Here is a 42,644-nt window from a genome sequence, read left to right as displayed (position 1 = left end):
CCCCCCCCCCCCCCCCCCCCCCCCCCCCCCCCCCCCCCCCCCCCCCCCCCCCCCCCCCACGGTTCGTCGCGTTACTGCTGATCCGGGACTACTCGGGTGGTGCGGTCAGGTGTTCGAGGCCGTCGGCCAGGCGCCCCAGCTCCTCTCGGGTGTCGGGGTCGGCCACGGTCTCGGCGGTCGTCCGGAACCGGTCGAGCGAGCGTCCGGCCTGCGCGGGCCGGCCCGCGTCCACGTGGTGCTCGGCCAGCTCCAGCTGACGGGTGAGACGGGTGGCCTCCGAGAACGTCAGTCCGCCCGCCTCGGCCAGTTCCCCGACCCGTTCGTGGACCTCGGCGAAGGTGAACGCCTCCGTCTCGTCCTCCAGGTCGGTGACCTGGACGTCGCGGAACCACACGAGGTCGTTCGCGCCGTGGTTCTGGAGCCCGACGCGTCCGGCCGAGAGGTCACGGGCCGGGTCGGTGCTCTCGAACTCGTTGACCAGCTCGCCGTTGATCCACACGCGGATCATCGGGTCGTCGACCTCGATCTCCATCGTGTTCCACTCACCCACGACCTCCGGGTGGGAGGAGGCGGCCTGGAACGTGTAGACGGCCCCGGTCTGGGTGAGGGGGTCACCGTCGGGGGCGCCGTACGGATCGATCTGGATCTCGTAGCCCTCGTTGACCGCGACCCACGGGTCGTCGCCCGGGTCGGGGAAGCCGACGAAGACACCGGAGTTGTCGGACTCCTCGTGGGTGAGGTAGTCCAGCTTCATCCGGTACGAGCCGAGCTCGTCCTCGTGCCAGAGCAGGCCCATGCCGCCCTCGGTCTGGAGGACGCACCCGTCACCGTCGTCGACGATCTCGAAGCTCCCCGGTCCGGCCATGTTCCAGCCGTCCAGGGACTCGCCGTCCCACAGGGCGCGGTAGCCGTCGTCGAGGTTGGGCGGCGCGCACTCCACGGGGGCGGGTTCGTCCCCGACCGTGATGGTGTGCGTGGCGGAGGTGCCGGTACGCCCCTCACCGTCGGTGGCCACGGCGCTGACCGCGTACTCGCCGTCCGGGACGTCGGTCCAGGAGGCCTCGTAGGGGCCCTCGGCCACCGTGGCGACCGGCTGCCCGTCCACGAGGAACTCCACCTCCTCGATCCCGGCGTCACCGTGGTCGGTGACGTCCGCCGCGAGGGGGACGTCCTCGCCCGACCCGAAGGTCGCGCCGTCGGCCGGGCTGGTCAGCTCGGTCTCGGGCCCGTCCTCGTGTCCGCCTTCGTGGTCCGCGTTCACGTCGAAGTAGTTGACGTTGAACAGCGCCTCGTCCCCGGCCCCGTCGTTGACGAAGACGAGGTGGAGGTCGATGGTGCCGCCGGGGTCGGTGACGTCGTCCATCGTGACGTCGGTCCACTCCTGCCAGCCGCCGGTGGGGGCGACGTCGACCGAGCCGACCAGTTCACCGTCGGGTGAGTCGGCGCGGGCCTCGATGGTGCCGCCCGCCCCGTCCGAGGCCACACGGAAGCCGATCTGCTCGACGCCGTGCAGGTTGACCGGGTCGTAGGAGACCCAGCTGCCGTGGTGGATGCCGCCGAGGTTGCGCAGGCCCCCGTTGGGGTCCTCCGTGGTGTCGGTGACCACGCCCTCGGAGCCGGTGAAGTACTGCGCCTGCATCCGCGACGGGTTGAGCTTGACCCCGTCGCTGCCGGTGAGCGCCGGGACGCCGTCCCCGCCGTGGTCGGTGTACTCGGCCTGGAGGACCCAGAAGATGTTCATGTCGTGGCCGTGACCGCCGTCGGTCCCGGTGACGCTCACACCCTCACAGCCCTCGTACTGGGTCCAGGGGTGTGCGTGGGTGTCGTGGCCCAGCGACGAGGTGACCTCCACCTCGGCGCAGTCGATGCCGTCCCCGATGGACCCGTCCTCGGCGTCCTCCACGGTCACGTCGAACGGGATCTCGTCGCCCCAGTCGAAGAACTGACCGTCCCGGGGGGTGTCGAAGGCGACCTCGGGCGCGGTGTTGCCCGCGGTGATGGTCACCGTGGCCGTGCCCGTGCGCTCCTCGGAGTCGGTCACCGTGAGGCTGACGTTGTACCGGCCCGCCTCCTCGAAGGTGTGCGTGGGCGCGGGGTCGGTCGAGGTCGTGCCGTCCCCGAAGTTCCACGCGTAGTCGAAGGCCAGGCCCCCGGGGTGGAAGGAGTCCTCACCGGAGAACTCGACGGTCAGCGGTGCCGGGCCGGAGGTGGCACTGGTGCCGATCCGGGCCACCGGGCTGTCTCCGGAACCGGAGTAGTCGATGCGGGAGATCGCCGAGTCCGCGGACCCGCCGAACCAGCCGGAGCCGTACTCCAGCACGTACAGGGCGCCGTCCGGGCCGAACTCCATGTCCATGGGGTTGGCCAGGTCGATGTCCGGGACGGTCTCGGTGATGTCGAGGACGCCGCCCTCGTCGTCCAGGTGCACCTGCTTGATCCACTGGCGGCTCCACTCGTACAGCAGCGGGACGCCGTCGTAGTACTCGGGCCACTTGTTCTCGGAGTCGAGCTCCGGGTCGAAGTCGTAGGCCGGGCCGCCCATCGGGGCGCCGCCGCCGGTGCCCAGGTGCGGGAACTCCTCGGACTCGTCGTAGCCGTACCAGATCGCCGCCGGGGTGACCGGGGGCAGCTCCGTCAGGCCGGTGTTGCGCGGCGACTCGTTGACCGGGGCGTCGCAGTCGAACGCCTCCCCGGAGGTGCCGGACCCGAAGTCGTACTTGTTGTAGGCGGAGTTGTTCCCGATGCAGTACGGCCAACCGATGTTGACCGGCTCGGTGATGTGGTGCCAGGTGACCGTGTTCTCCGGGCCGCGTTCGGGGTCGGCCACGGGGGAGTCCGGGCCGTAGTCGGCCAGGTAGACGCTGCCGTCGTTCTGGTCGACGGAGAACCGGAACGGGTTGCGCAGACCCATCGCCAGGATCTCGGGACGGGTCAGGTCCGCGTCGGAGGTCTCGGGCGGGAACAGGTTGCCCTCGGGGATGTCGTATCCGCCGTCCTCGTCGACCGCGATGCGGATCAGCTTGCCGCGCAGGTCGTTCGTGTTGCCGGAGCTGCGCTGGGCGTCGAAGGCCGGGTTGCGGCTCTCGCGCTCGTCGTGCGGGCTGAACCCGTCCGAACCGAAGGCGCTGGTGTCGTCGCCGGTGGAGAGCAGGAGGTTGCCGTCGGGGTCGAAGTCGATGTCGCCGCCGACGTGGCAGCACATGCCCCGGGTGGCCTCGACCTCCAGGATCACCTGCTCGCTCTCCAGGTCCAGCGAGGGTTCGTCACCGTCCACGAACTGGAAGCGCGAGAGGTTGTTGTGCGCCTCGAAGGGCTCGAAGTCCTCCGCGGAGCCGTTCTCCGGTGCGGCGCCCGAGGGGACGCCGTCGATCACGGGCGCGTAGTAGAGGTACACCCACCCGTTCTCCTCGAAGTCCGGGTCGAGCGCGATGCCCTGGAGCCCGTCCTCGTCGTGGTCGTAGACCGGGACGTCCGCGAGCGCGTTGGTGCTGTAGGTCTCGGGGGACCACATGGACACCTGGCCGTTGCGGGAGGTGTGCATGATCCGGCCGTCGGGGAGCACGGCCATGCCCATCGGCTCGCCGACGTTCTCCTCGCCCTGGGCGAGCGTGACCTTCTCGAAGTTGTCCCACTGGGTGGCGCCGCAGTCGCCCTCGACCTGTCCGGCGGCCCACTGGAGTCCTCCGAGCAGGTGGGCGGTGAACTCCGGCTCCGAGTACGACTCGACGGTGTGGCCGCCGCCGGTGTACCAGGACCTGCCGCCGTCGTACACCTGGCACCAGGCGATCGGGTGGTCGAAGCCCATCTGCCCGGCCGGGTCGACGACGTCCTCGTAGGAGGCCTCGTTCAGGCCCGCCAGGACGTGGACGTCGCCGCGCGGGCTGACGTCGTAGTCGTACCACTCGTCGTGCCGGTCCCAGCTCGCCGGAAGCATGGACGTGGAGGGGTGGGCGCGGTCGTTGACCATCACCTCGGCGTCCTGGGTGCCGGGCGGGTGGCTGGCGAAGTAGGCGCCGACCAGGTCGCCGTACCACTCCCAGTCGTAGTGGGTGTCGGAGGCGGAGTGGACGCCGACGTAGCCGCCGCCGGCCTGGACGTACTCCTCGAACGCGGCCTGCTGGCCCTCGTCCAGGACGTCACCTGTGGTGGAGAGCCAGATGACCGCGTCGAAGCGGGCCAGGTCCTCCGGGTTGAAGATGTCGGCGTCCTCGGAGTGCTCGGTCTCGAAGCCGTGCTCCTCGGCCAGCGCCTCGTAGAGGGCGACGCCGTACGGGATGGAGTCGTGTCGGAAGCCGGTGGTCTTGGAGAAGATGAGCGCGGTGAACGGCTCCTCCTCCACGGCGTCGGCCTGGGCCGGGACCGACGTCAGCCCGAGGGCCAACGCGATGCTCGCCGTCAGCGCGCCCAGCGTTCGTAGGGGTCTCTTGATCACGGGAAACCTCACCTGGGGGTGGGGGGTCGATGAGTCCGTGCGGCGTGCCGGCGCCGACGGCAGGGACGGTGGGCCGCGTACGGCGAACCGTCGGGGAGTACCTGCTATCGCGTTCGGAAGCGGGGGGTGGCCGCCTCATCGGTGTGATCAGTCCACGGCGGCTCCTTTCGTCGGGGGCAGGGAGGAACCTGGGCGAGACGACTCGCTGGCATTGTGCTTGGTGGCGGTCGCGTTGACCAGGGGCCCTGGGTGACCTGTTGAGGCCCCTGGGTTCACGTTCCGTAACCGGTCCAGGTCGTCGCGGTCGAGGGTGTCTCGGCCATTCGTACAAACCTGGGCGGATCGGATCTCTGGCGCGCGCACCCTAGGGGTCCGTTCGGGGCAGGTCGACCCAGCGGCGCTCGCGGGCCGATTCCAGCACGGCCTCCGCGAGCACGGCGGCCCGCAGGCCGTCCGCGAAGACGGGGAGGCCCTCGGGTTCCCCGCCCGCCACGGCGGCTCCGGTGTCCGCTACCAGGGCGTTGAAGCAGTCCTGGTAGCCCTGCGGATGGCCGACCGGGAGGGTGACCATGCGGGCGGCGTCCGGACCGAGGCCGGGGTCGTCGCGGGAGATGATCGTCGTGTGGTCGCGCCCGCCCGCCCAGAGGGTCTCGGGGCGTTCCTGGTCGAAGCGGAGCGAGCCCTCGGTGCCGGAGACCTCCAGCACCAGCTGGTTCTTGCGGCCGGGGGAGACCTGGCTGATCACGGCGGTCCCCACGGCCCCGCCCTCGGTGGAGAACTGGAGGGCGACGAGGTCCTCCGTGGTGACCGCGCGGCCCGCCTCGCCCCGGTGCTCGTTGAACCGTGAGGTCTGGGCGCTCACCGCGTTGATCCGGTCGCCGGTGACGAACTCCAGCATGTCGCACCAGTGCGAGCCGATGTCTCCGAAGGCCCGGGTGGGGCCGCCGATCTTCGGATCGACGCGCCAGTTGTCCTCCTCGGGGTGGAGGAGCCAGTCCTGGAGGTAGCCGCCGTGGGCGAGGCCGATCCGGCCGACGGCGCCCGAGGCGACCCGGGCGCGGGCCTCGCGGGCCATGGGGTGGAAGCGGTAGACGAAGGGGACCACGGCGACACGGTCGGCCTCGTGCGCGGCGCGGGTGAGACCACGGGCCGTCTCGGCGTCGGTGGCCAGGGGCTTCTCGCAGACCACGTGCTTGCCCGCCGCGAGGGCGGCCAGGCTCAGGGGTGCGTGCAGATGGTTGGGGGTGCACACGTGCACCACGTCGACGTCGGGTCGGTGGATCAGTTCGAGGGGGTCGGCGTGGGCTGAGGCGAGGCCGTGGGCGGCGCGGAACTCCTCGGCCCTGGCGGGGGAGGACCCGGCCACGCCGACGACCTCGCCGCCGGAGGCGCGGACGGCGTGGGTGTGGACCCGGCCCATGAAGCCGGTGCCGATCACCGCGGCGCGGTAGGCCGAGGGGGCGGAGTGTCCCGGCGAACCACCCAGACCTGTGACCTGTTTCACTGACATGACCGAGACGTTACGTCCGACTTATGTCGAAGGTCAAGCATAAGTTGCCGGATGTGGACAAAATAGATGGATGACGGCCACTCAATAGATCCTGTGCTTCACTGGTCCCATGACGGAAGACGCGCTGACAGCCTCACTGCGATCCCCGGCCGCCGCGGCCGTGCCGGGTGCCGGGACCCTTCTCCGGCTGCTGCGCGACGGGCGCCCACGCACCCGCTCCGAACTGGCCTCCGTCACCGGTCTGGCCCGCTCCACCGTCACCCAGCGCGTGGACGCGCTCCTGGCCAGCGGGCTCATCGGCCCGGCCGGTGAGGCCGTCTCCACCGGCGGGCGCCCGCCCACGACCTTCTCGTTCCGCCCGGACGCGCGCGTGGTGCTCGCCGCCGACCTGGGCGCCACCCACGCCCGGCTCGCCCTCACCGACATGTCGGGGACGGTGCTCGCGGAGGACCGGGCCGACATCGACATCGCGTTGGGCCCCGAACACGTCCTGGACTGGGTGGTGGACCACGGCCTCGCCCTGCTCGCCTCGGCCGGACGCGGGACCGGGGACCTGCTCGGCGTCGGCGTGGGCCTGCCCGGACCCGTCCAGCACTCCACCGGACGCGCGGTCAACCCGCCGATCATGCCCGGCTGGGACGGCTTCGACGTGTCCGGCCACGTGCGCGGCCGCATCGACCGGCCCGTGCTGGTGGACAACGACGTCAACATCATGGCTGTCGGCGAACACCACGTCGCCTGGCCCACCGCGAGCCACCTGCTCTTCGTGAAGGTCGCCACGGGCATCGGCTGCGGGATCGTCAGCGAGGGCAGCGTCTACCGGGGCGCCCAGGGGGCCGCGGGGGACATGGGGCACATCCACGTGCCCAGCGGAGCCGACCGGCCCTGCCGCTGCGGCAACACCGGCTGCCTGGAGGCGGTGGCCAGCGGACACGCGCTCGCGGAGGCCCTCACCGCCGAGGGGGTCCCCGCCTCGGGCGCCCGCGACGTGGTGGAGCTGTCCCGCAACGGGTCGGTCCCGGCGCTGCGCGCCCTGCGTCAGGCGGGACGCGACGTCGGTGAGGTCCTGGCCGCCTCGGTGAACATGTTCAACCCGTCGGTGATCGTCGTCGGGGGTGCGCTGGCCATGGCCGGGGACCACCTGCTCGCCGGGGTCCGGGAGGTCATCTACCAGCGCTCGCTGCCGCTGGCCACGGAGAACCTGAGCATCGCCTCGTCCAAGGCGGGCGAGAGCGCGGGCGTGATCGGCGCGGCCGTCATGGTCATCGAGCACTGCCTGAGCCCCGAGCACGCCGAGTCCCTCGTCATGGGCGCCTGACCGGAGCGGGGCCCGTGGTCGGGCCCACGCCTCGGCGGTGGATCAGGAACGGGCGAACGGGGCCCGCCACCACCAGTGCCCCTCGGGCACACCGGCCGGGACCGCCGAGGGGACGGCGTCCTCGGCCTGGGGCAGCCCCTCCCTCAGCTCCTCGTCGACGTCGTCGATGTCCTCCGGCTTGACCACGGCGAAGGCCACCGCGCCCAGGAAGCCCTCGAACAGGTTCTCCAGCATCGACCGGTACAGGCAGGCCGCGTACCACTCGGGGCCGGAGGCCAGCTGCCCGGCTCGGGACAGCGTCCTACGGATCTCCCCGCCGCGTACCCCGGCACGCTCCGCGACCGAGAGGCGCTGCTCCTGCGTGCCGACCAGGTCGGCCGAACCGATGCGGGCTCCCCACAGCAACAGCAACGACTGCTCCAGGGGCACCTCCGGGTCGGCGAGGTCGACCCGGGCCCGCTCCAGTAGTTCCCCGGGGCTGCCGGTGAAGGCGTGGACGGGGCGCTGCGGGGGAGAGGGCCAGCCGTGCTCGGCCAGGTAGGCCGTGCCGTCGCCCACGATCTCCACCTGGGTCGCGAGTGTGACCGTGGCCAGAGGAGTCAGGGGGGCGACCCGCTCGAAGAGCAGGCTCAACACACCCTCGTCGACGCCTCCGGACCTGGCCCGCCCTGTGCGCACGGACTCCGAGGCGGAGGCGTGGTACGAGGGGATCGGGTTCCCGCGCTCCGCCGGGGGGAGTTCGTCGAGGCGGCGCATGACGTGCACCGCCGCGTTGATCGGGGAGTCGAATCCGATCCGGTCGGCGGACTCGCGCAGGGCCTTCACCACGGCCTTGGACCCGGCGCTCAGGTCGACGCGGACGCCGCCCCGCCCCAGGGCGTTCACCTCAGCGATGTCCCGCTGGAGGCGGCTCTCCACCGGGGAGCGACGGTCGTCGGAGTTGGTCATGGGGTTTCCCAGTCCTCGGGGTGGTAGTCGTTGAGCTTTTCGTCGATTTCCTGCTGGCTCATGTCAAGGCGTGTGGGAGCCCGCCACCACCAGTGGGACTCGGGCACCCAGGAGGGGATGTCCTCCGGGGGGATGGGCGGGATCTGATTGGCGTCATCGACGTAGATTTCGTCAATGTCAGCCAGCGCACCCACGTCTGCTGGATGTACGAGATCGGCAAAGGGAACGAAATCGTCGATAAGAATCTGTATGTGGCTTCGGTAGTAGCAGGAGCGTTGGAAGCCATCCTGCATGCTGCGTGACGCGAACATCTCACACTTGCCGACATAGGACATGAAGCCTTGCCGATTCCGCTCTGATCGAACGAGATCAGCCACTTTCCGCACGAATCCCGAAGGCCACTGGCGATTGTCGATCTGATTATATGCCCACTGGGTGACGAGTCGGTCCAAAGCCTCGTCGAAAATTTGCGCGATGACGGTTCCGTTCGTCTCGCCAGTGGTACTTTCGAAGAGGTGCAAAATGACGCCCTCCTCGCGACTATCCTCGCTCATAGTCGTCTCCCTTGCCTGCTTTCTGTTTTGAGAGAGTGGGTGCGATGGCCCCTGTTTCATTGCGGACAAAGACTCTCGCACGAAGTACACGTGTGCCCTTTTTTACGCCTTCGTTCTCTCTGTGTTTGGCTTTGGGTTTCTCTGGTGGTCCACCTTGTCGCGCTGACAGGGTTCGGTCGATAGTCAATCCGACTGACCTGTCCTCGTTTGATCTTTCAAAGCTGCTGACCTCGCCTTCTCGAATCGTTTTCGCCAGGCTTTTGAGGTAGGCTGCGATCGGGTGACCCTTCTGTTCCTCTCTCGGTAGTTCGAGGAAGTGCTTTCTGGCATGATAGGCAGTCGAGGTGTCGTGACCCATTCCGATTTCATCGGCCTGCCTGCGAATGGAGGCAGTGACCTCTTCGTCGCTACCCTCAAGGTCGATCTCGACTTTTTTGGCTTTCCGTTCGCTGTGAATGATCTCAGTGTCTGCGTCGAGAACGCCCTGGACGTCGGTGGTGGCCAGTCTCCTGTGGATCAGGGAGTACTTCTCTGAATTTGTCAGGTCATTTCTATTCGCAAAGACATCTTGCTTCTGTTCGTCGTAGAGAGCTTTGAAATATTCATATCGGTATGCGAACTCCTGGAGGCTGGAGCTTTCCTGATAAGCGAAGCGCAGTCCCTCGATCACCGCCGGGCGGACCGCGTCTGCGTCCTTGGAATCCCTTCCCATGGCTGGGTACTTGTTCTCCACCGCCTTCGCCAGGCGCTGCCAGCCGAGTCCGGTGCGGTCCTGACCGTTCCGGAGCTTCTCGATCCCCCGGTCGCTCAAGCCAGCCCAACGGAGCATTCCCTCCAGTTGGGTGGCCCTGTCTTCCTTCTCGCGCTGTTGTGCCTCGGAGTCGGGGCTGGGTGGGGGTTGGGACATGGGGTGGGCTCTCCCGTCGGGGGCGGAGGGCTGAGTTCTGGGGCCATACGGTGAGACCGTTCGGTGCGACGGCGGGTTCTGCCGTGCAGTGGAAATCCTGGCACGCGAAGGGGGCGGGGACCTCTCGGGTCCCCGCCCCCGGCGGTGTCACGTCCGCGGTCAGTCGTCGCGGGTGCCGTGACGGGCACGGTCCTCCTCCGCGCGCTGGGCCTCGGCGCGGCCCCGGGCCGCGTCGTACTCGGCGTCCTCCTCCATCGCGCGGTAGCGCGTGGGGTCGTACTCCCGCTGGTCGACGTCGGGCAGGACGCCCTCGTGGCGCAGCGCCGGGCCCGCCTCGCGTCTGGCCTGCCGGGGGACCCGGCTGACGACCGCGGTCCGGCCGACGCCGCGCAGCAGCGAGGCGATGGCGATACCGCAGACCAGGTTGATCAGGCCCGTCGCGACCTGGCTGGAGATCTCGGCGCCCTGTGTGAAGGGCGTTACGGCCGCGATGGCCGTGGCCAGACCGACGATCCAGCCGAAGAACGAGAGCGCCCGGGGCGCGGACAGCAGCAGCAGGTGGAGCAGTGCGGTCGCGAGCAGCGCGACCAGCCCCGCCAGGAGCGCGTAACCGACCGTCCCGGCGTCACCCAGGTTCCCGGCCTCCTCCGGTGCCAGCACCGGGACGCCGAAGACCCCGCGAACCACCAGGGTTCCGGCGAAGATGACCAGAGCGGCGACCACCGCGGTGGCCAGACCGCCGGACCACAGCCGGGTCACGTTGACGGCTCGTTCACTTCCGATTTCGTTCATACCGATATCCCCAAAATAGGGCTCGAACTCGGTCGTAGGCCACATACCCGCAGCTCCGCAGCGGTAACCCACGCGTGGAACACTGTGGGTATGGCTCCTTTCGCGCACGCTCGCGTCGATCTCGACGCGATCACCTCCAACGCCCGGCTGCTCCGTGAACTGGCCGGGGGGACGCCCCTCATGGGGGTGGTCAAGGCCGACGGTTACGGCCACGGGATGCTTCCCGCCGCGCGCGCCCTGATCGCTGGCGGCGCCGCGTGGCTGGGGACCGCGCTCATCAAGGAGGGGCTGGAGCTGCGCCGGGCCGGGATCACCGTGCCCGTCCTGTCCTGGATCATCCCGCCGGGCGAGCCCGTGGGGGAGGCGATCGAGGCCGACATCGACCTCGGTGTCAGCGACCGTGCCGTGCTGGACACGGTGATCTCCGAGGCGCGTCGCCTGGGCCGGGTCGCGCGGGTCCAGCTGAAGGCGGACACCGGGCTGAACCGGGGCGGCGTGAACCGGGGCGACTGGGCCTCCGTGGTCGAGGCCGCGGCGCTCGCGGAGCGGGAGGGCAGCGTCCGGGTCACCGGAGTGTGGTCGCACTTCGCCTGCGCGGACGAGCCCGGCCACCCGTCGATCCAGGCGCAGCTGGACGTCTTCCACGAGGCGCTCCTGGTGGCCGACAAGGCGGGGCTGACCCCGGAGGTCCGGCACATCGCGAACTCGGCCGCGCTGTTGACCCTGCCGGAGGCTCGGTTCGATCTGGTGCGGGCCGGAATCGCGAGTTATGGACTCTGCCCGATCCCCGATTTGGACGTGCCCGAATTGCGGCCCGCGATGACCCTCGAATCGAAGGTCGCGCTCACCAAACGCGTCCCCGCAGGCAGCGGCGTCTCCTATGGCCACCGGTACGTCACCCAGGAGGAGACCACCCTGGCCCTCGTCCCGCTCGGCTACGCGGACGGGGTGCCCCGCGCCGCCACCAACCGGGGCCCGGTCCAGCTGGGCGGCGCCCGCCGCACCATCGCGGGAACAGTCTGCATGGACCAGTTCGTTGTGGATGTGGGAGACGACCCGGTGAGCGCGGGCGACCTCGCGGTCCTGTTCGGGGACCCCAGCCGGGGCGTGCCCACCGCGCAGGACTGGGCCGACGTCCTGGACACCATCCCGTACGAGATCATCACGCGGATCGGTTCCCGGGTGCCCCGCGAGTACGTCGGCTGACGGAGTCCCCGATATCGGTCACGAACCTTCCCCACCCGGCCTAACCTGGGTGAAGAGGGACCTTCGGCGCGCTCCGACGCTGACCACCACACGGACCAACCTGTGAGAGCGATGACAGACACCACAGCCACCACCGCGTCCCACGTCCACGCGGTCACCGCCGCGACGGACGAGGACATGCGCGTTCTGGGCCGTGACCTGGCCGCACTCTCCCGCCCCGGGGACCTGCTGATCCTCTCCGGGCCGCTGGGAGCGGGCAAGACCACCCTCACCCAGGGGCTCGGACAGGGCCTCGGCGTGCGGGGCTCGGTCACCTCGCCCACCTTCGTCATCTCCAGAATCCACCCGTCCCTGGTCGGCGGGCCCGCCCTGGTGCACGTGGACGCCTACCGGCTCGGCGGCCCCGACGAGGTCGACGACATCGACCTGGACATGACCCTGGGCGAGTCCGTCACCGTCGTCGAGTGGGGTGAGGGCGTGGCCGAGGGCCTGGCCGACGACCGCCTGGAGATCCGGATCGAACGCCACCCCGACGACACCCGCACCGTCCACCTGCGCCCCGTCGGCGCGCGGTGGACCGACATCGACCTGCCCGGCACCGCCGCCGGGAACGGATAGGCGGAACTCCCGTGCTGCTCCTGGCCTTCGACACCGCCACCCCGGCGGTCACCGCCGCCATCGGGGAGACCACCCCCGACGGCTCCTTCCTGCTGCGCGCCAGCGCCAGCTCGGTGGACGCCCGCCGCCACGGCGAGCTCCTCGCGCCCACCATCCAGAACCTGCTCACCGAGTCCGGGCTCGTGCTGGGCGACCTCGACCACATCGCGGTCGGCATGGGCCCCGGCCCCTACACCGGCCTGCGCGTGGGCCTCGCCACCGCCCACGCCCTCGCCGACGCGCTGGACGTCCCCTGCCACGGGGTCACCACCCTGGACGCCCTGGCCTTCGCCACCCGGAGGACCGAGCCGTTCCTGGGCATGACCGACGCCCGCCGCAAGGAGGTGTTCTGGGCGCGCTACGACGACCACCTCACCCGGGTGGGCGAGGTGCGGGTGGACCGGCCCGCCGAGATCGACACCGGCGGCCTGCCGCTGGTCGGGGACGGCGCCCGCATGTACGCCGACGTGCTGGGCGCGGAGGACACCGCCGCCCTGGAACCCCTCCACCCGGACGCCGCCGCCATGGCCGAGCTCGCCCTGCTGCGCCTGCACCGTGGCGAGAAACTGGCCGAACCCGCCCCGCTCTACCTGCGCCGTCCCGACGCGGTCGAGCCCGGAGCCCCGAAGAAGGTGCGCCAGTGGGTGAGGTGACCGCGCCGGTGGCGCTGCGCCAGATGACCGCCGCCGACGTTCCGGCCGTCATGGACCTGGAACGCGCCCTGTTCCCGCTCGACGCCTGGACCGAGGGCGTGCTCCGCGACGAACTGGCCGAGGCCGCCACCCGCCACTACGTGGTGGCCGAGTCCGAGACCGGGCTCCTGGGCTACGCCGGACTGCGGTTCGTCCCGCCCGAGGGCGACGTCCAGACCATGGCCGTCGCGGAGACCGCGTGGGGGAGGGGGATCGGCCGGGCGCTGCTCACCGAACTCCTCGACCAGGCCGCCGCGCGCGGTGTCACCCACATGTTCCTGGAGGTCCGCTCGGACAACCCGCGCGCCCAGGACCTGTACACACGTTTCGGCTTCGAGGCGATCGGCGTGCGCCGGGGCTACTACAAGGGGGCGGACGCGATCGTCATGCGCCGTGTCGCGGAGAAGGGGAGCCATGAGTGAGCCGTTGATCCTGGGGATCGAGTCGTCCTGCGACGAGACCGGCGTGGCGCTGGTCCGGGGGTGCGAGCTGCTGGGCGAGTCGGTGGCCTCCAGCGTCGACCAGCACGTGCGGTTCGGCGGTGTGGTGCCCGAGGTGGCCAGCCGCGCCCACCTGGAGGCGATGACCCCCACCGTGCGCCGCGCCCTGGACTCCGCCGGGGCGAAGCTGTCCGACGTGGACGCCGTCGCGGTGACCGCCGGGCCCGGGCTCGCCGGTGCCCTCCTGGTCGGCGTCTCCGCCGCCAAGGCCTACGCGATGGCGCTCGGCAAGCCCCTCTACGGGGTCAACCACCTCGTCGGACACGTCGCCGTGGACCAGCTGGAGCACGGTCCCCTGCCCAAGCCCTCGATCGCCCTCCTGGTCTCCGGCGGGCACACGTCGCTGCTGCTGGTCAACGACCTGGCCACCGACGTGGTCTCGCTCGGTGACACCGTCGACGACGCCGCCGGGGAGGCCTACGACAAGGTCGCGCGTCTGCTGGAGCTGCCCTACCCGGGCGGCCCGCCCATCGACCAGGCGGCCCAGCGGGGCGACCCGAAGGCGATGCGCTTCCCGCGCGGCAAGTGGGGCGACGGCACGTACGACTTCTCCTTCTCCGGGCTGAAGACCGCCGTGGCCCGCCACGTGGAGGACGCCGAACGCCGGGGCGCCCCGTTGGTGGTGGCCGACATCGCCGCCGCCTTCCAGGAGTCCGTGGTGGACGTGCTCACCCGCAAGGCGGTCGACGCCTGCGTGGAGCACGGCGTGAGCACCCTGGTGATCAGTGGCGGAGTGGCCGCCAACTCGGCGCTGCGCGTCCTGGCCAAACAGCGCTGCCAGGAGGCCGGGATCGAGCTGCGTGTCCCACGGCCCCGTCTGTGCACGGACAACGGCGCGATGATCGCCGCCCTGGGCGCCGAGGTGGTCGCGGCGGGCCTGCCGCCGTCCACCCTGGACCTGGCCACGGACACCTCGCTGCCCGTGGAGTCCCCGCTGGCCGTGTAGTCACCGAGCTCCGCCGGTCACCGGACCGGCGGAGCCGAGGTCTCTTCGACACCGGCCCGGCGCACCCTGCGGGGAACTGCGCCGGGCCGCTGTGGTTGGGTGCCGGTATGTTCGCGATCTCGGCTGCACGCATCTCGTTCGACGACCCCCTGTCCGGTCTGGAGGCCGGTGAGCGGCCCGACCCCGCGCCCCGCGAGGGGTGGACCACCGTCCGGGTCAGGGCCGCCGCGCTCAACCACCACGACCTCTGGAGCCTGCGCGGGGTCGCGCTGAGCGAGGACCGCCTCCCGATGGTCCTCGGCGGGGACGCCGCCGGGATCGACGAGGACGGCAACGAGGTCATCGTGCACGGGGTGGTCCGGGAACCGTCGGAACCGGGCCGCTCACCGCGCTTCTCCCTCCTCTCGGAGATCCACGACGGAACCCTCGCGGAGAAGGTGCTGGTCCCCCGCGCGAACCTCGTCCCCAAACCCCCGGAGCTGTCCTTCGAGGAGGCGGCCTGCCTGCCGACCGCCTGGCTGACCGCCTACAGCATGCTCTTCGGCAAGGCCGACCTGAGGCCCGGTTCCACGGTCCTCGTGCAGGGCGCCGGTGGAGGGGTCTCCGCCGCCCTCGTCGCGATGGCCGCGCGGGTCGGGCACCGCGTGTACGTCACCAGCAGGAGCGAGGAGAAGCGCGCCCGCGCCCTCGGGCTGGGCGCCCACGCCGCGCTGCCCTCCGGGGAGCGGCTCCCGGAGAAGGTGGACGTGGTCTTCGACTCGGTCGGACAGGCCACCTGGCGGCACTCCCTCCACTCGCTCAAGCCCGGTGGCGCCGTCGTCACCTGCGGGGCGACCAGCGGCGACGCCCCCTCCGCCGAGCTCGCCCGGGTCTTCTTCCTCCAGCTGCGGGTGCTCGGCTCGACCATGGGCACCAAGGAGGAACTGGTCGCCCTCACCGAGATGTGCGTACGCACCGGGCTGCGTCCCGTGATCGACCGGGTGCTGCCGCTCGGGGACGCCCGCGAGGCCTTCCGGGCGTTGGCGGCCGGTGAGCAGTTCGGCAAGATCGTCCTCGTGCCCTAGCCGGTCCGGGATCCGAAGGCCCTGAACCATCGGGGCCTTCCGAGCGTCTACTGACTGACTGGGGAGTGCCACGGTCAGCCGGGAACGGTTCCCGGCGCGTGAGGGAGGGGCGTGAGCACATGTCGGGCGAAGTGGCGGCCAACACCAGGGACGCCGACGGCGGGGGCGAGCAGTCGCAGAACGCCGCCTCCTACCTACGGGAACTGCCACGCGACTTCCAGGAAGCCGTCGACGAGGCCAGGCGTCTGCTCAACCACGACCCGACGATCGGCGGCTGGGACGGCTTCGGCGAGGAGCACGGCACCCACATGGAGCAGGTCCAGACGCACGCCGCGACGCTCGCGACGAACATCCGCAGCGGTGCCAGCCGGGTCAGCAGCACGGACCAGTCGGCCGAGGACGACTTCACGGATGGCAGGGCGCAGGCCCCCATCGACGGTTTCCAGCACCTCAACCCCAACATCCAGGTGAACCGGTAGGCGGTCCGGTCCAGGAAGATTCGGGAGTCACAGACGTGTCTCTACTGAACTACACCGAATGTGAGTTCGACGCGGGGCAGATCGAGAAGGCCCGGGACGAGTTCCAGGCGTTGCACGCCAAGATCGCGGGAAGGTCCGAGGGGTACGAGTCGATCACGTCCCGAGTGGGCAGTGAGTTCAGCGACCTCATCGGTGACGGACTGAAGAGGCTCGCCACTGAGAACCAGGCGGCCTGGGGCAGCGCTCTCCTGGCCTGCCTGCACGGCTACGGCGTCCTCGACAAGACCCTCACGGACACCAACTGGTACGAAGCGCGGATCGCCGACGTCAAGTACCGGCTCAGCTCGGCCGTGAACGCCATTCCCTCGGTGGAACAGGACAGCTACACCCGGGTCGAGTCCGTCAGGAGGTCCTTCGACGCCGAGGCGCGCACCCTCTGGACGAAGTTCGAGGAACGGTGCCAGGAGACCGAGGACACGCTGAAGGACGGGCCGACGCCGCAGCGCATCCGTCAGCTCTCCGAGGGCGGCCACTTCGGCGACAACCAGCAGATCGGCTACCGGACCACCGGCGACATCAACTACTACGTCGTCGATGAGGACTTCAACACCGCCGTGCTCACGGTCCACCTGTTCGACGCGGTCTTCCGCGGTCACGACGGCAGCATCGACATGCTGAAGACGGACCCGATGACTCTCGCGCTCCTGGAGAACATGATCCTCCGGGCAGAGCAGGCCCGGGAGTCCGGCACCGAACTGAGTGCTGGGGAACTCGCCTATCTACAGAGCGTCTATGACGTCCTCGGTCGCGACGGCAGGGGGCACGAGCCGGGGTTCCTGTGGTTCATGGGGGAGGTGGCCGACAGCGACCACATCGACGACGAGCTGCGCGCGACCATCCAGCGACGGCTGGCGGACGGCATGCTCGTGCTCTCCGACGAGGAGGTCGGCGGCGGCATGTCGCGTCTCCCCGAGGACGTGCGCCGGGCCGCCGTGGGACCGGACCGGATCGAGCCCTCCCGGGAGGGGGACGACCCCGGTATCGACGTGTCGAGCTACTCCGGGTGGTCGAACGACTGGCAGGACCTGAGCGAGTTCCTGACGCACTCCGACCCCGAACTCCAGGGGGGCACGGAGTTCTCGACGAGCCTGTTGCGCACCGGCTCCGACATGCTCCTGCGCAGCACCCTCGACGGGGTCCCGCCGGTGGAGACCTTCCAGGACGTGATCGAGGTGGCCACCCGCAACAAGGAGGCCAACCACGTCATCCTCACCGGTGAGGGGTCGGACGGAAAGAACTATCCGGTGCACGAGAACCACGAGCACCTCACCCCGGCCCGGATGGTGGAGAACCTGTACACCATTCCGTGGCCCGACGAGGGCGAGGCGGTCCGCGGGCTCACCGACTGGATCTCCGCGGACGCGGACTCCGACTCCCAGGAGGACCGCGACCGCGCCGGGAGGTCGGCGAGCGCGCTGATCGAGATCCTGACCACCACGGAGAACGAGGACGGCGACAACCCGTTCCTGGACACGGCGGTGGGCGGCAAGGACTACCAGCCCTCGGTCGCCGAGATCAACCCCGAGGTGCTCAAGAGCCTGGCGTCGGTGTACGGCGCCTACCTGGACGACATCTCCATCGACGCGAACGAGCGGGGCTACCGGGCGGCTGCGGGCGGCGATGACGACCAGGACGACCTCCACCTCTTTCACAGGGGCGGTGAGATGGCGCTTCACCTGCCGCAGGAGGAGCACGAGAAGTTCCTCCAGCTCCTGCTCTCCAATGAGGAGTACTCCGCGCCGATCGTCAGCCTGGTCGAACACCAGGAGCGCAGGATTCTCAACGCCCACCTCGACAAGGACACGCTCGGCGACAAGGTCGGCGGTGCCGGAGCCGCGGACCTGCGGTCCGCCATGTCCAACGCGCTCATCGCCGAGTACATGGATCGGCACGACGACGTCGAGACGGCCCGTGAGAAGGCCAACCAGATGGTGCAGACCGGGTACAACATCGTCATCGCCTCCACCGTGCAGTCAGCGGGTTCCAAGGCGACCCCGGCCGGTATCGCTGTGGAGACCCTGCTGCGCCTCATGGAACAGCCGGTCAAGGACTACTACGACGACAAGTACGAAGAGAGCATCGGCTTCACGTACATCAAGGACATGGACGAGCACCTCCTCAACAACCCGTCGAACATTCGGGACCACGCCAACCTCCAGGTCCTCCAGAGCATGTGGGACCGGGGCATGGTCGACGAGGAGACCCTGGAGGACAAGGGACTTCTGATCGGGCACGGCGACGAGAGGCGTCTGCCCACCAGCACGGTGGAGTGGGACAGCGCGGCCACGGGGTACGTGTCCAGGGTCGATACCCTCATCAACGAGATCGACCCTGAGCTGGGCGATCGGGCCGCGACCTACATCCAGCACTTCCAGGAGCGGTACGAGCAGGGGGCTGCCCCGGAGTGGGGCGGGAAGAAGAAGCACTGACCGCCGAGGCACTCCGCTCGGCCTCCTGACGAGATGAGGGGCCCAGGGCGGTGACCGCCCCGGGCCCCTCACGCTGACGTGGGGTTACTCGTCGTCGTCCTCGTCGCGGCGGCGCTTCTTCTTGCCGTCGCGGCCCGGGCGCAGCAGCGCCTCGGCCAGGGCGAGCACGGTCTCCTCCAGCGAGGAGAACCGCTTGGTGATGTCGTCGTGCGAGTTCTCGACCGCCTCGGTGACGGTCTCCTCCAGCTCGTGGCGGTCCGGGCGCTGCTTGAGCTCACGGATGACCGGGTCCACCGCCGTGGTGACGTGGGAGTCGATCTCGTCGAGCCTGCCGGAGTGGTCCAGCAGCGGACGGTCCACCAGTTCGGTCAGGCGGCGGTGCAGCTCACTGACCTCCAGGGTCTGCGGCAGCTGGTTGAGGCGCTGGTTGAGCGCCTCCAGACGGTCGTCGATGGCCTCCATGCGGCCGTCGACGCCCTCGAAGTGACCGCTGACGCCCTCGAACTGGCCCTCGACGCCGTTGACCCGGCCGTCGATGCCGTCCAGGCGGCCGTTGAGGCCGTCGATCCGGCCGTCGACGCGGTCGATCTTGCCCTCGACGCCCTCGAAGCTGCCCTCGAAGTGGCCCTCGAAGGTGTCGAACCGGTCGGTGAGGCGGCCCAGCTCGTGGTCGACCTTGCCGGTGATCTGCGACAGGTGGTTGTCCACCTTGCCGTTGAGGCTCTCGCGGTGGCGCTCCAGCCGCTCGTCGAGCGCGGTGCGGTGGGCGTCGGCCTGGTCGGTCAGCGCCTCGGTCAGCGTCTGGTGCCGGTCCTCGGCCTCCGAGGCCAGCTTGGCGTTGTCCTCCTGGACGAACCCCCGCAGCTCGGCCAGGTCGGCGGCGACCTTCGCGGCGTCCTCCGCGATCCGGGTGGAGAGGGAGTCGGTGCGCTTGGTCAGCGACTCGCGCAGCCCCTCGGCGGTGCTCTCGGCGTGCTCGCGGGTCTCGGTGCGACCCAGCTCGATCTGCTCGTCGAGCTCGGCCAGGCGCTGGCGCACGTGCGAACGCAGGTCGTTCAGGGACTTCTCGTGGTTCTCCCGCAGCTTGGCGAGCGAACCGGTGACGTCCGCGACGGCCGCGGTGGCCTCGGCGTGGTTCTCCTCGGCCTGGGTGTTCAGGTGGCCGACGCTCTCGGTGACCTTGCCGGTGATCTCCTCGTGGCGCTTCTGGGAAGCGGCCGCGTGGTCCCTCAGCTCCTGGGAGAGGGTGTCGTGGCGCTCGCCGGAGGCCGTGGCGAGGGCGCCCAGCTCCTCGGCGAGGGCGGTGGTGCGCTCACCCAGCTCGCCGGTGTTCTCCTGGAGGCGGGAGAGCAGAGTCTCGTGCTGCTCGGCGGTGCGCTCCTCGACGAAGCCGCGCAGTGCGGTCGTGCGCTCCTCCAGGGAGGAGGTGAGGCCGGTGGTGACGCGCTCACCGAGTTCGGCGGTGGCGGTCTCCAGGGCCTCGCGGTGCTCCTGACCGGCCGTTTCGAGGGCCTCGCGGCTCTCCTTCACGGCGGTCTCGACGGTCGAGCGGCTCTCGGAGATCGCCTCGGCCAGCTGCTCCCTGCCCTCGGCCAGGGTGGTGCGGACCGTGGCGCTCAGCTCCTCGTGGCGCTCGCCCAGGGTGGTGTCCAGGGCGGACAGCGAGGCCTCGATCGCCTCGGCGCGGGTGCCGAGGTCGGCCAGGGCCCGGTCCAGGGCGTCCAGGCGGGTGCCGACGGTCTCGCCCAGCTCGGTGACGCGCTCGCTGATCTCGGTGACCTGCTCGGAGGTGCGGTTGCCGGTCTCGGCCATGCGCTGGAGCCGGGTGAGGGCGGTGTCCAGGTGTCCGGCCACGCGCTGGGTGTCGGCCCGCAGGGACGACATCTCCGACAGCGGCTTGACCTGCCTGCCGACCACCTCGATGTGCTCGGCCAGGGCCTCGGCCCACTCGGGCGGACGTGCCAGGAAGTCGTCGATCCGACCGTCGACGGTGGTGATCGCCTCGGCGAGCGCGGTCAGTTCGCGCTCGCGCAGCTCGCGGAGCAGCCACTCCATGCCCTCAAGGCGCTGGCGCATCTCCTCGCTGACGGCACCCTGGGACTTCTGCTCGGAGACGTGCTCCTGGGCGGCCTGGGAGAGCAGGTCACGCATCCGGTCGGAGACTCCGGCCTGGCCTCCAGCGTTGAGGAAGTTGTGATTGGTCTGTTCCACCGAGGTGCTCCTTATGGTTCTGGCGCTCCCGCCCACTTCGCCGCACGGTGGTCGCGCGGACGGGTTCTCGATGGTCCCCGGGCGGTCGATGCACCGCGCCGACCGCGCCCCAATGTGACCGAAGTGTGACTGTGTGTATACAAGGGGGGCGTGGGTCCGGTGCCGACCGAACCGCTGAACGGATCACACGAGCACGGCCTTCCGGAGAACCCATGAGAAGGGAAAGAAATCTGCGGCGCCAGTTTAACGACACAGTCCCACGAGACCCCAGGGGTCCGCGAAAGATATGGGTACGGGAGATAACGATATGGTCTGCGCGGCCGGTTCCGAATGTGGCCCCGGTCGCACTCGAACGCGGGCCGAGGCGGTGCTTCCGGAGGTCCTATCCCGCCTCGGTTTCACGGCACAGCAGGTAGAACGGTTTCTCGCCGATTCGTGTGAGGACGACCGTCACCGATTCCGGTCCCGAGGCGCGCAGATCACGTCGGAGTTTCTCGGTGTCCACCGCCGAACCGCGTTTCTTGATCGTTACCGTTCCGGCCTTGTGCGCACGCACCGAGGAGCGCACGCGTTTCAGTGAGAACGGCGCGAACTCCAGCACCTCCAGCACCCGCCACAGGGGTGAGCGCTCGGGCCGGTCCGAGGTGAAGTAGGCGATCCGCTCGTCCAGCAGCGCGCCGTCCACCCGTGCCGCCGCCTCCGCCACGAGGTGGGAGCGGACCACGGCCGGGTCCGGGTCGTACAGGTAGCGCCGGGCGGGCGCGACCGGCGCCGGGCCCAGGCCCGTCTCCTCGTCCAGGTGCGCCACCGCGCCCTCGCTCGCCAACAGGCCCGCGCGCTCGTGCAGCACCGTCGCGCGCCGTCGTGGCCCGTCCGGGCCGAAGCCCAGCCCGCCGAACCACAGAGCGGTCTCCTTCAACTCCCCGTCCACCGAGATCCACTCGGCTGACGCGGCGGGGGAGAGGACCTCGTGCGGAATCCCCGGGGCGGCCTTCAGGCACGCGGCCTCCGCACCCTCCGCCAGTCGGGTGGCCACGTCCCACGGTGGCGAGTAGGCGGCCGGGTCGAACACCCGGCCCCGCCCTCCGCGCCGGGCCGGGTCGCAGAACAGCAGGGGGTGGTCACCCACCGCGACCCCGTTCACGTCACCCTCCCGGACCCGGGCGTGCGCGGACAGCCCCAACGCCTCGATGTTGGCCCGGGCCACCGCCACGGTCAGGGGGTCGGCGTCCACGCCCTCCACCGGCACGCCGCGCCCGGCCAGGGCCAGGAGGTCGGCGCCGATCCCGCAGCACAGGTCGCCCGCGACGGCGCCCCCGGCCACCGAGGCGGGCAGGTGCCCGGCGGTGCGCTCGGCGCGGTACTCGGCCACGCTCCGGCGGGTGGACTGCTCCAGGCCGTTCGGGGTGAAGAACATGCGCGCGGCGTTCTCCCCGAACTTGGCCCGGCCGCGCTCCCGCAGGCCCACCTGGGTCATCACGGCGTTGACCAGTTCGGAAACCGGGAGGTCGGGGGCGAGCGCGGCGACCCGTGGGTCGGCGCGCAGCCGCGACGCGGTGGCCAGGGGGTCGCTGGCCGTGGCGGCGGGGTCCACCCCGGCGAGGACCTCCCGTCCCGCGTCGGTGAGCAGCGCCGAGAACGCGGGGACGCGCATGGAACCTCCTGCTGTGGGCACGACGGTGGGGCGGGCCCGCCCGTCGGTCCGGGCCCCCGCCACATTTCCATTCTGGCACTCTCGGGGGTAGAGTGCTAAACGCGACGAGGCCGGTCTGGCACCCGCGACGACAGGCCGCCGCGGTCGCCCCTTTTACGTGGTCGGTTCGTGCTCACGCATGGCCGACGTCAGATACACCGAGACTTTGAAGGGGGAGGTCACACCGTGTCGACCGCCACCAAGACCGTGCTGAAGCCGCTCGAGGACCGCGTCGTGGTCAGGACCCTGGAGGCTGAGCAGACCACCGCCTCCGGTCTGGTCATCCCGGACACCGCCAAGGAGAAGCCCCAGGAGGGCGAGATCCTGGCCGTGGGTCCCGGTCGCCTTGACGACAACGGCAAGCGCGTCGCCCTCGACGTGAACGTCGGCGACGTCGTCCTCTACAGCAAGTACGGCGGCACCGAGGTCAAGTACGACGGCCAGGAGTACCTGGTTCTCTCCGCCCGCGACCTCCTCGCGGTCGTCGAGAAGTAGCTCTCGGCGCAGAGCCTTCGAACATCCCGCACCGGTCGGCCCTGAAGCCGGGCGGGGCGGGATGTTCTCTTTCGACCCGAACCGTTAGAGGAAGTACTCACACATGCCGAAGATCCTGGAGTTCGAGGACGACGCCCGCCGCGCCCTCGAGCGGGGCGTGGACCGCCTCGCCAACGCCGTCAAGGTGACGCTCGGCCCGCGCGGCCGCAACGTCGTCATCGACAAGAAGTTCGGTGCCCCCACCATCACGAACGACGGCGTGACCGTCGCGCGTGAGATCGAGCTGGACGAGCCCTACGAGAACCTGGGCGCCCAGCTGGTCAAGGAGGTCGCCACCAAGACCAACGACGCCGCCGGTGACGGCACCACGACCGCCACCGTTCTGGCGCAGGCGCTGGTCCGCGAGGGCCTGCGCAGCGTCGCCGCCGGTGCCTCCCCGATGTCCCTCAAGAAGGGCATCGACGCCGCGGCCGTCCGGGTCTCCGAGATCCTGCTCGAGCGCGCCGTGCCGATCAAGGAGCGCGCCGACATCGCCTACGTGGCGACCAACTCCGCTCAGGACGCCCAGATCGGCGACCTCATCGCCGAGGCCTTCGACAAGGTCGGCAAGGACGGCGTCATCACGGTGGAGGAGTCCCCGACCTTCGGTCTGGAGCTCGACTTCACCGAGGGCCTCCAGTTCGACAAGGGCTACATCTCGCCCTACTTCGTCACCGACGGAGACCGTCAGGAGGCCGTCCTCGAGGACGCGCAGATCCTGATCAGCCAGGGCAAGATCGGCAACCTGAACGAGCTGCTCCCGCTGCTGGAGCAGGTCGTGCAGAGCAAGAAGCCGCTGCTGATCATCGCTGAGGACGTCGAGGGCGACGCCCTGGGCGCCCTGGTGCTCAACCGCATGCGCGGCACCCTCAACGTCGCCGCGGTCAAGGCGCCCGGCTTCGGCGAGCGCCGCAAGGCCATGCTCCAGGACATCGCCGTGCTCACCGGCGGCCAGGTCATCTCCGAGGAGGTCGGCCTGACCCTGGAGAACGCGGACCTGTCCGTGCTGGGCTCGGCCCGCCGCATCACCATCACCAAGGACACCACCACCGTCGTCGACGGTGGCGGCGAGCAGTCCGAGGTGGAGGACCGCGTTCGCCAGATCCGTAAGGAGATCGAGGCGAGCGACTCCGACTGGGACCGCGAGAAGCTCCAGGAGCGCCTGGCCAAGCTCGCGGGCGGCGTGTCCGTGCTGAGCGTCGGCGCGGCCACCGAGGTCGAGCTCAAGGAGAAGAAGCACCGTCTCGAGGACGCCATCTCGGCGACTCGCGCGGCCATCGAGGAGGGCATCGTCGCCGGTGGCGGCGCCTCCCTGGTGCACGCCTCCACCGCTCTGGACGACCTCGGCCTGACCGGCGACGAGGCCACGGGTGCGGCGATCGTCCGCCGCGCGCTGGTCGAGCCCGCCCGGTGGATCGCGGAGAACGCGGGCGCCGAGGGCTACGTGGTCACCCACCGCGTCTCCGAGATGGAGGTCGGTCACGGCTACAACGCCGCCACCGGCACCTACGGCGACCTGACCGCCGAGGGCATCCTCGACCCGGTCAAGGTCTCCCGCTCGGCCGTCCAGAACGCCGCTTCCATCGCGGGCATGCTGCTGACCACCGAGGTGCTGGTCGCGGACAAGCCCGAGGAGGACGCGGACGACGGTCACGGCCACGCCCACTAGGGACGTCGGTCGGTGTCCGTGAGGGCCCGGTCCGGGGGTGGGGCGCGCTGTCGTCCCACCCCCGCCCACTACCACGAGAGACCCGTTTCACACTCGCGACTACGTACCGTTTTCGGGCTATTTTCCCAAAATGTAACCATTCTGTAGTTGCTGATTGGAGTGGTTGGGTCCTCAACTGCGGGCATCATTCCTAACGTGACGGATGCAGGCGCCCGCGAGGGCGTTACCGCGCAGCGGCCAGGTACGCCCCCGGGGCACGAGGAGGCGGACCCCGCTCCGAGTGACACGGGGTTGAACCATCTGGGCTCACTCGCCGTCCGGGGCGACGACGGGGCCATGGACTCGCTCCTGCGCGAGGTCAGACCCATGGTGGTGCGGTACTGCCGGACCCGCCTGGCGCGGGTCGCGGGCCTGGCACACTACTCGGACGACGTCGCGCAGGAAGTGTGTATCGCCCTGCTCACGGCCGTCCCCCGTTACCAGGACCGGGGCAGGCCCTTCGCCTCGTTCGTGTTCGGCATCGCCGCGCACAAGGTCGCGGACACCCTCCGCGTGGCCGGTCGGGTGGAGACGGTCCCCACCGACACCGTGCCCGAACAGCCGGACGACGGTCCCGGCCCCGAGGAGTCGGCGGTCCGCGTGTCCGAGGCCCAGCGGGCCAGGGCCCTCCTCGACGAACTGCCCGAACAGCAGCGCACACTGCTGGTGATGCGGGTGATCACAGGACTCACAGCAGACGAGACGGGACATCTCCTTGGCATGTCGGCAGGCGCGGTACGGGTTGCCCAGCACCGAGCTATTGCTCGGCTTCGGAAGGTGGCCCTGGCGAACCGCGTCCTCCCCTGAGCACCGCGCCTCCCGCCCCGGAAGGCGCCGGTGCCCCTCGCGTCTCCGCCAGCGCGGCTACTGCCGCTACCCCCGCTGAGATCGCCGGGGCCGTTCCCCACGACGCGCGGAACGGCCCCCGAGACGGTCAGTCGTCGCTCTTGAGGGTCTTCATGGTCAGGTGGGACTCCACTCTCAGCACGGCGGGATGCCCCATCAGCCTGCTGGTGAGGAAGGCCTCGTAGGCGACGTGGTCAGCGACCCTCACCCGGAGGAAGTAGTCGGGGCGGCCGTACATCCGGCGGAACTCCACGATCTCCTCGTAGGCCGCCACGGTCTCCTCGAACTCCTGGACGGTCGCACTGTCCTGGGCGTAGATCTCCACGTCGAGGAGCACCTCCAGCCCCCGGCCCAGCCGCTCGGAGTCCACCACGGCCCGGTACCCCGTGATGACCCCCGACTCCTCCAGCCGCTTGACCCGGCGCAGGCAGGGAGGCGGGGTCAGCCCCACCCGACGCGCCAACTCGACGTTGGACAACCGGCCGTCCTGGCGTAGTTGGAACAGGATTTCGCGGTCGACCCCATCGAGTGCATGTTCGTTGCTCATCCGGTCATTCTAGGGCTCAGGAACGAAACCATATAAGGCTCGATCTTTTCTAAAATGTCCTCATGCCTAGGAAATCTGACCTGCGGTCGGCCTTCGCCGACTCCGCACCGGTGGGCCTGGCGCTCGTCCCGCTCGGTCTGGCCTTCGGAGTGCTCGTGGTCCAGGCGGGCCTGGACTGGTGGTGGGCCGGGGTGTCGGCCGCGCTCGTCTACGCCGGATCGTTCGAGTTCCTGCTGATCGGCATGGTCACCGCCGCCGCCCCGCTGACCGCGATCGCCGCGGCCGCGTTGATGGTGAACTTCCGCCACGTCTTCTACGCCCTGTCGTTTCCCCTGGACCGGATCAGGGGTCGCGCGGGCAGGGCCTACGCCACGTTCGCGCTCACCGACGAGGCCTACGCCCTGACCGCGTCCGAGCGCGCCCGCGCCTGGACGGGGCGGCGCGTCCTGTACTCACAGCTGTTCATGCACCTGTACTGGACTGGGAGCGCGACCGTCGGAGCCCTGCTCGGCGGCCTCATTCCCGAGGGCGTTCAGGGGCTGGACTTCGCCCTCACCGCACTGTTCACCGTGCTGGCCCTGGACGCGCTGCGGGACCTCAGGGGCGAGGTGTCCACCCCGGTGCTCGCGTTCGCGAGTGCCCTGGCCGCGTGGGTCCTCTTCCCCGACCAGATGCTCCTCGTCGCCTTCTCCCTGTTCACGGCTGGTCTGCTCGCTCACCGGCTCGTACTCCGAAGGAAGCCCGCTCATGTCTGACACCCACTACGCCGTGGCCGCCGTCCTGGTCACCGCAGCCGTGACCTGGAGTCTGCGCGCGGCGCCCTTCGCCGCCCTGGCACCGCTGCGCGCCAGTGAGACCATGGGTCACCTCAGCGTCCGCATGCCCGCCGGGGTCATGGTGATCCTGGTCGTGTACTGCCTGAGCGACCTGCCCCTGCCGCAACCGCAGTCCCTGGTGCCGCTGGGCGCTCTGGCCGTCACCGTCGGCCTGCACCTGTGGCGGCGCGAAGCCCTGCTGAGCATCCTGGGCGGCACGGCCGTCCACGTGGTGCTGGCCAGCACACTCGTCCCCCACTGACTCCGTCACCGGCCCCCGGGCCTGCGGCTCGACCAGCGAACCCGCCCCGGGGCGGTGGCCGATTCGTGACCTAGGTGACCGGGCGAACACCGCATTCCACCTGGGCGGTGCCGGACGACGACCTAGGATGAGACGACACGCGGGGGCGATCCGCGCAGGTGTTGCCGGGAACAGCGGAGGTTGTGTCATGAGCCAGGACCACAGCGACTACGGGAGGAAGCTGCTTCCGCCGGGGCTGACCTACGACGACGTCCTGCTGGTACCGGCCTACTCGGACCTCCAGCCGGGCGAGGTGGACACCACGACGAAGCTCTCCCGCAACATCAGCCTCAGCATCCCCCTGCTCTCCGCGGCGATGGACACCGTCACCGAGGCCCGCATGGCCGTGGCGATGGCCCGTCAGGGCGGCGCCGGGGTGCTGCACCGCAACCTCTCCGCCGAGGACCAGGCCGGCCAGATCGACCTCGTGAAGCGCTCCGAGGCGGGCATGGTCACCGACCCGGTCACCTGTCACCCCGAGGACGACCTCGCGGAGGTCGAGCGCCTCTGCGCCCACTACCGCATCTCCGGTGTCCCGGTCACCGACGCCCAGGGCGCGCTGGTGGGCATCGTGACCAACCGCGACATGCGTTTCGAGGACGACCGCTCCCGGCTGGTCCGCGACGTCATGACCACCGAGAACCTGGTCACCGCCCCCGTCGGCGTCAGCCGCGAACGCGCCTTCGAGCTCCTTCGTGAGCACAAGGTCGAGAAGCTTCCCCTGGTCGACGGCCAGAACCGCCTGCGCGGGCTCATCACCGTCAAGGACTTCATCAAGAGCGAGCAGTTCCCGAACGCCACCAAGGACTCCAACGGGCGTCTGGTCGTCGGTGGCGCGGTCGGTGTGGGCACCGAGGCCGAGGAGCGCGCCAAGCTGCTCATCGACGCCGGGGTCGACTTCATCGTGGTCGACACCGCCCACGGCCACTCCTCCGGGCTCGCCGACATGGTCGCCAAGCTCAAGGCCAACTCCCGCGCGGACATCGTCGCGGGCAACGTCGCCACCCGCGCCGGTGCCCAGCTGCTGATCGACGCCGGGGCCGACGCCGTCAAGGTCGGGGTGGGCCCCGGCTCCATCTGCACCACCCGCGTCGTCGCCGGTGTGGGCGCCCCGCAGCTCACCGCCATCCTGGAGGCCGGGCTGGCCTGCGGCCCCGCCGGTGTCCCGCTGATCGCGGACGGTGGCCTCCAGTACTCCGGCGAGATCGCCAAGGCCATCGTCGCCGGTGCCAGCACCGTCATGCTCGGCAGCCTCCTCGCGGGTGTCGAGGAGAGCCCGGGCGAGCTCATCTTCATCAACGGCAAGCAGTTCAAGGCCTACCGGGGCATGGGTTCGCTCGGCGCCATGCGCGGCCGCTCCTTCTCCAAGGACCGCTACGCCCAGGCCGACGTGTCCTCCGAGGACAAGCTGGTTCCCGAGGGCATCGAGGGTCAGGTGCCGTTCCGCGGCCCGCTGTCCGCCGTGGCCCACCAGCTGGTCGGCGGCCTGCACCAGTCCATGTGGTACGCGGGCAGCCGCACCGTGCCGGAGCTGCGCGAGCGCGGCCAGCTGATGCGCATCACCAGCGCGGGGCTGCGCGAGAGCCACCCGCACGACATCAAGATGACCGTGGAAGCGCCGAACTACAACGCGCGCTAGTCGGCGCGGGGACGGCGCCGGATCCGGTCCGACCACGGACGGATAGACTCGCGTCCGCGGTCAAGCGCTGGTCGACCGACCGGCGCCGCACGTCAGAGGGGAAGCGAACAGTTGGCTCAGGTGGAGATCGGGCTGGGCAAGAACGGGCGTCGCGCCTACGAGCTCGACGAGATCGGGATCGTGCCCGCACGACGGACCCGCGACCCGGAGGAGGTGTCGATCGCCTGGCAGATCGACGCCTACCGGTTCGAGACGCCCCTGGTCGTCAGCCCCATGGACAGTGTGGCCTCGCCCAAGACCGTCGTGGCCGTGGGTGAGCAGGGCGGTCTCGGCGTCCTCGACCTCGAGGGTCTGTGGACCCGCTACGAGGACCCGGAGCCGCTGCTCCAGGAGATCCGCGAACTCGACGACGTCGCCGCGACCAAGCGACTCCAGGAGATCTACGCGGCGCCGATCCAGGAGGAGCTGATCGGCCGCCGGATCGAGGAGATCCGTGACGCCGGCCTGGTCACGGCCGCCCGGCTGTCGCCGCAGCGCACCGCCCAGTACCACAAGGCCGTCGTGGACGCCGGGGTCGACATCTTCGTGATCCGCGGCACCACGGTGTCGGCCGAGCACGTCTCCGGGCGCGCCGAGCCGCTCAACCTCAAGCAGTTCATCTACGACCTCGACGTGCCGGTCGTGGTCGGCGGCTGCGCCACCTACACCGCCGCCCTGCACCTGATGCGTACCGGTGCCGCCGGTGTGCTGGTCGGGTTCGGCGGCGGCTCCGGCCACACCACCCGCTCCGTGCTGGGTGTGGCCGTCCCCATGGCCAGCGCCATCGGTGACGTCGCCGCGGCCCGCCGCGACTACCTCGACGAGTCCGGCGGCCGCTACGTGCACGTCATCGCGGACGGCGGCATGACCGGCAGCGGTGACATCGCCAAGGCCCTGGCCTGCGGCGCCGACGCCGTCATGGTGGGGTCCCCGCTGGCCCGCGCCACCGAGGCGCCCGGCGGCGGCTACCACTGGGGCAGCGAGGCGCACCACAACGAACTGCCGCGCGGCGAGCGGGTCGAGGTGGGCACCATCGGTGACCTCAGGTCGATCCTGCACGGCCCGGCCTCCACCAGCGACGGTTCCATGAACCTCATGGGCGCGCTGCGTCGGACCATGGCCACCTCGGGCTACACCGACCTCAAGGAGTTCCAGCGGGTCGAGGTCGTGGTGAACCCGCACCGTTAGGGAGTGACGGCGGGGTTCCTCCCGCAGGTCGGACCAGGCGCGAGTGTGAGGGGGCGTCCCGGTGAACCGGGGCGCCCCCCGCGTCGTCCGAGGGGGGTGCGTCCGAACCGCCACAGTGTGCCACTATGGTGCGTGTTTTTGAGTCTCGTGATCCGATGGTGACTTTCTCTTGGAGGACCGCATGGGTGACAGTGAGTCCGGTGCCCCCGGGGCGACCGGTCCCTCCGAGGTGCCCCGCGCCCAGGAGGAGCCCCGCTCCGCCGAGGCCCGGCGCGAGTCCGGCGCCGCCGAGGCGCGCCGCGCCCGGGGCCACCGTCGGCGCCGCCGACGCGGACCGGCGGTCGCGGTCAGCCTCGCACTGGTCGTCTGCCTGCTGGTGACGGCGGGCGTCGTGGTCCTGGTCGGCCGCGTGTCCAGTGCCCTCAACGACTGGGAGGCGCCGGCCGCCGACGCCACCCCGGAGATCGGCACCATCGAGACCCCTCCGCACGACCAGCTCACCGGGCCACCCGCCCAGACCGGGGTGACCGCCCGGGAGAACGGGGACCCGGACGAGTCCGCCGTCGGCGCGGACGAGCGGTCCGGCCCGGCCGAGGTGCTGCGCCCCAGCGACGAGTGGCTGGACGAGGTCTCCGCGAACACCGGCATCCCGCGCAGGGCCATGGAGGGCTACGCCAGCGCCCAGCTGGTGCTCGACGCCGACCAGTCCTCGTGCCAGCTGTCCTGGCCCACGCTGGCGGGCATCGGCTACGTGGAGTCCCGCCACGGCACCTACGCGGGCGGTGAGCTCGGCCCGGACGGCAACACCACCGTCGACATCATCGGCATCCCGCTGGACGGCACCAACAACACGCAGGCCATCCCCGACACCGACGGTGGTGAGCTGGACGGCGACACCGAGTGGGACCGGGCGATCGGCCCCATGCAGTTCATCCCCAGCACCTGGGCCCGGTGGGGCGAGTCGCTGGAGGGCGGTACCCCCGACCCGCACAACATCGACGACGCCGCCCTGGCCTCCGCCCGCTACCTGTGCGACGAGGGACGCGACCTCACCTCCGCGCAGGACTGGGAGTCGGCGGTCCTGGAGTACAACCGCTCCTCCGCCTACGTCAGCGACGTCCTGGCCTACGCGCACGCCTACGCCGACGCCGCCTGAGTCCCGTTCGGACCGTTCGGACCGGTCCCGGAGGTAATCCGGCGGTATGGGGTGTGGCAACCCACGTCCCTGACGGCCTCCGGTTAGCCTGGGGCCCCACCACTCCGGGTATGCGCCTTGGTGGGACACCGATCGAAAGGGAGGACCATCCATGGCGACCACCTGGTTGGGGCCGAAGGGGCGCACCGAGGCGCTCGCGTCGATGGCCGACGAGGAGCTCGACGTCCTCGTGGTGGGCGGCGGGATCGTGGGCGCGGGCATCGCGCTGGACGCGGTCTCGCGCGGGCTCTCCACGGGTCTGATCGAGGCGCGGGACTTCGCCTCCGGGACGTCCAGCAGGTCCAGCAAGCTCATCCACGGCGGCCTCCGCTACCTGGAACAACTCGACTTCGAGCTGGTCCGCGAGGCCCTGCACGAGCGCGGTCTCCTGCTCACGACCATCGCACCGCACCTGGTCCGCCCGGTGCCGTTCCTCTTCCCGTTCCAGCACCACTGGGAGCGGTTCTACATCGGCGCGGGCGTCACCCTGTACGACACCCTGGCGATGACCTCGCGCAACAACCGGGGGCTGCCCTCGCACCGGCACCTGACCAGGTCCGGCGCGCTCCGGGTCTTCCCCGCGCTCAAGCGCGGCGCCCTGGCCGGGGCGGTCCAGTACTGGGACTGCCAGGTGGACGACGCCCGGTTCGTCACCACCGTCCTGCGCACCGCCGCCGGACTCGGGGCGCGGATCGCCTCGCGGGTCCAGGCCGTCGAGTTCCTGCGCGAGGGCGAGCACGTGGTCGGTGCGACCGCCGCCGACCTGGAGACCGGCGAGAAGAAGCAGATCCGCGCGCGGCAGGTGGTGAACGCCGCCGGTGTGTGGACCGACGACATCCAGGAGATGGTGGGCGGTCGCGGCCAGATCCACGTGAGCGCGTCCAAGGGCGTGCACCTCGTGGTGCCCCGGGACCGCATCCAGGCCTCGTCCGGGATGATCCTCCAGACGGAGAAGAGCGTGCTCTTCGTGATCCCCTGGGGCCGCCACTGGATCATCGGGACCACCGACACCCCCTGGGACCTGGACAAGGAGAACCCGGCGGCGTCGCGGGCCGACATCGACTACGTCCTGGACCACGTCAACCAGGTGTTGCGCACGCCCCTGGGCCGCGACGACGTCGAGGGCGTCTACGCGGGGCTGCGGCCGCTGCTGTCGGGGGAGTCCGAGGAGACCTCGAAGCTCTCCCGTGAACACACGGTCGCGCACCCCGTGCCGGGGCTCGTCCTCATCGCGGGCGGCAAGTACACCACCTACCGGGTCATGGCCAAGGACGCGGTGGACGCGGTCGCGCACGGGCTGGGCGGCGCGGTCCCCGCCTCGGTCACCGACAAGCTGCCGCTGGTGGGCGCGGACGGTTACGCGGCCCTGTACAACCAGCGGCACCGGCTGGCCCGCGACTCCGGACTGCACGTCTCCCGGATCTCGCACCTGTTGCGCCGGTACGGTTCCGGGGTGCACGACGTCCTCGACCTGATCCGGGAGCGGCCGGACCTGCGGGAGCCGCTGAAGGGCGGTGAGGACTACCTGCGGGCCGAGGTCGTCTACGCGGTGGAGGCCGAGGGCGCCCGCCACCTGGAGGACGTCCTGTCCCGGCGCACCCGGATCACCTTCGAGACCTGGGACCGGGGCATCGCCGCCGCCGAGTCCGCCGCCGCGCTCATGGCGGAGCCGCTCGGCTGGACCAGGGAACAGGTCGAGCGCGAGGTGGAGTACTACCGCAAGGGCATCGAGGCCGAGCGCGCCGCACAGGAACAGGACACGGACCAGGAGGCCGACGCGGTCCAGCACGGTGCTCCGGAGATCGTGCCGGACATCCACGTGGGCAGGCCCGGAGGGCGTTCCTGAGGGGTGTCCCCGGGGCGCGGAGCCCCTCGGTCGGGTTCGTATTGTTGCTGATCACTGATCCGGCCGTTGTGGTTTGTGGCACATCGTGGGGTTAGGGTGCGTGGAGTCACCCCCTGTCGCGTTCACCCGCCGAAGGACCCCCGCCCCATGATCAAGGTGCTGCTAGTAGAGGACGACGTGCGCCTCGCCGACGCCCTCGCCGGCGCGCTGGAGACGTACGGCTACGAGGTCGACCAGGTGAGGACCGCGGGGGGCGCCCTGAGCGCGCCCCCCGCGGACATCGTCCTGCTCGACCTCGGCCTGCCCGACATGGACGGAGTGGAACTGTGCCAGCGCATCCGTGAGCGGCCGGACTTCGGGGACACCGCGATCATCATGGTCACCGCCCGCCGACAGCAGCGCGAACGGATCCTCGGACTGCGCTCCGGCGCGGACGACTACGTGGTGAAGCCGTTGGCCATAGAGGAGCTGTGCGCCCGGATGGAGGCGGTCCTGCGCCGTACCGGCGGTCGGGTCGGCACGGTCCTGGAGACCGGGCCGCTGCGGGTGGACCTGTCCACCCGCACCGTCGAGTGTTCCGGCCGCCCCGTGGAGCTGACCCGGAAGGAGTTCGACCTCCTCGTCGTCCTGCTGAGGGAGTCGGGCGGGGTGGTCTCCCGGGAGCACCTCCTGCTCCGTGTCTGGCAGACCGCCTGGCCGGGCACCCTGCGCACCCTCGAAGTGCACATCGGCACGCTCCGGTCGAAGCTGGGTTCGCCCGGGTTGATCCGGACGGTGCGCGGGGTCGGCTACCAGCTCGTGACCAGCGAGTACACGGCCGCCGGGGCCACCGCGGCCCCGGCCTCCCGGTGAGGGGGCGGCTCTGGCGCGGGTCGGGGCCTCGCGTCACGGGGGTCCCGCGCGCGAGAGGGGCACGTTGATGCACCGGCGTGTGGTCACCGTCTACGTCTCCCTGCTGGTGGTCGCCTGCCTGGCGCTGGCCTTCCCCCTGTGCGGGAACATCGCCGCCCGGGGCACCTCCGACATGGTCCTCGACCGGATCAACGACACCGCCCGGTTCGCCGGACTGGCCGAGCCCGGGGTGCTGTCGGGGTCGGAGGGGGCCCTGTCCGGTCTGGTCAGCGAGCTCACGGTCTACGAGCAGGTGTACGGGATCACCGCCGTCGTGGTGGACCGGGACGGTCGGGTGGTGGCCGCCTCACGGCCCGGCCTCACCCTGGAGGACCTGGATCCCCAGGGCCGGTCCGACAGCGAGGAGCCGCTGACGGGGCCGGTGCGCGGCGCGCTGGCGGGCAACCGCAGGGCGGCGGACAGCGTGGTCTGGCCGTGGCAGGACGGGCCACTGGTGGTCGCGGAGCCCATCGGCAGCTCGGGTGAGGTGGTCGGGGCGGCCGTCACCGCCTCACCGACCGGAGCGCTGCGCCGCGCCACCCTCGGACAGTGGGTCGTGGCGTGGCTGGTGGTGACCGCCCTGATGGTGGCGGGCATCGCCGTGGCCGGTCCGCTCACCCGGTGGATCCTGCGGCCCATCGACGACCTGGCCCAGGCCACCCGGGCCGTGAGCGGGGGCAGCCTGGACACGCGGGTGCGGACGGCGGCCGGGCCCGAGGAGCTCCGCAGGCTGGGGGAGTCCTTCAACCAGATGGCCGACACCATCACCTCCATGCTGGAGAGCCAGCGCACCTTCGTGGCCTACGCGGGACACCAGGTGCGCAATCCTTTGGCGGCGCTGCGCCTGCGGGTGGGGGGACTGGCCCGGCACCTGGGCGACGAGGGGCTGCGGGAGCACGGGCTGGCACTGGACGAGGTGGACCGGCTCACCCGGATCTGCGACAGCCTGCTCACCCTGGCGCAGGCCGAGGACGCCGAGCACTCCATGGTGTGGGAGGACGCCAGGGAGGTGGCGGAGCTGAGGGTGGCCGCGTGGGGCCCCATCGCCGACCGCGCGGGTGCCGTGCTGACGTGCTCGGGTGAGGAGTCCGCCCTGGTGCGGTGCGTGGAGGGGACACTGGACCAGGCCCTCGACGCCCTCATCGACAACGCGCTCAAGTTCGGCGGCGCGGGGGTGTGGATCACCGTCCACGTGGGCGCGCCGGTGGGGGAGGGCGACGGCGGGCACCTGGACGTGCACGTGGTGGACGACGGTCCGGGGCTCCCCGACGACCAGCTCGACCAGGCCACACGGGCGTTCTGGCGCGACGGCGGTGGGGGAGGGGGATCCGGGCTGGGGCTGTCCATCGTGGTCACGCTCCTGGAGCTTCAGGGGGCGAGCCTGTCCCTGTCCTCCCGGGAGCCGCACGGGATCGACGCCCGCCTGCGGTTCCGCCTGGCCGCACACACCGAGGACGGGGCCGACGCCGAGTCCGAGTCCGTGGGGGCCCCGGAGAGCGCCTGAGCGGTGTTCCGAGAGGGATCCGGGGCGACGGACGGGCGCGGTCCGCCGGGGGATCCGGCCGGCGAGCGCCTGGCGCCGTCGGAGCCGTTGGTCTCTGGCGGTGACGTCCCGGGGCGGCGTGGTGGCCGGGGATCGGCGGGTCGCACTCCGTCACTCCTCGCGACGGCACCCCCGGAGGAGGATCGCGACCATGCGCTTGGCGTCGGCCTGGTCGTAGTCGGGGCCGGTGATGCAGAGGTTTCCGATGGCGCGCATGAGCGTGTAGGCGCCGATGTCGGGGCCGAGTTCGTCGTGGGCGACGCAGGCGTCGAGCAGCGTGGCGCAGGCCGGGAGGAGGGTGTCGAGCATGAGGGCGTGGAGGTTCTCCATCCCCGGGTCACCGGACCCCAGTGCGGCGCCGAGGCCGTGCTTGGTCACCAGGAAATCCACGAACGCGTCCACCCAGTGCGTCAGGGCGGTGAACGGAGAGGCGGATTCCGCCAGGAGTCGGGGCGCGAGCGCGGCGCAGGTGTCGATCTGGTGCCGGTAGACGGCGGTGACCAGGTCCGCCCGGGTCGGGAAGTTCCGGTAGATCGTGCCGACGCCGACGCCCGCGCGCGCGGCGATGTCGCGGATGGGGGCCTGGACGCCCTGGTCCACGAAGGCCGCCGCCGCGGCGTCCAGCACGGCGTCGCGCGTGCGTCGCGCCTGTGCCTGGCGTACTCCGACGGGTTCCGACACAGGCCCTCCCTTGTTCGCGGAACAGTGTTCCGCTAAATTGGCGGAACGGTGCTCCGCCAAAGTATGGCAGAGCGGCCCCGGGAAGAAAGCACAGGTGCCCCATGCCCTCTCGCCACTCCGACCAGCGCGTCGTCGCGGTCAAGCCCGTCGTCGTCCCCGCGCCCGGCCGCGACGTCGAACTCCGGGTGAAGGTCACCGCTCCCGTATCGGGCCGGGACCTTCCCGTCATCGTGTTCTCCCACGGCAACGCGTGGTCCATGGACGGATACGGGCCCCTCGTCGACCGGTGGGCGGCCGCCGGATTCGTCGTCGTGCAGCCCACCCACCCGGACTCCCGCCGCAACGAGCTCACGTGGGACGACCCGCGCTTCCCCACGATCTGGCGCGTGCGGATCGCGGACCTGCACGCGGTCGTCGACGGTCTCGGTGACCTCCTTCGCCAGGCGGGTGATCTGGAGGACCGCGCCGACCGGGACCGCGTCGCCGTCGTCGGCCACTCCTGGGGTGCCCAGAGCGCCGGTGCGCTCCTCGGCGCGCGGGTGCTCGACGTCGACGGCACCCCCGGGGAGGACTTCTCCCATGCCGCAGTCTCGGCCGGCGCGCTCATCGCCGCGACAGGGACGGGAGACACCCTCACCCCGTTCGCCCTCGAACACCTTCCGTTCATGAGGCCGGACTACTCCACGATGACCGCTCCGACCCTGGTCGTGGCGGGCGGCCGGGACGATTCCCCGCTCTCCACACGGGGGCCGGAGTGGTTCACGGACGCCTACCACCTCAGCCCCGCCCCGAAGAGCCTGCTCGACATCCCCGAGGGCGAGCACACCCTGGGTGGTCTCGCCGGTGAGGCGGTCGCGGAGACCACCGACGAGGACCCCGACCGCGTCGCCCTCGTCGCCGACGTCGTCTCGGCCTACCTCCACCACGCCCTCAGGCTCGACGACGCCGCTTGGACCGCGCTCAACGACGCGGCCGAAGGCGACGGCACGTGGGACATCACCAGCAAGTGAACCCGACGGCCCGCCGCGGCGCCCGGACCGGGCGCACGCGGTGGCGGCGTGGTCTCCGTGTGGGACGTCCGAGGGCCGGGACGGAGCCTCAGGGGCCGAGGACCGGGGTCGAGGCCTCGGACGGCACCGCGGCCTCGGGCGGCGGGCGGTCGTTGGCGTACTTGACCGACCGGTAGTAGTCGACCGCGCCCGGGTGCAGGGGCACCGGCAGGGTCGAGATCGCCGAGCGCGGGTGCAGGTGCAGCGCCACCGGGTGGATCTCGACCAGGTCCGCCTGGAACTCGAAGAGCAACCGCGTGAACTCCTCGGCCTGGTGGTCGGGCATCGCGGAGTTCACCACCAGCAGGCTCGGCACCCCGATCGTCCGCACCGCCGGAACGTCCGCGTAGGTCCCGGCGGGGACCGGCAGCTCCGTGAAGTACTCCCCGTACCGCTCGGTCAGGGCCGGGACCTGGTCGGCCAGGTCCAGCAGGCGCACCGGAACCCGCTCCGCGAGGTCCCCGACCGCCTGGGTCGGTATCCCGCCGGACCAGAAGAACGCGTCCACCCGGCCCTCCTCCAGCGCCCGCGCCGAGTCACCTATGGACAGCTGGAGCCGCTCCACCTCACCGGCCGCGCCGGGGCGCTTCCCCTCGGCCACCGCTGTCAGACCGGACAGGTCCAGGAGCCGGTCCGCCATCATCTCGGTGCCCGAACCGGCCGAACCCACCGACACCGTCCCCCCGGCCAGATCAGCGATCGCGTTCACCGGGGAATCCGCGCGAACCACCACGTGCGTGTGGTTGTCATACAGGCGGGCGATGGCGGAGATCGGCAGCGGCTCCTCGAAGGGCTCCTCGCCGTCCACGGCCAGCGCGGCCACGTCGGAGAGGGTGAACGCCACGTCCAGCGAGCCGTCCGCGACGAGCAGGTTGTTCTCCACGCTCGCGGCGGTCGTCAACGCGGTGATCCAGGTGTCCTGCCGGGAGGCGGTGACCTCAGCCAGTCCGCTGCCGTACACGTGGTAGACCCCGCCCGCGCCGCCGGTTCCGACGGAGAGCCGCAGCGGGGCCGGGTGCAGGGGAGACGCGCAGGTGAGCACCGTCGCCACGACCGCGCACGCGGCCGTGAACCGGGTGACGCTCCAGAGAGGCTGGGGGACGGACGACGCCATGGGCGAACGATACCAACGAGTGTGAAACCTCAGAAGAGGCTCAAATACCTTCTCGGGTCCTGCGGGTTTCGACGTGATGGCGGTTACGTTGCCAGCGGCGGCGGGGCGGGGGCCACGACTGCGTCCCGCGGCCCGCGTGCCGGAGCCGGACCCGGGTTCCGGGCACGGCAGGCGGGTATCCCCCGACTCTCCCGCGCCCCCTGACGCACGAAGCACCTCGAGAGGACCCCCACAACCATGCGACGCTCCACACTGTCTTTGGTCGCCATCCCCGCCAGCGTGCTCATGCTGGCCGCCTGCTCGCAGCCCGCCGAGCAGGCCGCCGAGGACATCGAGCTCGGTGGCGGTGAAGTCCAGAACAACCTCAGCATCGTCACCGGCGGCACGACCGGTGTGTACTACCCCATCGGCGGCGCCCTGCGCGGCATCATCGGTGACAACCTCGAGGGCCAGTCCGCCTCCGTCGAGGCCACCGGCGCCTCCGTCGAGAACATCCGCCTCCTCGGCTCCGGCGAGAGCCACCTGGCCATCGTCCAGGGTGACGCCGCCGACCAGGGCTTCACCGGCACCGGTGACTTCGAGGGCGACCCCGTCGAGACGTACTCGCTCGCGGTCCTGTACCCGAACGTCTTCCACGCGGTGACGCTCCAGAGCATCAAGGAGCGCGAGGGCTTCGACTGCTTCTACGACATCATCGGCAACCGCTACTCCGTCGGTGACATCGGCAGCGGCAACGAGGCCACCACCAACCAGGTCTTCGACTCGCTGGAGATCGGCCCGAGCGAGGTCGAGATCCAGCAGCTGGGCTACGCGGAGACCGCGAACGCCCTGACCAACAACCAGCTCGACGCCGGTTCCTGGGTCGTCGGTGAGGGCCACTCCGGCATCACCGAGCTCGGCACCACCGAGGACATCGCGCTCATCGAGATGTGCGACGACGAGCGCGACGCCATCGTCAGCGGCTACGGCGGCTACACCGAGCACGTCGTCAAGGGCGGCACCTACCCGGGGATCGACGACGACGTGTCGACGATCGCCGTCTGGAACGCGCTGGTCGTGCCCGGCACCTTCAACGAGGACCAGGCCTACGAGATCACCAAGGCGATGTTCGACAACATCGACCAGGTGATCGGCGTGTACGCCCCGGGCGAGGAGTACCTGGTCCCGGAGACGATCGAGAACAGCCCGGTCCCCGTCCACCCGGGCGCCATCCGCTTCTACGAGGAGCAGGGCGTCGAGATCCCCGAGGACCTGCGCCCCGAGGGCACCGAGGCGGGCGACAGCGCCGCCGAGGACACCGACGAAGAGTAGGTCGCACACACCGATGGAACCGACCGCGGTGGGACGATCCGCGGACGCCGAACCCCGGCGTCCGCGGATCTCCGCGCTCCGCCGCGCCGGCCTGTGGCTCGGCGCCGGACTCGGCGCGGCCCTGCTCGTCGGCGCGCTCCTCCCCGTGTGGCCCGCGCTGCGCCTGAGCGTGGACGGCGACCGCCTCGGCCACCTGCCGCTGGCCGAGGGCGAGCAGTTCACCGTCTCCTACGTGCACTCGATCGACCACCTGCCGATCGAGGAGAACATCGAGGTCCGTGACGGCGAACTGGTCGCCGACTCGACCCGCCTGCGCCAGTTCGGCGCGGGCATGGGCCAGATCCCCGGTCAGGGAACCGGCCGCGCCGACGGCGAGTGGTGGGTCATCGAGGACATGAACCGCCACGTCGGTCCGGAGCTCGCGATCCGTGTGGGCACGGCCTCCGTGGACCACCGGCTGCGCACTCCCGACACCGAGGTACGGCTCTCCCCGTGCCTCACCTCCCGCAGGGTGGCCGTCGAGCCCGCCCGGATCTCCACCCTCGTCCTGCTGATCGGCCGCTCACCGCAGCCGGTCTGTGACGAGTAGCAGTCCCTCAGGTCCTCCCCCCGCCTGAAGCACCCTCCGCCGCGTGGTCACCGTGTTCTCACGCACCGCGCGGTCCATCCGTCGAACCCGAGGAAGAACATGGCTGAGAAACCACAGGTGCGGGGTGACGCGCCCCCGACGCCGGAGGAAACCGAGCGGGACGGTCGTGACGACACCGCCACCTCCGCCGCCGAGGAGTCGTCCGAGGTCGGCTTCGGCAAGGGCGGCCGCAGGACCGGGACCTCCGCCGACGCCCTGCCGGACGTCGACGGGCTCGGGGACGACGCCCCGCCGTTCTGGCGCCGGATCGCCGCCGAGCGCTGGGGTGAGGGCCGGTTCGGGCTCGCCATGGGCGGGATCATCCTGCTCCTGGGCATCGCCCTGACCGCCTTCCAGCTCTGGATCGCCCTGCGTTCCGGTCTGGACGCCCGTCAGCAGCGGCTCATGCACCTCATGCTGGTCATGCTGATGGTCTTCATCATCATGCCGCCGTTCAAGAAGTCCACGGTGGAGGGGAACCCGGTCGCGTACGTGGCGGGGGCCGTCCTCGACCTCGTCATGGTCGTCGCGACCGTCGTGGTCAGCTTCTACCCGATCGTGTACCAGGCGGAGCTCGCCCGCCGCGCGGGCGCCTACACCGACCTGGACTGGATCATGGGTCTGGTCGCCATCGTGGTCCTGTTGGAGGCCACCCGGCGCTCCGTCGGCCTGATCATGGTCCTGCTGGTGGCGGCGTTCATCTACTACGCCTGGATCGGCCCGCTGATCCCCGGCGACTTCGGCCACTCCGGCGTCACGATCCAGCGCATCTCCACCCACGCCTACCTGGGCAACGACGGCATCTACGGGCTCACACTCGGGGTCGTCGTCACGTTCGTGTTCGTCTTCATCCTCTTCGGCGCGCTGCTGTCCAAGACCGGCGGCGGCAACTTCTTCGTCGGCCTGGCCTACGTCCTCACCGGACGCATGGTGGGCGGCCCGGCCAAGGGCGCGGTGCTCGGCAGCGCCCTGATGGGTTCGGTCTCCGGCAGCGCCATCGCCAACGTGGTCACCACCGGCCCCTTCACCATCCCGCTGATGAAGAAGGTCGGCTACAAGAAGCACGACGCGGCCGGTGTGGAGGCCGCCGCCTCCACCGGCGGCCAGGTCCTGCCGCCCATCATGGGCGCGGGCGCGTTCCTCATGGCGGAGCGGCTGGGTATCCCCTACGCCGACATCGTCAAGGTCGCGATCATCCCCGCGATCATGTACTTCGCCCTGATGTTCCTGTTCGTGGACATCCTCGCCCGCAAGAACAACATCCGGCCGATGGAGGGGGACGAGATCCCCACCTTCGCCATCGTGATGCGGGCGGGCTGGCACTTCATGGCCCCGCTGGTCCTGCTGATCGTCCTGCTGCTCAACTACGTGCCGCCGACGCAGGCCGGCCTGGCCGCCTGCGGCGCCCTGCTCGTGGTGGCCATGCTGCGCGCGAGCAGCCGCCTCAGCCTCAAGGACTTCCTGGAGGTGTTCGTGATGGCGGCCCGCAGCACCCTGCCGGTCTCCGTGGCGTGCGCCGTGGCGGGCATCATCGTCGGCATGGTCGGCCTCACCGGCCTGGGCCTGGTCTTCTCCGACGTCCTGGTCAACGCCTTCGCGGGCAACCTCTTCATGACCCTGGTGATGGTGGCCCTGGCCTCCCTGATCCTGGGCATCGGCCTGCCGGTGACCGCGTCCTACGTGGTGCTGGTGATCCTGGCCGGTCCGGCGCTGGAGCAGCTCGGCCTGGCGCTGATCGTCGCGCACATGATCGTGTACTGGCTCAGCCAGGACTCCAACGTCACCCCGCCGGTGGCCTTCGCGGCCTTCGCGGCGGCGGGCATCGCGAACTCCAGTCCGATGCGCTCGGGCGTGTCCTCGTGGAAGTTCGCCAAGGGTCTGTACCTGATCCCGCTGCTCATGGCCTACTCGGCGCTCATGGAGGTGGACGGTCCGGTCATCGACCTGGTGATGGCGATCGCCACCGGATCGGTCGCGTTGGCGGCCGGTGCCATGGCGATCGAGGGCTTCTTCCTGCGCCGCACCCTGCTGGGTGAGCGCATCGCGCTGGGGCTCTCCGCCGCCTTGGTCCTGATCGCCCCCGAGTGGAGCGGGTGGACCGAGTCGCTGCTGTCCGTCCAGGTCTCGCCGGACTGGTTCATCGGCGCCGGTACCGTCGCGGGCATCGTGCTCATCACCCTCCAGGTGGTCAACCACCGCCGTGACAAGGCGAAGGGCCTGGTCGCCCCGCTCGGACAGGAGCAGCCGAAGGCCGGGCAGACTGTCGAGACCGCGTCCGAGGAGTCCTCGAAGGACGTCGAGTCCTCCAAGGACGCCGAGGCCGCGGAGACCACGGAGTCCACGAAGGCCTAGCGGTCGGCGTACTCCGGTT

General features: G+C 70.6%; 35 protein-coding genes. 24 read left to right on the top strand and 11 right to left on the bottom strand.

Features of this window, described 5'->3' with window-relative positions; all coding sequences use genetic code 11:
* Positions 1-88 precede the first annotated feature (88 nt).
* Entirely contained in the window at positions 89-4,432 is a 4,344-nt protein-coding gene (locus tag ACRWK8_RS23565; RefSeq protein ID WP_431872898.1) for a ThuA domain-containing protein, read from the bottom strand.
* 364 nt (positions 4,433-4,796) lie between these two features.
* Positions 4,797-5,936 (bottom strand): Gfo/Idh/MocA family protein, encoded by a 1,140-nt coding sequence (locus tag ACRWK8_RS23560; RefSeq protein WP_431872899.1) that lies wholly within the window; start codon positions 5,934-5,936, stop codon positions 4,797-4,799.
* Positions 5,937-6,051: 115 nt separating this feature from the next.
* Between ACRWK8_RS23560 and ACRWK8_RS23555 the strand changes: the two genes are divergently transcribed.
* Positions 6,052-7,260, top strand: a complete 1,209-nt coding sequence (locus ACRWK8_RS23555; RefSeq protein WP_378742086.1) for an ROK family transcriptional regulator — start codon at positions 6,052-6,054, stop codon at positions 7,258-7,260.
* 42 nt (positions 7,261-7,302) lie between these two features.
* On the opposite strand, the gene ACRWK8_RS23550 is transcribed toward ACRWK8_RS23555, so the two are convergent.
* The 4 genes from ACRWK8_RS23550 to ACRWK8_RS23535 form a co-directional block, all read right to left on the bottom strand.
* The gene (locus tag ACRWK8_RS23550; RefSeq protein WP_431872897.1) at positions 7,303-8,208 is read right to left on the bottom strand and encodes a hypothetical protein; all 906 of its coding nucleotides are present in this window, start codon (positions 8,206-8,208) and stop codon (positions 7,303-7,305) included.
* Positions 8,205-8,762: a hypothetical protein gene (locus tag ACRWK8_RS23545; RefSeq protein ID WP_431872896.1), complete on the bottom strand. Its 558-nt coding sequence runs from the start codon at positions 8,760-8,762 to the stop codon at positions 8,205-8,207. Before ACRWK8_RS23545 ends, ACRWK8_RS23550 begins: the two co-directional genes overlap by 4 nt.
* A complete protein-coding gene (locus tag ACRWK8_RS23540; RefSeq protein WP_431872895.1) occupies positions 8,749-9,669 on the bottom strand; it encodes a hypothetical protein in 921 nt (306 codons plus the stop codon). Before ACRWK8_RS23540 ends, ACRWK8_RS23545 begins: the two co-directional genes overlap by 14 nt.
* 159 nt (positions 9,670-9,828) lie before the next feature.
* Positions 9,829-10,461: a DUF6069 family protein gene (locus tag ACRWK8_RS23535; protein ID WP_378742094.1), complete on the bottom strand. Its 633-nt coding sequence runs from the start codon at positions 10,459-10,461 to the stop codon at positions 9,829-9,831.
* A gap of 90 nt (positions 10,462-10,551) precedes the next feature.
* Between ACRWK8_RS23535 and alr the strand changes: the two genes are divergently transcribed.
* The 8 genes from alr to ACRWK8_RS23495 all read left to right on the top strand — a co-directional run bounded on the left by alr (position 10,552) and on the right by ACRWK8_RS23495 (position 18,494).
* Entirely contained in the window at positions 10,552-11,667 is a 1,116-nt protein-coding gene (gene alr / locus ACRWK8_RS23530) for an alanine racemase (RefSeq protein WP_431872894.1), read from the top strand.
* 111 nt (positions 11,668-11,778) lie between these two features.
* The gene (gene tsaE, locus ACRWK8_RS23525; protein WP_378742099.1) at positions 11,779-12,285 is read left to right on the top strand and encodes a tRNA (adenosine(37)-N6)-threonylcarbamoyltransferase complex ATPase subunit type 1 TsaE; all 507 of its coding nucleotides are present in this window, start codon (positions 11,779-11,781) and stop codon (positions 12,283-12,285) included.
* Between the two features lie 11 nt (positions 12,286-12,296).
* Positions 12,297-12,977, top strand: coding sequence for a tRNA (adenosine(37)-N6)-threonylcarbamoyltransferase complex dimerization subunit type 1 TsaB (tsaB, locus tag ACRWK8_RS23520; RefSeq protein WP_378742102.1), 681 nt, complete (start codon positions 12,297-12,299; stop codon positions 12,975-12,977).
* 23 nt (positions 12,978-13,000) lie between these two features.
* The gene (gene rimI / locus ACRWK8_RS23515) at positions 13,001-13,438 is read left to right on the top strand and encodes a ribosomal protein S18-alanine N-acetyltransferase (RefSeq protein ID WP_378742449.1); all 438 of its coding nucleotides are present in this window, start codon (positions 13,001-13,003) and stop codon (positions 13,436-13,438) included.
* On the top strand, positions 13,431-14,462 hold the full coding sequence (gene tsaD, locus ACRWK8_RS23510) for a tRNA (adenosine(37)-N6)-threonylcarbamoyltransferase complex transferase subunit TsaD (protein WP_431872893.1): 1,032 nt from the start codon (positions 13,431-13,433) through the stop codon (positions 14,460-14,462). Before rimI ends, tsaD begins: the two co-directional genes overlap by 8 nt.
* Before the next feature lie 107 nt (positions 14,463-14,569).
* A complete protein-coding gene (locus ACRWK8_RS23505) occupies positions 14,570-15,526 on the top strand; it encodes a zinc-binding dehydrogenase (RefSeq protein WP_378742106.1) in 957 nt (318 codons plus the stop codon).
* Positions 15,527-15,645: 119 nt separating this feature from the next.
* A complete protein-coding gene (locus ACRWK8_RS23500) occupies positions 15,646-16,005 on the top strand; it encodes a hypothetical protein (protein ID WP_352388053.1) in 360 nt (119 codons plus the stop codon).
* A 35-nt stretch (positions 16,006-16,040) separates the two neighbouring features.
* The gene (locus ACRWK8_RS23495; RefSeq protein WP_431872892.1) at positions 16,041-18,494 is read left to right on the top strand and encodes a TPR repeat domain-containing protein; all 2,454 of its coding nucleotides are present in this window, start codon (positions 16,041-16,043) and stop codon (positions 18,492-18,494) included.
* Between the two features lie 84 nt (positions 18,495-18,578).
* Here the strand turns inward: ACRWK8_RS23495 and ACRWK8_RS23490 are convergent, their stop codons facing one another.
* Both ACRWK8_RS23490 and ACRWK8_RS23485 read right to left on the bottom strand, forming a co-directional pair.
* A complete protein-coding gene (locus ACRWK8_RS23490) occupies positions 18,579-20,705 on the bottom strand; it encodes a hypothetical protein (protein ID WP_431872891.1) in 2,127 nt (708 codons plus the stop codon).
* Positions 20,706-21,087: 382 nt separating this feature from the next.
* Entirely contained in the window at positions 21,088-22,359 is a 1,272-nt protein-coding gene (locus ACRWK8_RS23485) for a THUMP-like domain-containing protein (RefSeq protein ID WP_431872890.1), read from the bottom strand.
* 225 nt (positions 22,360-22,584) lie between these two features.
* Between ACRWK8_RS23485 and groES the strand changes: the two genes are divergently transcribed.
* The 3 genes from groES to ACRWK8_RS23470 all read left to right on the top strand — a co-directional run bounded on the left by groES (position 22,585) and on the right by ACRWK8_RS23470 (position 25,447).
* A complete protein-coding gene (groES, locus tag ACRWK8_RS23480; RefSeq protein WP_017543880.1) occupies positions 22,585-22,893 on the top strand; it encodes a co-chaperone GroES in 309 nt (102 codons plus the stop codon).
* A gap of 103 nt (positions 22,894-22,996) precedes the next feature.
* The gene (gene groL / locus ACRWK8_RS23475; RefSeq protein ID WP_378742112.1) at positions 22,997-24,601 is read left to right on the top strand and encodes a chaperonin GroEL; all 1,605 of its coding nucleotides are present in this window, start codon (positions 22,997-22,999) and stop codon (positions 24,599-24,601) included.
* A gap of 195 nt (positions 24,602-24,796) precedes the next feature.
* Positions 24,797-25,447 carry a sigma-70 family RNA polymerase sigma factor gene (locus ACRWK8_RS23470; RefSeq protein ID WP_378742114.1) on the top strand — a complete coding sequence of 217 codons (651 nt, stop codon included), beginning with the start codon at positions 24,797-24,799 and terminating at the stop codon, positions 25,445-25,447.
* A 127-nt stretch (positions 25,448-25,574) separates the two neighbouring features.
* Here the strand turns inward: ACRWK8_RS23470 and ACRWK8_RS23465 are convergent, their stop codons facing one another.
* Positions 25,575-26,033 carry an Lrp/AsnC family transcriptional regulator gene (locus ACRWK8_RS23465; RefSeq protein ID WP_431872889.1) on the bottom strand — a complete coding sequence of 153 codons (459 nt, stop codon included), beginning with the start codon at positions 26,031-26,033 and terminating at the stop codon, positions 25,575-25,577.
* A 62-nt stretch (positions 26,034-26,095) separates the two neighbouring features.
* Between ACRWK8_RS23465 and ACRWK8_RS23460 the strand changes: the two genes are divergently transcribed.
* The 8 genes from ACRWK8_RS23460 (at position 26,096) to ACRWK8_RS23425 (ending at position 35,451) form a co-directional block, all read left to right on the top strand.
* A complete protein-coding gene (locus ACRWK8_RS23460; RefSeq protein WP_431872888.1) occupies positions 26,096-26,788 on the top strand; it encodes an AzlC family ABC transporter permease in 693 nt (230 codons plus the stop codon).
* Positions 26,781-27,110: a branched-chain amino acid transporter permease gene (locus ACRWK8_RS23455; protein WP_378742120.1), complete on the top strand. Its 330-nt coding sequence runs from the start codon at positions 26,781-26,783 to the stop codon at positions 27,108-27,110. Before ACRWK8_RS23460 ends, ACRWK8_RS23455 begins: the two co-directional genes overlap by 8 nt.
* Positions 27,111-27,297: 187 nt before the next feature.
* A complete protein-coding gene (guaB, locus tag ACRWK8_RS23450) occupies positions 27,298-28,788 on the top strand; it encodes an IMP dehydrogenase (RefSeq protein WP_378742122.1) in 1,491 nt (496 codons plus the stop codon).
* A 120-nt stretch (positions 28,789-28,908) separates the two neighbouring features.
* Positions 28,909-30,015: a GuaB3 family IMP dehydrogenase-related protein gene (locus ACRWK8_RS23445; RefSeq protein ID WP_378742451.1), complete on the top strand. Its 1,107-nt coding sequence runs from the start codon at positions 28,909-28,911 to the stop codon at positions 30,013-30,015.
* A 181-nt stretch (positions 30,016-30,196) separates the two neighbouring features.
* Positions 30,197-31,171, top strand: a complete 975-nt coding sequence (locus ACRWK8_RS23440) for a lytic transglycosylase domain-containing protein (RefSeq protein ID WP_378742124.1) — start codon at positions 30,197-30,199, stop codon at positions 31,169-31,171.
* 151 nt (positions 31,172-31,322) lie between these two features.
* On the top strand, positions 31,323-33,056 hold the full coding sequence (locus ACRWK8_RS23435) for a glycerol-3-phosphate dehydrogenase/oxidase (RefSeq protein ID WP_378742126.1): 1,734 nt from the start codon (positions 31,323-31,325) through the stop codon (positions 33,054-33,056).
* A 147-nt stretch (positions 33,057-33,203) separates the two neighbouring features.
* Positions 33,204-33,908 carry a response regulator transcription factor gene (locus tag ACRWK8_RS23430; RefSeq protein ID WP_378742128.1) on the top strand — a complete coding sequence of 235 codons (705 nt, stop codon included), beginning with the start codon at positions 33,204-33,206 and terminating at the stop codon, positions 33,906-33,908.
* 67 nt (positions 33,909-33,975) lie between these two features.
* Entirely contained in the window at positions 33,976-35,451 is a 1,476-nt protein-coding gene (locus tag ACRWK8_RS23425; RefSeq protein WP_431872887.1) for a sensor histidine kinase, read from the top strand.
* 150 nt (positions 35,452-35,601) lie between these two features.
* Here the strand turns inward: ACRWK8_RS23425 and ACRWK8_RS23420 are convergent, their stop codons facing one another.
* Positions 35,602-36,171, bottom strand: a complete 570-nt coding sequence (locus ACRWK8_RS23420) for a TetR/AcrR family transcriptional regulator (protein ID WP_378742133.1) — start codon at positions 36,169-36,171, stop codon at positions 35,602-35,604.
* A gap of 101 nt (positions 36,172-36,272) precedes the next feature.
* Between ACRWK8_RS23420 and ACRWK8_RS23415 the strand changes: the two genes are divergently transcribed.
* Positions 36,273-37,181: an alpha/beta hydrolase family protein gene (locus ACRWK8_RS23415; RefSeq protein ID WP_431872886.1), complete on the top strand. Its 909-nt coding sequence runs from the start codon at positions 36,273-36,275 to the stop codon at positions 37,179-37,181.
* 88 nt (positions 37,182-37,269) lie between these two features.
* Here the strand turns inward: ACRWK8_RS23415 and ACRWK8_RS23410 are convergent, their stop codons facing one another.
* The gene (locus ACRWK8_RS23410; RefSeq protein ID WP_431872885.1) at positions 37,270-38,334 is read right to left on the bottom strand and encodes a TAXI family TRAP transporter solute-binding subunit; all 1,065 of its coding nucleotides are present in this window, start codon (positions 38,332-38,334) and stop codon (positions 37,270-37,272) included.
* A gap of 237 nt (positions 38,335-38,571) precedes the next feature.
* On the opposite strand from ACRWK8_RS23410, the gene ACRWK8_RS23405 reads away from it, so the two are divergent.
* The 3 genes from ACRWK8_RS23405 to ACRWK8_RS23395 all read left to right on the top strand — a co-directional run bounded on the left by ACRWK8_RS23405 (position 38,572) and on the right by ACRWK8_RS23395 (position 42,625).
* Complete coding sequence (locus ACRWK8_RS23405; RefSeq protein WP_378742140.1) at positions 38,572-39,645, top strand: TAXI family TRAP transporter solute-binding subunit; 1,074 nt, start codon at positions 38,572-38,574, stop codon at positions 39,643-39,645.
* A gap of 13 nt (positions 39,646-39,658) precedes the next feature.
* Entirely contained in the window at positions 39,659-40,234 is a 576-nt protein-coding gene (locus tag ACRWK8_RS23400; protein WP_431872884.1) for a DUF1850 domain-containing protein, read from the top strand.
* 99 nt (positions 40,235-40,333) lie between these two features.
* Positions 40,334-42,625 carry a TRAP transporter permease gene (locus ACRWK8_RS23395; protein WP_431872883.1) on the top strand — a complete coding sequence of 764 codons (2,292 nt, stop codon included), beginning with the start codon at positions 40,334-40,336 and terminating at the stop codon, positions 42,623-42,625.
* The last annotated feature ends 19 nt before the right edge of the window (positions 42,626-42,644 follow it).

This window comes from Nocardiopsis eucommiae, assembly GCF_965344335.1.
Taxonomy (GTDB): domain Bacteria; phylum Actinomycetota; class Actinomycetes; order Streptosporangiales; family Streptosporangiaceae; genus Nocardiopsis; species Nocardiopsis eucommiae.
The sequence above is the reverse complement of the archived record's forward strand: the minus strand, read 5'-3'. Positions and strand labels throughout refer to the sequence as shown.

What these genes read in the sequence shown, in the direction of transcription:
- tsaE (WP_378742099.1), top strand. Translation starts at nt 11,779, where the DNA reads ATGACAGACACCACAGCCACCACCGCGTCCCACGTCCACGCGGTCACC.
- ACRWK8_RS23465 (WP_431872889.1), bottom strand. Translation starts at nt 26,033, where the DNA reads ATGAGCAACGAACATGCACTCGATGGGGTCGACCGCGAAATCCTGTTC.
- alr (WP_431872894.1), top strand. Translation starts at nt 10,552, where the DNA reads ATGGCTCCTTTCGCGCACGCTCGCGTCGATCTCGACGCGATCACCTCC.
- guaB (WP_378742122.1), top strand. Translation starts at nt 27,298, where the DNA reads ATGAGCCAGGACCACAGCGACTACGGGAGGAAGCTGCTTCCGCCGGGG.
- ACRWK8_RS23430 (WP_378742128.1), top strand. Translation starts at nt 33,204, where the DNA reads ATGATCAAGGTGCTGCTAGTAGAGGACGACGTGCGCCTCGCCGACGCC.
- ACRWK8_RS23460 (WP_431872888.1), top strand. Translation starts at nt 26,096, where the DNA reads ATGCCTAGGAAATCTGACCTGCGGTCGGCCTTCGCCGACTCCGCACCG.
- ACRWK8_RS23410 (WP_431872885.1), bottom strand. Translation starts at nt 38,334, where the DNA reads ATGGCGTCGTCCGTCCCCCAGCCTCTCTGGAGCGTCACCCGGTTCACG.
- ACRWK8_RS23540 (WP_431872895.1), bottom strand. Translation starts at nt 9,669, where the DNA reads ATGTCCCAACCCCCACCCAGCCCCGACTCCGAGGCACAACAGCGCGAG.
- ACRWK8_RS23500 (WP_352388053.1), top strand. Translation starts at nt 15,646, where the DNA reads ATGTCGGGCGAAGTGGCGGCCAACACCAGGGACGCCGACGGCGGGGGC.
- ACRWK8_RS23505 (WP_378742106.1), top strand. Translation starts at nt 14,570, where the DNA reads ATGTTCGCGATCTCGGCTGCACGCATCTCGTTCGACGACCCCCTGTCC.
- ACRWK8_RS23455 (WP_378742120.1), top strand. Translation starts at nt 26,781, where the DNA reads ATGTCTGACACCCACTACGCCGTGGCCGCCGTCCTGGTCACCGCAGCC.
- groL (WP_378742112.1), top strand. Translation starts at nt 22,997, where the DNA reads ATGCCGAAGATCCTGGAGTTCGAGGACGACGCCCGCCGCGCCCTCGAG.
- ACRWK8_RS23435 (WP_378742126.1), top strand. Translation starts at nt 31,323, where the DNA reads ATGGCGACCACCTGGTTGGGGCCGAAGGGGCGCACCGAGGCGCTCGCG.
- ACRWK8_RS23535 (WP_378742094.1), bottom strand. Translation starts at nt 10,461, where the DNA reads ATGAACGAAATCGGAAGTGAACGAGCCGTCAACGTGACCCGGCTGTGG.
- rimI (WP_378742449.1), top strand. Translation starts at nt 13,001, where the DNA reads ATGACCGCCGCCGACGTTCCGGCCGTCATGGACCTGGAACGCGCCCTG.
- ACRWK8_RS23395 (WP_431872883.1), top strand. Translation starts at nt 40,334, where the DNA reads ATGGCTGAGAAACCACAGGTGCGGGGTGACGCGCCCCCGACGCCGGAG.
- ACRWK8_RS23440 (WP_378742124.1), top strand. Translation starts at nt 30,197, where the DNA reads ATGGGTGACAGTGAGTCCGGTGCCCCCGGGGCGACCGGTCCCTCCGAG.
- tsaD (WP_431872893.1), top strand. Translation starts at nt 13,431, where the DNA reads ATGAGTGAGCCGTTGATCCTGGGGATCGAGTCGTCCTGCGACGAGACC.
- ACRWK8_RS23400 (WP_431872884.1), top strand. Translation starts at nt 39,659, where the DNA reads ATGGAACCGACCGCGGTGGGACGATCCGCGGACGCCGAACCCCGGCGT.
- ACRWK8_RS23425 (WP_431872887.1), top strand. Translation starts at nt 33,976, where the DNA reads ATGCACCGGCGTGTGGTCACCGTCTACGTCTCCCTGCTGGTGGTCGCC.
- ACRWK8_RS23555 (WP_378742086.1), top strand. Translation starts at nt 6,052, where the DNA reads ATGACGGAAGACGCGCTGACAGCCTCACTGCGATCCCCGGCCGCCGCG.
- ACRWK8_RS23415 (WP_431872886.1), top strand. Translation starts at nt 36,273, where the DNA reads ATGCCCTCTCGCCACTCCGACCAGCGCGTCGTCGCGGTCAAGCCCGTC.
- ACRWK8_RS23545 (WP_431872896.1), bottom strand. Translation starts at nt 8,762, where the DNA reads ATGAGCGAGGATAGTCGCGAGGAGGGCGTCATTTTGCACCTCTTCGAA.
- ACRWK8_RS23485 (WP_431872890.1), bottom strand. Translation starts at nt 22,359, where the DNA reads ATGCGCGTCCCCGCGTTCTCGGCGCTGCTCACCGACGCGGGACGGGAG.
- ACRWK8_RS23405 (WP_378742140.1), top strand. Translation starts at nt 38,572, where the DNA reads ATGCGACGCTCCACACTGTCTTTGGTCGCCATCCCCGCCAGCGTGCTC.
- ACRWK8_RS23550 (WP_431872897.1), bottom strand. Translation starts at nt 8,208, where the DNA reads ATGACCAACTCCGACGACCGTCGCTCCCCGGTGGAGAGCCGCCTCCAG.